Source organism: Cupriavidus pampae (assembly GCF_914271485.1).
In the GTDB taxonomy this organism is placed as follows: domain Bacteria; phylum Pseudomonadota; class Gammaproteobacteria; order Burkholderiales; family Burkholderiaceae; genus Cupriavidus; species Cupriavidus pampae.
In genome coordinates this window covers 57028-113526 of sequence record NZ_CAJZAG010000005.1, presented here as the reverse complement: position 1 = coordinate 113526, position 56499 = coordinate 57028, and the positions used below count along the sequence as shown (strand labels likewise).

Here is a 56499-nt window from a genome sequence, read left to right as displayed (position 1 = left end):
GAATGCCACGACCATGCGCACCGGTTTGTCGGGGTAAGTCGCGGCCTGAGCGGGGTGCCACATCGGTGCAATGAGCGTAGCCGATGCAGCCAGCGTACGGACTAGCGCACGATTGAATTGGATAGATAGCATGCGAGCGTCGTCTCCCTGTTGTTGTCTTGCTCCGCTGTCTCTATGGAACAGCTGGTGGACTCTGCGCGTTCAGTCGCAGCGTACGCTCATGCCGCCGTCAACCACCAACTCTGTGCCCGTGACGAAGCGAGCTTCATCCGATGCGAGGAACAGCGCGGCGTTGGCGGTATCGCGCCCATCGCCCATAAAGCCCAGCGGAATGCGTGCCTGACGCTGCGCTAGCAGTGCATCGACATTGCCGCCCGCGCGCTGGCCGGCCAGGCGTGCTTCCACCATCGGCGTATGCATCTGGCCAGGAATGACGGTGTTCACACGAACATTCTTCTTCGCGTACTCCACGGCGACCACGCGCGAGAACTGGATCACAGCGGCCTTGGCGGAGGCATAACCCACCTGCGCGGCACCGGTCCATCGAATGCCTGACGTGGACGCCGTATTGACGATGGCGCCACCGCCTTGAGCTTCCATCAACGGCAGCACGTACTTGCACGTCAGGAAAATGCTCTTCAGATTGAAGTCGATCTGCGTGTCCCACGCTTCCTCGGAGAGGTCTACCGGGCCACCGCGTGCGGAACCGCCGACGTTGTTCACGAGAATATCGATGCGGCCAAAGCGCGCCACGCAGGCATCGACCATGGCTTTGACCTCGGCGGCCTGCGTCACATCGCACGTGTGGGGCTCGATCTCCGCGCCGGGGATGGCACGCACGCGTTCGATTGTCTCTTCCATGGCCGATGCGCTCTTGTCGGCGGCGAAAACCTTCGCGCCTTCTTCGGCAAAGCGCACGGCCACCGCGCGTCCGTTACCCCAGCCAGGACCGATGCAGCCTGCGCCGGTCACGAGTACGACTTTTCCTGCGAGCCTGCCATTCTTCTGATTCGACATGTTGATGCTTCCTGATGCGGATGATGTGTTGGTGAACGATCGATGTGCACGCTCAGCACGCAGGCTGGTCGAGTTCGAGCGGCGTGCCGTCGGGTGGCATGACCTCGAAGGCGTTGATCGTCATGGAGATCAGCGTGTAGTACCCGGCCACGCCGACCAGATCGATCACCGCATCGAGGCCGAGCACGGCCACCGCGCGTTCATAGAGCGGGGTGGGGATGTTGCGTTGCTCGTTCAGGCTGCGAGTTACCGCATAGACCATGGCCTCATCGTCGCGAGTAAAGACGGGATCGATGCCAGTGCGAATGGCTTCCACCACGGCTTCGTCGATGCCGGCCTTCAGCGCGATGGGCTTGTGCGCCCACCATTCGAACTCGGCACGCCAGAACTTGCCCATCACGAGGATGGCCAGCTCGGAGAGCCGCTGGGGCAGCGAAGAGTCATAACGGCAGTATTGGCCGAGCGCCTGTGCCTTGGCGGCAAGGCCTGGCCGATGGAGCCATACGGCCAGCGGCCCGCGAACCTGGCCACGCGGCCCTGCCACGATGGCGGCGTGCACGGCGCGCTGGTCTTCGGTCATCTCCTCGGGCTTGAGGGGGCGGATTCTGGTCATATGTCTCCGGATCGTTTTGTGTTGTGTCTGTTGTCTGCCGGTGCATTCTGATGAGTGCGGATGTCATCGTCCAATATCTTTTCCGGAGCACAGTAATTCCGAAATAGAATTACTGCCTTGCCTCCTATTTGCCGCATCTTTTTGCGAGACCTATAATGGAAATCCGTGAGCTTCGAATGTTCCTCGCGCTTGCCGAGGAACTACACTTCGGCCGCGCGGCTGAACGGCTGCGTATTTCGCAGCCGCCGTTGACCAAGCATATTCAGCAGTTGGAGGCAGAGCTGGGCGTCATGCTGTTCGACCGCAACAAGCGCAGCGTGAGGCTGACGGCGTCGGGCAGCGCACTAGTGCAGGAGGCGCGGCGGATCATCGGACAGGCCGACATGGCGCGCGAGGTGGTGCGACGCGCCGAGGAGGGGCAGACCGGCACGTTGCGGATTGGCTTTGTGGCGGCACTGCTGTACATCGGTATGGAGAAGCTGATCGCGCGGTTGGAACGGAATCTGGCGGGCGTGGAGACGGTATGGGAAGAGATGGGATCTTCGGAGCAGATCGAGGCGCTGCGACACGACCGAATCGATCTCGGACTGGCGCAGATATCGCCCGGTGCGAGCGGTGCTGGAGAGATGAGCATTCATCCGATCGCGCACACGCCGCTGGTGGCGGCGCTACCGGAGAGACATCCGCTCGCACAACGCAAGCGGATCGACCCTGCGGATCTGGCAGGCGAGCCGTTTATCGTGATTCCACGCGAAAGCGCGCCGGCGTACTTCGACTTGATCGTGGCGACATGCCTGCGGTCTGGCTTCAGCCCAAACGTGCGGCACTACGCGCGGCATTTGCTGTCGGTATCCAGCCTGGTGGCGCTAGGCCGCGGCGTATCGCTGGTACCCCGAACCCCAGAGCGCTCGCAATTGCCCGGCGTCGTGCTCAAACCGCTGGCGGGAGAGCCGGCACAGGCGGAGTACTCGGTGGTGTGGCAGACGGCCAATCGATCACCGGTGGTGGAGAGGGCGTTAGGGGTGTTGGGGGTGGGCTGATGTTTCTGGTCGATGCGGAGGCTATTTCAGCCTTCGAATCTCCCTCACTCCTTGGCCCAACTTTCGGCGTAGCAACGTGCGTAGCGTCGCTGCGTCGGCATATCCGACTTCTGCCGCGATATCTTCCAGATTATGTCCCGCGGAGATCAGATGGCGTGCTCGCTCGATGCGGAGGTCTTGAACGAACTCCAAAGGTGACTTGCCCAGTATGGCCTCGGTACGACGCTGTAATGTCCTTGGATGGACGGCTAGCGCATGGGCAACTTCGAGAAGGGAGAATCCACCGGACAGGTTGTCACGGATCCATCGTTCAAATTTCGAGATCAGCGGATCCGAGTGTGCCAGGTAGTCGGGAATGATGTAGTGCGCCTGGGATGCTCGTCTGTCGATGAGCATGAACCTCGCCACCAGCTCGGCAAGCTCCGGGGAGACGCGGCGGACCAACCACAGGGCAAGATCGAGATGCCCCATCGCCGCCCCCGCTGTCACGACTCGGCCGGACTCGACAACCATCCGCGAATCGTCGAGCTTTACCGCCGGATACCTTTGTCGAAAGAAGGGAGCGAGAGACCAGGTTGTGGTGGCTTCCTCTCCGTCCAGCAATCCGGCCTCAGCCAGCACGAACGTACCAATGCAGGCCGCCGCGATATTGATTCCATTGGCATGGCGACGCTGTAAATGCTCCACCGCTTCCTGAACGTCACGGCGTTGAAGTCGCAAGGTGAGCGAGTCCGCCTGCTTGGCGTTCAACGCCGGCACCACGATCCAGTCTGGCTTTCGCACGGCGTCCAGTGGCTCGACCGTGGTCGTGAATCCCAGAGCGGTACGGACACGCTTGCGTAGGCCCGTCAGCCTGACGTCGAAAGGTGCCTTGTCAAAGCCCTGCGACGCCGCCAGCTCATTCGCCGTGGCAAGCGTGTCAAGTAACACCGCCATGCCGGAATCGAATACGTCGTCGAGGGCGAAAACGACCACTTTCATCTGTTCCTTCCGTGTGTCGTAAATGTCTACATTTATGTCATTTGCGACTATAGATCGAGAGCTTGTCGGCGTCTAGACTGCGGAGCATCCAATGAGGAAATCATGAATATGTCGCCCCAAACCATCCTTGATACGATCGGCAACACGTCCCTCCTGCAACTGCGTCACGTCGTGCCGTCCGACAGCGCACGAGTCTTCATCAAGCTGGAAAGCCAGAATCCGACCGGAAGCATGAAAGACCGCATTGCGCTGGCGATGATCGAAGCTCCCGAGCGAGATGGCCGGCTCAAGCCTGGCGGCGCTGTGGTCGAGTACACGGGTGGAAGCACCGGCGTGTCGCTGGCTTTGGTTTGCTCGGTCAAGGGTCACCCGCTCCACCTTGTATCGTCCGACGCGTTCTCGAGGGAGAAGCTCGACCACATGCGTCTGTTGGGCGCAAAACTGACAATCGTCCCTAGCGAGAATGGCAAGCAAACGGAGAAGCTGACCAAGGACATGATCCACGAAGCGCATCGCATCGCGGACGATATGGGGGCGTACATCACGGCACAGATGGAGAACACCGATCAGCTCGTCGCTTACACGGCGATGGCCGACGAAATCTGGAGTCAGACAGGGGGCCGCATTGACGGTTTTGTCGGCAGCGTTGGTACCGGTGCCTCGCTCCGCGGCATATCCGCCCGCTTGCGGGAGCTCGACCCGCGTATTCATTGCGTTGGCGTGGAGCCGGCCGAGTCGGCGGTCCTGTCAGGCGGCCCCACGGGCGCGCACAAGATCGACGGGATCGGGGCCGGCTATGTCGTGCCGCTCTGGCATGAGCGAATCGCCGACGAGCTGGAGCCGGTTTCCACAGACGAGGCGAGGGCCATGGCATTCCGCCTGGCCGGTGAAGAAGGCCTGTTTTGTGGGACATCCACCGGTGCGAACGTCAGCGCTGCGCTTCGTTTGGCAAAACGCCTGGGTCCCGAGGCTACCGTCGTGACAATCATGTGCGATACAGGAATGAAGTATCTGAAAACGTTCGCACAATCGCTGGACTAGCGTGGGACGCCGGTATGGGGCAGAAGGCTATTTCAGCCTTACCAGATGGTCCTTTTCGCCTTTCTTGATTTCGACGACTGTGTCCAGCGCCTTCAGCATTTCGCTGAAGCTCGTGAACCCATGGTCCTTCGTGGAGAACGTTGGATCCAACCGCTTGATCATGGGCCACACGCTCGCCTTATGAACCCAGGCGTCTCCCTTTGACTCGGCCAGCAGGCGGATGGCGCGACGGAGCATGTCGGCGCCGGGGCTCGGTAAGGGCGGGGCAACGTCACCGGTCGTCGTCGACGGCGTTTCTTCCTCGATCGGTTCGATCAAGCTGTCGTAGTAGCGGAACTCGTGGCACGACTTGGCCCAATGCCGGTTCGTGTTCTTGCGGTTGCCAATGCCGATAAGCGTGCGCCCTGCAGCTTTGATCTTCTGCGAGATCGGCATGAAATCGCTATCGCCACCGATGATGATGACGGTGCCGATATGGCCGAATCGGCCGATGTCTTCCGCGGCATCGAGGCATAGTTTGATATCGGCGCCGTTCTTGGCGGACGGGCCCGGCGGGAACAGTTGGATGAGTTCAACGGAGCCTTGCAGCAGGGCATCGCGATAGCGGCCGAAGAACTGCCAGTTGCAGTAGGCGCGGTTGATGGCGACCGTGCCAAAGGACGAGCACAACTCAACGAGGGCTTGCACATCGACCAACGGCTCCTGTGCCTTGAAGCGATTGTCTTGCTTGGCGTAGGCGCCTTCGCCGTACTTGGCCTCGACGAGTCCGGCGTGAAGGTTCTCAAAGTCCCAATAGATCGCAACGGAACGGCCGTTTCCGTTTTCCTCGTCGTTCAATTCGTGTTCTCTCAATAAAATGATGACTTGCTCTGTACTTTAGAAGCACCAACAACGTCGGTTACCTTATACCCCGACTCGACATAGCCAGCCCCGCCCTTGATCACACGACCATCAGGGAATTTGGCCTCGATGCTGTAGCCTCCTTCGCCGGCGATAAAAAAGCGAAAGTTCGTGCTCTCCCCTTGTTTCAGTGCAGGCAGTGAAACGGTGCTTGTGAACCGGCTCGAGGAGTGGGTGAGAGTCAACGCCGAGAGATCCTGGCCACTGTCGTTCTTGATCGTGATATGGGCGAGTGGTTGAAACCAGTGACGCGCCCCGGCAGTCAATGCCCCGCCGACAAAACCAATCGCGAGCAGCGTCAGGATTCCAAGGGTTTTGAGTGCGAGGCGCATGGTAGTTATCCGGTAGGCCTTGAATCGCGACGGGCGGGTCACCGAGCCGGGCTGGCTCGAGTCAATCGCTGCACGAGGATTGCGAGCCTAGCAAATTGCGGCTTGCTACTGGAAGGTCCGCAGTGGGGTGTTGGATGCCTGACACGGTGGCATCGGGTCGCATTTTCGAATATTGCGATTGTCGCTTGTTTCGAACATGATGGTGACCGACTCACCAGATTCAGGACCGACTATGCCCACCACTGCACTACCCAAGTTGACCTTGCCCACAGAGGGCGAGGTGAAGGCGGCCGTGCAAGGTCTGCGCACGCTGGCCGCCTGCTTGGCGACCCAATCCGAGACGCAGTACATCCGGATCATCGACGACCAAAAGAAGGTACATCGCGTGGAGTTGCCCACGTTGGCGCTGCGACTACTCGTCGACATCCTTGCGGAAGTGGCTGACGGTAACGCCGTACAGGTGGTACCTGTCCATGCGGAACTGACTACACAAGAGGCGGCGGACCTGCTCAACGTGTCCCGTCCCCATCTCATCAAATTGCTCGAAGATGGCGCGCTGGCGTTCCATCGGACTGGCAAGCACCGCCGGGTGAGATTCGCCGACTTGATGCAGTACAAGGAAGCGCGCGAGCAGGCCAGTGAGCAGGCGATGGCTGAGCTCGCGCAGCTGTCACAAGAGCTAGGAATGGGTGCTGTTGTTACTTAACGTGCAGGATGACGATTCCCTCCGAGATCGTTGGGGCACTTGCGCTAGTGCCTGCAGCGTTCTGTGCGATCCAATCTCTAGCCTTTTGGCTGCTTTCATCAACCCCCGTCTTGTCATTGCAAACGGTAACTGAGAAGCCAAACTCACCATCCTCGCTTCGGGCCAATGTGTAGCTAACAAAGCCTTGGACCGAGCGCATCATCGATTCGATCTCAGGAGTGCGCCTTTCCAATACATCGAAGAGTTCCTTCGCGCCAGCGCCCGAATATGCTCGTATTGCAGTGTGCATGATCTTTCACCCACTTTTGATGCCCGGTCCCTCACAGTTTTAGCGGCAAATTGAATAAATTCCAATGATTGGGGTGGTATTTCCGGGCACGAGGTTCTCCCCGGACGCATCGTCGGAAGTTGCAGCTATACAACTACCCCCACCGTTCGGGTATGGACGCCGGAAGGCACGCTGTTATTTTTGGTGCATCGCACGCCGGCCGCCAATGGCGACTTCAATTGGCGCCGGAAGAGAATAACAACGGAGACTGTTCGATGCTCTTCGCTGTTCGCTTCACTGACAAGCCAGAACAAACGACGCTACGCTTGGCGTTGATGGATGCCCATTTGCAATGGCTTCGGTGTCATCAGGGCAAGGTGCTAGCGGCGGGTTCGCTTCGACCTCAACCAGAGGCGGATGCAATCGGCGGCTTATGGATTGTTGAAGCCGCCGACAAGGCAGAGGTAGAGGCACTGTTGCAATCGGATCCGTTCTGGAGCGGAGGGCTACGGGAGGGCGTGGAGATTCTATCCTGGCATCGCGCCTTTCCCGAGCCCGTGATGATTTAATCCCGCGTGCTACTCCAGCCGCACGTTGGCGTCTCGCACCACCGTCCCCCATTTCTCGATCTCGCTGTCGACCAGCGTTGCGAACTTCGCAGGCGAGCTGCCGACCACCTCCACGCCTTGCTCGCGGAAGCGCTTGACGACGTCGGCTTCGGACAGCGATTTGGTGATCTCCTGATTCAGGCGCTGGACGATTTCCTTAGGTGTGCCCGCAGGGGCCTGGATGCCGAACCATACGTTCACCTCATAGCCGGGGACGCCCGATTCCGCGACGGTTGGCACGTCCGGTAGCAATGACGATCGTTGCTGTCCCGTTACCGCGATCGGCTTGAACTTGCCCGCACGGATCTGCGTGATCACGTTGGGCAGGTTGTCGAACAGCACGTCGATCTCGCCACCCAGCATCGCGACGACAGCTGGTCCGCTTCCCTTGTATGGGATATGCGTCAACTGCGTCCCCGTCATCTTCTCGAACAGCTCCATCGACAAATGGTTGGAAGAGCCGGAACCCGTGGAGCCGTAGTTGAGCTTGCCCGGGTGCTTCTTCGCGAATTCGACGATGTCCTTGACGGTCGCGAGGTTGAGGTCGTTGCGTGCGACGAGCACGTTCTGCGTGCTCGCGGCCCACACCACCGGCGTGAAGTCCTTCGTCGCGTTGTAGGGCAGCTTGGCGCCATACAGTGCGGGCAACGCCGCGAACGGCAGCGGGGTGATCAGCAGCGTGTAGCCATCGGGCGCGGACTTGGCCACCATCGAGTTGCCGATCAGCGTATTGCCGCCGGGACGGTTGTCGACCACCACCGATTGCTTCCATTTGGTGGTCAGTTTCTCGCCGACGGTGCGCGCGAGCGTGTCGTTGAAGCCGCCGGGCGTGTAGGGCACGACGATACGAATCGGCTTGTCGGGATAGCTGTCGGCTGCGGCGGCAAAGGCGCCGCTCCATACTGTCGTGCTCGCCGCGCCGGCCAGCGACGACAGCATCCATTTGCATGCGGTTCTGCGGTCAGGCATGTTTTGTCTCCTTCACCATCGTTTTTATATTGGTGGGCGTTCAGAACTTCACGACGTACCCCGGGCCGTCGATCAGCGGATACTGCTTGAACAGGTCCTCGTCCACCTCGACGCCAAGGCCCGGCGCTTCCGGCGGCACCACGCAGCCATCGCGACCGATCTCGAAGGTCTTGCCGAACATGTCGCGGAACGGATTGAAGTGCGACACGCACGCTTCGAAGTAGCCCGCGTTCTCGGTCGCCGCCAGGAAGTGCAGGGTCGCCGCATGGTTGAGCCCCGTAGCAGAGCTATGCGCATGGATCGGAATGCGGAACGCCGACGCCATGGCCGCGATACGCATGCCTTCCGTAATGCCACCGGTTTTCGAGAGATCGGGCTGCCAGACCTGCACGGCGCCTGCCTCCAGCAACTGCGCGAACTCGAAGCGCATGAAATGGTTTTCGCCCGCAGCGATCGGCACGATCGGCGTAATACGCGCGGCCTCGCGATACGATGCAAAGTCGTTGCAGGCAAACGGCTCCTCCAGCCAGCCGGCCTGAATCTCGGCCAGCACGGGTAGCACGCGGCGGGCATCGGCAATCGTATAGGCCGTATTGGCATCCGTCAGGATGTCGATGTCGTCGCCGACCACACGGCGGACGTGGCGCACGCGTTCGATGTCAGCCTTGACCGTATCGCCGATCCGTAACTTCACGGCCTTGTAGCCTTGCTCGATATACGACTGCGCTTCTTCGGCCAGCGATGCTGCCGGCTGATAGCCGAGGGCGATGCCACCCGCATACGCGGGAATCCGCCGACGGGATCCGCCGAGCAGCTTGTAGAGCGGCATGTTGGCCGCCTTGCCGCGGATATCCCAGAGCGCCATGTCGATACCCGAATGCGCGAGCGCCGCGCCCGCGCCCAATCCATGGCTCGAGAACTGCATGCGATGCACACGTTGCCAAGTGCCGACCACATCCGTGGCATCCATGCCGACCAGTAGCGGCTGCAGCGTGTTGTGGATCAGGCTGACGATGGCACCGGGGCTGCGTCCGGGATGCGATTCGCCATAGCCGACGATGCCTTCCGACGTCTCTACGCGAATAATGATCGCGTCGCGCTTGAGCGTGCTGCCCACGCCCATGGTGACGGTCTTGCCTTCCGGCAGGCGAAAGGACAGCGGAATGGCGGTAATGCGGGTGATCTTCATTGGGTTGTCTCCTTACTGGCGTTCTGAACGCCTTCGTTATGCGGATACCGCTTTGGCAATCTCGGCGCCCATGTCCTGGGTAGTGGCCTTGCCGCCGAGATCCGGCGTGAGGACACGATCGGAGTGGACGAGCACGGCTTCGATCGCGCGCATGATGGCCGCGGCGGCCTCGGGTTGTCCGAGGTGATCAAGCATCATTGCCGCCGACCAGATCTGGCCGATGGGGTTGGCGATGCCTTTTCCGGCGATGTCTGGCGCGGAGCCATGCACGGGCTCGAACATCGATGGATACTTCCGCTCCGGATTGATATTGGCGCCAGGCGCCACCGCGATGGTGCCGGTGACGCCGGGCCCGAGGTCGGAGAGGATGTCGCCGAACAGATTGGAGCCCACCACCACATCGAAGCGCTCGGGCGACATCGCGAAGCGCGCGGCGAGGATGTCGATGTGGTACTGGTCGGTACGTGCCTCGGGATACTCGGCGGCGATGGCCGCGAAGCGCTCGTCCCAGAACGGCATCGAATGGAAGATGCCGTTGGATTTGGTCGCAGATGTCACATGATTGCGGCCGAGCTTGCGGGCGAGCTCGAACGCATAGCGCATGATGCGATCCGTTCCGCGGCGCGTGAAGATCGCCTCCTGCGTGACGAACTCATGCTCGGTGCCCGCGAACATGCGCCCGCCCACCTGCGAGTACTCGCCCTCGGTGTTCTCGCGCACGATCCAGAAATCGATATCGCCGGGCTTCTTGTTGGCAAGCGGGCAGGGCACGCCCGGCAGCAGCCGGACGGGGCGAAGATTCACGTACTGATCGAACTCGCGGCGAATCGGGATCAGCAGATTCCACAGTGACACGTGGTCGGGCACGCCCGGAAAGCCGACCGCGCCGAGGAAGATCGCATCGGAGTCCCGCAGACGTTCGATGCCATCGGGCGGCATCATGCTGCCCTGCGCGTGATAGCGCGCGCAGCTCCAATCGTAGCTCGTGAACTCCAGCTGAAAGCCGAACTTCGCGCTGACGGCTTTCAATACGCGGATGCCTTCCGGTACTACTTCGTTGCCGATACCGTCACCGGGAATGACGGCGATCTTGTATTGCTGGTTGGTGATCATGTTGGCGTCCCGCCGGTCAGTGAGTAGAGGCCGGCTGCGCCAGCAATGCAACGAGTTCGGGCACGGTGCCGGTGGCGCGTTGATCGTATGCGTCCGCGTAGGTCTCGCGAATCGCTGACGCCGTCGCGTGGCTGGCGCCGAGTTCGCTCGCCATCGTGTCGTAGTACGTCATGTCCTTCAGCGCGTTTGAAATGGTGAAGCGGAACCCCGAACTGTCGCCGCGCTCGATAAATGGACGCAGACGTTCGAGGATCACGCCCGCGCCGCCGCCCTTTGCCAATACGTCAACGAGGACCTCGGGATTGACGTCCGCGCGCGCGGCACATGCAGCCGCTTCGGCGAGCACCGCGGAGAAACCCAGCGATACGAAGTTATGCAGCAGCTTGAGTCGATGCCCGGCACCGACCGGACCGGCGAACGTAATGTTCTCGGCAAAGCTCTGCAGCAATGGCAGGCACTCACGGTAGAGCGCAGCATCGCCGCCAACGATCAGGTTCAGCCGCCCCTCGGCCGCTTCCTTCGGCGTGCGCGTCATAGGTGCATCCAGGAACTTACCGCCGGCGCCATGGACTGCCGCCGCGATACGTTCGGTCGACGATGGAATCGCCGTGGAGCAGTCGATCACCACCGTGCCGGGTCGCAGCGCGCTCAGCAAGCCATCCTTGCTGAAGAGCACGTCCTCCACCTCGGGCGTTCCAGTCACGCACAGGATGATGATGTCGGCCTGCTGCGCCAGGGCAGAAATCGTTGACACCTGACTGGCGCCCGCGTTGAGCAAGTTGTCGACCGGCTGATTGCCCGGGTGCGCGAGAACGACCAGTGGATAGCCATGCTTCGCGACGTTCGATGCGATGCCATGGCCCATCATGCCAATGCCGATCATGCCTATTGTTTTCATATTTCTGTCTCCGTTATTCAGCGTGCGGCCAGACCGCCCGCGCAGATGTACTTGACCTCGATGTAGTCCTCGATGCCGTACTTGGATCCCTCGCGGCCAATGCCTGACTCCTTGACGCCGCCAAAGGGTGCGACCTCCGTGGAGATCAGGCCTTCGTTCAGCCCGACGATGCCGCACTCGAGTGCTTCCGCCACGCGCCACGAGCGTGCGTAGTCGGTGGTGTAGAAGTACGCGGCCAGCCCAAAGGGCGTGTCATTCGCCATCGCCACGCCTTCGGCCTCGGTCTTGAAGTGGATGAGCGGCGCCACCGGGCCGAACGTCTCTTCGTTCATCAGCTTGGCCTGCGGCGACACGTCGGTGAGAATCGTCGGCTCGAAGAAGCGGCCGCCGAGTTTGTGGGCATGGCCGCCCGTGAATACGCGGGCGCCCAGTGCCACCGCGTCCTCGATGTGCTCGCGCACCTTGTCGACAGCGGCGTCGTCGATCAGCGGACCAAGATCGATACCCGGCGCCATGCCGTCGCCCACGGCCTGCGCTTCCACGGCGACCCTGAGTTTCTCCGCGAAGGCATCGTAGATGCCGTCCTGCACGAAGATGCGGTTGGCACAGACGCAGGTCTGGCCGGCATTGCGGAACTTGGAAGCCATCACGCCCGCTACCGCGGCATCCAGATCGGCATCGTCGAAGATCAGGAACGGCGCGTTGCCGCCCAGTTCCATCGACACCTTCTTCACCGTGCCCGCGCATTGTTCGAGGAGGGTCTTGCCAACCTCCGTGGAGCCCGTGAACGACAGCTTGCGCACGACGCGGCTTGCCGTGAGCACGCCGCCCACGACGGATGCGGAGCCGGTTACCACATTGAGTACGCCATCGGGAATGCCCGCTTCCTTCGCCAGCACGGCGAGCGCCAGCGCCGAGAACGGCGTGGCCGAGGCGGGCTTGATGACGATCGTGCAGCCAGCGGCCAACGCAGCGCCTGCCTTACGGGTGATCATCGCGTTGGGAAAATTCCATGGCGTGATGGCCGCCACCACGCCGACGGGTTGCTTGATCACGACGATGCGGCGATCCGACGAAGGGGCCGGGATGATGTCGCCATAGACGCGTCGCGCCTCTTCCGAGAACCATTCGAGGAAGCCCGACCCATAGGCGATCTCGCCGCGCGATTCCTTGAGCGGCTTGCCTTGCTCGAGCGTGAGGATGGTCGCGAGGTCTTCCTGATTGGCCATGCAAAGGTCGAACCATCGCCGCAGCAGCCGGCTGCGGTCACGCGCGCTGGTGGCGCGCCATGCGGGCAGTGCTTTGTCCGCAGCGGCAATGGCGGCCTCCACATCGGCGGCGGTCATGCGGGGCACGCTGCCGATCGACTTGCCGTTGGCTGGATTGGTGACGGGGACCACTTCGCCATCTGTGGCATCGACCCATTGGCCATTCACATGGCATTGCTGGCGGAACAGGGAAGCATTCTGAATCTGCATGAAAGAGGCTCCGATGGTTGTGTCGGGAGAAAAGCGTGGAGGGGTGTCAGGTAATCAGGTTGGCCGGACGCTCGCCGCGGCGTAGTGCCGCCAGTCCGTCGATCAGCAGCCAACCCATTGCGTTGCGGGTTTCTTCGGTGGCGCTGCCGATATGCGGGCTCAGAAACACGTTGTCGAGCTCGCGATAGCGCGGGTCGATATCGGGTTCGTTGGCAAAGACATCGAGCCCGGCCGCAAAGACGTGGCCGGTCTTCAACGCGTCGATCAGCGCGTCGTCGTTGACGATATCGCCGCGAGAGATATTCACGACCACAGCGCCGCGCGGCAGCGCGCGGAGGTGCGCCGCGTCGAGTGCGCCCTTCAGTTGAGGAGAGCCTGGCGCCGCCACCATCAGCATGTCGCTGTGCTGGCACAGGTTCTCGAGCGAGGGATGAAAGGTTGCGCCCTCCGCCAGATCGGGCGTCAGGGCGGAGCGGTTGTGATAGTGGATCTGCATGCCGAATGCGCGGGCACGCGTGGCGATCGCCCGGCCGATGCGGCCCATGCCGAAGATGCCGAGTCGCTTGCCGACGAGACCCTTGCCTAGCAACTGAGTGGGTGCCCAGCCGCGCCACTGCGCGCTGCGCACCATGACATCCGCTTCGAAGCCGCGCCGGGCGGCATTGAGCAGCAGCATCAGCGCGACTTCCGCGCAGGCATCGCTGAGGACATCGGGCGTGTGCAGGACTTCGATCCCAAGCTCGCGTGCGGTGGCAAGGTCGATATGGTCGTGTCCGACTGACAGGGTGGCCACGGTTTTCAAGGTCGGTGACAACTGCCGGAGCAGTTCACCGTCGATCCGTTCCGTGGCGGTGACGAACAGGACGGTGGCGCCCCTGGCGTGATCGGCGATGGCTGTGGAACTGAGCAGCGCGTCGCTTTCGTTCAGATTGACGGTGAAGCGCGCCTGCATCGCGGCTTCCACGTCGGGTGGCATCCGCCTGCAGACGTATGCGATTTCCAACTGTGTGGTGTGACTTACCGACCTCATTGACGCTGTCTCCTGTGGTCTATTGCCTACCAGCAATCTGCGTACGTAAGTTGTATTACAAATTCATCGTATCAATGTGTCAAGCAAATTTGTTCGCGATGCTATGATTCGGTCCATGCGCGGTCCGTACGGCACCGCGAAAGGAACAGCAAAGGAACACCGATGGAGCAGCGGTTACAGGACGTACGTGACATCAAGGGCGGGAACGAGCCCACGCTCGCGGATCGGGTCACGGAGCTTTTATCCGGACAGATCCGCAAGGGGACCTATCCCGTGAACGCGCGATTACCGACGGAGAAATTCATGACCGAGCAGTTCGGCGTGAGTCGGACCGTGATTCGGGAAGCGATCTCGCGACTGAAGTCGGAAGGGCTGGTGGAAAGCCGGCAGGGCAGCGGGACGGTTGTCCTCGACCCGACAAGTGCCGAAGTGTTTCGGCTGGGCCGCGTTAGTGGCAACCCCGCGAACCCCGCCAACCCCGCGCTGGGCGTGATCCGCATTCTCGAGCTACGCCGCGGCATCGAAGCCGAGATGGCCGCACTGGCTGCCGTGCGGCGCAGTGAGGAGGAGCTGGCGGAGATCCGGGAGGCCCTACGCGCAATCGATCGTGCGGTGGAGGCGGGCGGCGATGGTGTGGAGGAAGATCTCGCGTTCCATATCGCCGTGTCGCGGGCGACAGGCAATCCGCATTACACGGAGCTGTTGGGCATGCTCACACGATCGCTGCGGGATGCGATTCGTCTGACGCGCGGCAATGAATCCCGCCGCAGCGACCTGACCGCGCAGGTGAGGAAGGAACACGCGGAGATTTGCGCCGCCATCGAGGCACAGGACGCCCCGCGCGCCAGGGAGGCGGCGTTCCTTCACATGCGCAATACCGAGGAACGCATCTCCGCGGCGGAGCGCGATTTCTGGACCGGCGATAGCCGGACCGCGGCGCAACGCCTTGCGGGCGCGGATCTGGCTACCGTGTTGCGGAGAGCGGCGGGGTCAGCGGACGAACGTTAAACGGCGGGCATGAGCGCTTTCATATTGCATCGCTCATTGCACCGCTCATGGGATGGCTCATGGTACGGAGAAGGTCGCATTGAAGATCAACACCATGATCAAGCCCACCACGGCCACGATCGATTGCACCACCGAGATGGTCTTGGTGGCTTCGCCCATGGTCATGCCGAACGACTCCTTGACCATCCAGAAGCCCGCGTGGTTCGCATAGTTGAAGAACAGCGAACCGCAGCCAATGGACAGGGCCAGCAACGGCAGATTCAGTGTGGGATCGGCACCCGCCAGCGGCGCGAGCAGCCCGGCGGCACCAACAATGCCCACGGTGGCCGAGCCAGTGGAGACTGACAGCAGCATGGCGATCAGCCAGCCCAGAATCAGCGGCGGAAAGGCCAGCTGCTGGGTCAGATGCACGATGGCATCGCCGACCTTGGCACTGGTCAGCATTTGCTGGAAGGCGCCGCCGCCCGCGATGATCATGATGATCGATGCAATCGGCTTGAGACTCGCGCCCAGTGCGTCGCGCAGCTTCTCTGCATCGCCGCCACGTGCGAGGACCAGCGCCACAATCGCGAACAACACGCCCAGCAGCATGGCGATAAGCGGATTGCCGAGGAAGCTGGCCACATGCAGTGCCGGCGAGCCCTTCGGCAGCAGCATTTCGGCGATGGCGTGAACCAGCATCAGGATCGCGGGCAGCAAGGCCGCCAGCACGCCGAGCCCGACCCCGGGGCGTGGGCCTGCGTTGGCCTTCTCGGTGAGCGTGAACTGGTCCAGTAGCGCCTGATCGGGTTTGGTGCTCATGCGCGGTGAAATAAAGGCGCCGTAGAGCGGGCCGCCCAGAATCATGGCCGGAATGGCCGCCAGAAAGCCATACAACATGGTGGGACCCACCGCAGTCTTGAGCGTGGCGATCGCCGTGAGCGGGCCGGGATGGGGCGGCACCATGCCATGCATGGCGGCCAGCGCGGAGATCACGGGAACGCCGACGTACACGTAGGTCGAGCCCTTGAAACGACCGTGACTCTCCAGCTTGCGCGCCACGCTGAAGATCAGCGGCAGCATGACCACCAGACCCACTTCGAAGAACATGGGAATGCCCACCACGAAGGACACCAGCGTCATGGCCCACGGGATCATCCGATCCGAGGCGCGTCGCAGAATGGCCTCGGCGATCTGCTCCGTGATGCCCGCATCGGCCAGGATTTTGCCCAGCATGGCGCCCAGCGCGATGACGACGCCCACCGCGCCCAAGGTCTTGCCCGCGCCGTCGATCAGGTGTTTGACGATATTGCCCGGCTCCATCCCGGTGGCAAAGCCCACCCCAACGGACACGACCAGCAAGGCCAGAAGGGGATGCATCTTGATGCGCGACACGATCAGCGCGACCAGTACCAGCACGCTGAACAAGGCGGTCAGCAGCAGCTGTATATCGAGAGGGGTCATGAGTAATTCTTGCTCGGGCGGGGGTGACAGACGGACTCGAAGTTTATGGCATTGCGCCAGATTGGGTGTAATGCGACCGTTCCATTAGAATCACAACCGCCATTCACATCGCGACGCAACGCACGCATTCATGAGCAAGAGGCTGACCAGCATCGATATCGCCCGCCTGGCGGGGGTGTCCCAGACCACGGTGTCCCGCGTGCTGCAGGATCTGCCGTCGGTCAAGCCCGAGACGAAAGCACGCGTCCTCAAGGTGATTCAGGATCAGGAATACTCGCCAAGCGCGGCCGCGCGGCAGATGAAGACGCGTCGTAGCGGCACCGTCGCGGTGGTAGTGGCCAGCCTGTCGAACCCGTTGTATCCGTTGTTGCTGCAACTGCTGGTGGAGCGGCTCGCCAGCCGGGGTTTTCGCACCACGGTCTGGGAGGTGGACGGCACGATGGATGAGGCCACCGTGCGCGCGCTCGCGGAAAGCGCAACGGATGGGGTGATCTTTGCCGCGGCCTTGGACGAGTCCCGCGAAATGCTGAGCCGCGTCGCCGCGGAAAAACCCATCATCCTGATCAACCGCTCTGTCGGTACGGACCTCTTCGACACCATCGTCAGCGACAACTACGCCGGCGGTCGTCGCGTGGCCGAGTATTTCCTGTCCGCGGGCCGGGCCTGTATTGGTTTGATCTCCGCTACCTCGAGCCGCGGTTCCAAGGCGAGCACGATTCGCGAGCGCGAACGCGGCTTTGTCGAAGGGCTGGGCGATCTGTCGCGCAGCAGCGCGTTCGTGCGTGCCGATGCCACCGACTTCGGCTACGAATACGGCATGCGCGCGATGCAGACGCTGCTCGCCGAGCGCCCGGAGCTCGATGCCGTGTTCTGCACCAACGATATCGTGGCGATCGGCGTCCTCGATGCGGCGAAGCGAATGGGCAAGCAGGTCCCTGGCAATCTCTGGATCGTCGGCTATGACGACATCCCGATGTCGCGATGGGATTGCATCGGCCTGAGCACTGTGCAACAGCCGCTGCCGGCAATGGTCGAGCAGGTGGTCGATCGCCTGGAGCGGCGCATGGCGACGCCGGGGCTCGCGCCCCACACGTTCGTGCTGCCGAACGATCTGGTGCTGCGCCGCACAACGTCCTGAGGTTGGCAGCGTCGTTTTTTTCTATACAATGACTACGTAACCATTTTTGGTGGATGAGCGTGAAAATGCCAGTCTAGTCTGGTGTCACGCATTTTTGTGGAGACAAAATGACTACGTATTCACTGGGCGTGATCCCCGAGCCGGCTCGGTCCACGTCCGTGTTCCGCGCCGCCGACGTCTGCGTGGTGGGCGGAGGCGCCGCTGGCGTGGCGGCCGCGGTTGCAGCAGCGCGCGCGGGCGCCAAGGTCTTGCTGCTCGAGCGCGAGGGTTTTCTCGGCGGCACGCTGACCTCGGTCAGCCTCGGCAGCATCTGCGGCCTGTATGCGGTGACCGAGACCAAGGTCACGCAGATCGTCAGCGGCTTCTGCGACGAGGTTATCCAGCGACTGCGCGAGCTTGACGGTTTGGGCGAGCCGACCCGCTGGCTTGAGACCGCGTCGCTACCATACGACCTGTTCGCCATGAAGGTGGCCCTCGACCAGCTGATTCAGGAAGCCAAGGTCGAGGTGCTGTTTCACGCGATGGTGGTTGGCGTGTCAATGAACGATCGCGCCGTGGATGCGGTGCTGATCGAAACCAAGGAAGGGCGCCTGGCCATCCGCGCCAAGGCGTTTATCGACTGCTCGGGCGACGCCGATCTCGTGAATTTTGCGGGCGCGCCGTGCGAGATCTCCGAGGGCGATCTGCAGTTTCCGACGACTATGGTGCGGTTCGGAGGCGTCGACACCGACGCGCTCGCAAGCCTGAGCCGCCCCGCGCTGCGCGAACGGCTGGAGCAGGCCGTGGCCGATGGCTATGAACTGCCGCGTACCGCCGGTGGCGTGTTTGCGGAGCGTCCCGGCCTTGCGCATCTGAACATCACAAAGGTGGCGGTGGATGGCAAGTCGCCGAATCCCTTCGACCTCAGCGTGATGTCACGCGCGGAGATCGCCGGGCGCGAACAGGTATGCACGTACCTGAAGGCGTTCCGCAACTACGTACCGGGTTTCGCGTCCGCATTCGTAATGGATACCGGCGCGGTTATCGGCATCCGTGAAAGCCGACGTACGGTGGGCAGCTACGTGCTGACCGATCGCGATGTGTTGGAGGGCGCGCGCTTCGACGATGCCATCGCGTGCTGCGCATGGCCGATGGAAGACCACGCCGCGGGCCGGGCCACCAAGTGGATCTGGCTGCCGCCTGGCACGTATTTCCAGATTCCGCTGCGTTCGCTGCTGCTGGAAGACTTCGACAACCTGATGGTCGCGGGCCGCTGTGCATCGGCGACGCACGGCGCGCAAGCCTCCATCCGCGTGACCGCGCAGTGCTTCGCCATGGGCGAGGCGGCTGGCCACACCGCCGCCGCCGCGGTCGCGCGCAAGACCAGCGTTCATCAAATTCCTGCCGCGGATATCCAGCTGAAGCTGGAAGACAACGGCGCATTCCTTGGAGCCCTGCAATGACTTCCCCCAAATACCGTAGCAATTTCACGCCGGGCACCACGCGCTGGGCACTGCGCAAGGCGCAATGGCAGGCGCTGGGCCTGAGCGATGCGGATCTCGACAAGCCGAAGATCGCGGTGGTCAACACTTCGTCGGAACTGTCGAGCTGCTTCAGTCATCTCGATGGTGTCTCGGCGCACGTCAAGGCGGCGATCCGTGCGGCGGGCGGCGTGCCCTTCGAGGTCCGTACCGCGGCACCCAGCGACTTCATCACCAGTGCGGGCAAGCAGGGCCGCTACATCCTGCCGTCGCGCGATCTGATCGTGAACGACATCGAAGTGCAGGTCGAAGGTGCGCAGCTCGATGGCATGGTTTGCCTGGCGTCGTGCGACAAGACCACGCCGGGACAGATGATGGCGGCGGCGCGACTGGATATCCCGACGCTCGTCGTGATCTGCGGCTATCAGGCCAGTGGTCAGTACAAGGGCGAGCACGTCGATATCGAAGATGTGTTCGAGAAGGTGGGGATGCACGTGACCGGCCAGCTGTCGTTAGAAGACCTCGACGGCATGTGCAAGCGCGCGGTGCGCAGTCCGGGCGTTTGCGCCGGTCTCGGCACCGCGAACTCGATGCATATCGTGTGCGAAGCGCTGGGTTTGACGCTGCCCGGCGCCAGCCCGGTGCTGGCCAATTCGCCGGAGATGGTCGAGCAGGCACGCGCCGCCGGTGCGCGCATCGTCGAGATGGTCAATGAGGGGCTGAACCCACGCAGCATTTTGACCCCTGCGGCGTTCCGCAACGCGGTTCGCGTCGCGCTGGCGCTGTCGACTTCGATCAATGTATTGCGTCACCTGCAAGGCGTGGCGGAAGAGGCCGGCACGGATGTCGATCTTTACGATCTGTTCGATCGCCTGGGGCGCGAGGTGCCGCTGCTGGCGACGGTCAAGCCCAATGGTCCGCATCGCACCGAGGAACTCGAGGCAGCAGGCGGTACGCTGGCCACCATCAAACGGCTGGCACCGATGATCGAGCAGGGCTGCATGACGGTGTCCGGAAAAACCTGGCAGACAATTCTGGATGCGTATGATGCGCCGTCGCCGTCCATCATCCGCACGCTCGACGATCCGATTTCGACCAAGCCATCGCTCGTCATCCTCAGGGGATCGCTGGCACCAGAGGGCAGCATTCTCAAACTTGGCAATGCGGGCGAGAAGGCGGAAAACTTCCGCGGCAAGGCGATGGTTTTCCATTCGCAGGAAGAGGCGATTGCGGCATTGGCCGATGGCCGGATCACGGAGGGGACCGTGGCGTGTCTGCGCGGGATGGGCCCGATCGGTGGCCCGGGTGTGGCGCTCGCATCGTCGTTCGTGGCGGCGGTGGAAGGCGCCGGCTTTAACGGCAAGGTGGCGGTCGTGACCGATGGCCAGCTCTCGGGCCTGAATCGCGGTGTTGCGGTGGGGCAGGTATGCCCCGAGGCCGCCGCCGGTGGTCCGCTCGCGCTCGTGAAAGATGGCGATGAGATCGAGATCGATATTCCGGGCCGGCAGATCAACCTGCTGATTGCAGAAAGCGAGATGGCCACGCGCCGCGCCGAAGCGACGCCGATTGTGGGCGCCACGGAGCAGGGCTGGCTCAACATCTATAGCAAGACGGTCAAGCCGCTCGCCCGAGGCGCGGTGCTGATTCCCATCCAACCTCGGTAAACCTATAACTGGAGGAGACAACCCCATGAAAACAATCATTCAAACTTCCTGGCGACTGCTGATCGGCGCAACGGTGCTGGTCTCGGGCGTGGCGGCGGCCGCCTATCCGGACAAGCCGGTGCGCATCGTGGTGCCATATCCCCCGGGCGGCGCGTCCGATACGACGGCGCGCGTGTTGAGCGAGAAGCTGAAGGACGTCACCGGTGGCACCTTTGTGGTGGAGAACCGGCCCGGTGCCAATGGCAACATCGCGGCGGAACTCGTCGCCAAGTCGCCTGCCGACGGCTACACGCTGCTGATGGCCAACGTCGGTCCGAATGCAATCAGCCAGACGATTTATCCGCGCCTCAGCTACAACGTCAACACGAGCTTCGCGCCGATCGGTCAGACCACTACCGTGCCCATCGTGCTGGTGGCCGGCCCCAAGGTGCAGGCGAACGATATCAAGGCGCTGGTGGCCGAGGTGAAGGCGAACCCGGGCAAATACACGTTCGCATCCGCGGGCAATGGCTCGTCGAATCATCTGGTCGGCGAGATGTTCAAGTCCGGACTGAAGCTGGACATGATGCACGTGCCCTACAAGGGCGATGGTCCGGCGATGACCGATGTCATGGCCGGCCAAGTGTCGATGATGTTCACCACGGCAGTGGCCGCGCGTCCGTATGTGACCGGCGGCAAGCTCAAGCTGATCGCGGTGGCCAGCAAGAAGCGCGTGCCGGCGTTTCCAAATACGCCCACGATCGACGAGTCCGTGCTGAAGGGGTTTGATGCGTCGTCATGGGGCGGGCTGGTCGCGCCGGCCGGAACGCCGCCCGAGATCGTCAAGCAGCTGAACGCGGCGTTGATCAAAGTGCTGGCAATGCCCGAGGTCACCAGCAAGCTGTCGACGCTGGGTGCGGAAGTGGTAGCGACCAAATCGGACGAGTTTGCCAGTTACATCAAGAGCGAAACGGACAAGTGGGGTGCGGTCGCGAAGGCGGCTAACGTGGTCGCGGACTGAGCATCGTCCGACCCGGATCGCATTGGCTTCCGCTGGCAACGCGATCCGGGATTGCAGACTATTTCCATCTGATCTGCATGCTTTTGAATCGGTCTCCGACTTTCGGATGAGTCCGGCGTATGCTGCCGTGCACTATGCTTTCCGCTGGGTTCCTGTGACGCTCCGGGTGCCTCGATTCTGGGGATCGCGATGGCACGTCAATTGGTACTCTGTATCGACGGGACGAACAATCGGTTCAGCAATCGACCGACCAATATCGTCCGGATTCGCCGGCTGCTGCCAAATGCATGCAGCGACGTATTGCCGTACTACGACCAGGGCGTCGGGACGTTCGGGCTGAAGGAGACGCTGTTCGAATGGCAGAAGGTGCCGGCCCGCGTGGCCGGTCTTGCATTCGGATGGGGACTGAAGCAGAACGTCGGCAATGCCTATCGGTTTCTCGTCGAAAATTATCAGGACGGCGACGAAATCTTTTTATTCGGTTTCTCGCGAGGGGCGTATGCGGTTCGCGCGCTAGCCGCGCTGGTGGCCGCGGCGGGATTGCTGGCACGGCATGAAGCGCATCTGTTCGATCATGCGTGGTCGCTGCTGGTGACACGCGAGACGCAGCACACGGAAAGCGAAGGACCGGACTTTTCGTTGATGCACGCGTTCCGCGACACGTTCGGGCGGCGCGTGCCGATCCGCTTTCTCGGACTCTTCGACACCGTCAAGTCCGTGGGCTGGATCTACGATCCAGTCGTCATTCCCTACACCACCAACAATCCCATCGTGCAGTCCGTCAGGCATGCCGTATCGATCGACGAGCGGCGCTGCTTCTTTCGCCAGCATCTATGGGGTAACAAGCCGGGTCCCGACGTCAAGGAAGTGTGGTTCCCGGGCGTGCACTCGGACATCGGCGGCGGCTATGCTGCAAATGATGCGGACCTCGCCCTGATCGCGCTGCGCTGGATGCTCGGCGAGGCCGCGCATGCGGGGCTGCGTCTCTCGTGGGAGCGCGTGCCGGAAGCATTCGCGCCGCTACCTGCGGACGAACTGTCCGCCACCGCGCCGATGCACGATTCGATGACGTCCGCGTGGAAGGTAGCGGAATGGGTACCACGTCGCATATGGAATGGTATCGATCAGCACAGGGAATGGGCGATCGGCGCCATGCCGCCATTTGGCGCGCCACGACCGCGAGTGGTGCCGCCCAATGTGTGCCTGCATCGTTCGGTGCAGACGCGGCTCAAGGGTCTGCCGGACTACCGTCCGGCCAACCTGCGCGGGCTCGAGGTGCCTTACTGCATTGCCGACGATCTGCCGTTGCCGGGCGATATCCCCCATCTGCTTGAGGTGTGTGACGTACCGAGTGACATACCGAGCGACCCACCGGGCGACATACCGCCAGGCGATGGGACCGAAAGGATCGACGATCGTGTCACATCCGATTCTTGATCACCACCTGTACCGACGGGACTTGCCGGAAGCCGGCGAGCTAGAGAACCAGTTGCGGCACAAGTTCTTCGATGCTGCCGCAACCAGAAACGTTCTGAACCGCGCGGGTCTCGACCCGGTGAATATCAACTGGGATCGACCGGCCACGTCGTTCTGGGCGGAGATCCTCGACTTCGCCGCCGGGAATCATGCATTGGATGCGTTGCTGACGGCGGCGGACCAGTCATTGGACCCGCCGCCCAAGCATGCGGATCTGCGCGCGGCGATCGACAGGGTGCGGCAGTATCAGGCCATCGGCGCACCCGGCGTGCCGATGCGCGTGCTGCTTAGCGGCGATCGCCCATTCCTTGGCCGCGCCATGCTGCGCGGGCTGATGCCCGAGCTTGCCAACTGGGACTCCAACGCGGCGATTCTCGTGGTACGGGGCAACGCGGACTCCGGTCGCACCGAAACGCAGTTCCTGCTGGCCGAAGATCGTGATCGCCAGAGCGAACGCATCGTGCTGTTGCACGAAGACCTGCCGCTGCAGTCGACGCTGCTGTCGATCTGGCGCGAAGCCGGCGTGCCGGGCACCGTGCCGCGCATCGATGCCGACGCACTGTCGACCGAGACCGCGCTGTTCATCGATTTCTGGACTGAGGTCAAGGTGGCCCTCGACGACCATGATCGACGGCTATGGGCTCTGTTCGACGATCTCGACAAGGGCCCGGATCGCAAGCTGGTGCAACAGCTCGCGGAGGTGCTAGCGGTGCGGTTGCGGGACAAGGGATTCCAGCAGCGTTTCCGGCTTGTGCTGCTCGGCTATCCCGCGGACAACCTGCCTGCCAAGGTGCCGGGCGCGCTGGTCCGCAACGACCAGACCGAAATGCTCGACGACACGCACGTCCGCGCGTTTCTCACGCAATGCATGAAGGCGAAGGGTAAGGCGTTCGATGCGGGCTGGGACGAAGAGACCGCCAGGAAGATCTGCGCGCAGGCGCAGGACCGGACCACGCCCGAGCGGCCCTTCCTCGAGTCCCTGAACAATGAGTTGAATGCCTGGTACCGGGGGCTCTGATGGAACGTCCTGTACTGGCGATGAGTTCGGTGGATGCCCAGCGCTTCTTCGCGTTGGGACGGTCGATGCTCGATGTAGTGGTGCGCGTGCAGATGCCATCCGCCATCTTCAACGGGGTGCGGATCACATCGGAACTGGTGGTGTCGCTGCGCGGCGAGCTTGACGTGCGCGCCGCGCCGGTGTTGATCGCGGGAGAGGTGGTGGAGGTGGCGTGGACGGGCGAGGAGGGCGTTACGCTGTTTCGCACGGCGCGTGGCCAGGGCGCGCTGCCCGATCTGTCGCTGGGCCGGATCGCGGGCAATCTGCTGCTGCTATGGATCAATCCCGCCGATGAAGTCCAGGTGGCGTTTGGGCGGGCGCTGGGCGATACCCAGCACGACGTGCCGACTGCGCCCGGCGCGATGGGCGCGCCGCTGTTCGACGACGAATGGGGGCTGGTCGGCCTGCATGCTTCCACGAACGCATACGGTGTAGGCGGGTTGGTCTCGTTGGCGCGTGTGCTGCGGCAGCTCGAGGAAGCGCCGTGTTGGGATGAAGTCGCCGCCGTGCACAGGCTGGTACGCACGACACCGCCCACCCAGCACGTGGACGAGCAACCTGATGCAATCCCGACGCTTGCGCAGGCACTGCGCTGGACGCCCGACGATCATTTGCCCACGCGCGCACGCCGCCGCGCTTTTGTCGGAAAAACGATAGATGAACTGCGTGCGGCCCGTGGCGCGGAGCCTGCCATCACCGTGGAGCAGCGAGCCGTCGATCGCATTCTCGCGGGGCCACCTTACGCGATGGACACCATCGCCGACGATATCCTGCTGCCCTTTGCCACGGCGGTACGCTGGTTTCGTCACGGAGGATCGTTGCCGCTGCCCGATGACGCCACGCTGGCGCGCGAGATCGGCAGGCGCCGCCAGGCCTCGGCGCTGACCGCGATCGTTGGCTCGCGTTTTGCCGGACGCGATGACGAACTGGCGCATCTACACAAGTGGCTCGATGACCGCGATCGACGGCCGATGGTCATACGCGGCCCCGGTGGTATCGGCAAGTCGGCGTTGCTGGCCTGCTTTGCCATGTCATGCGCGGAGAATCAAAGGCGCGTCGCATGGCTCGACTTCGACCGGCCCGATGTATCCGCCGACGAGGCCAGTATCGCTGCCATCGTCGATGAGCAACTGAGCTGGCAACACGAGGCAGGCACGTTGCTGCTCGTACTCGATTCGTTCGAGACCGCGGTGCAGACCTATGGCTATAGCCAGCTCAACCCCGCGCTGGATGCGCTGGCGCGGCGGTTCGACGATCTGGCGGTAGTCGTCGGGTCACGCGCGCCAGTGCCATTGCTGCAGTTGGAGGGAGACCCGGCGCAGGAGTGGGAACTGCCGGGGCTACCGCCGGAAGCGGTGACGCAGTGGCTCGTCGAGGAGGGCATCGCGCCTGCCATCGCCGAACGGGTCGTATCGCTGATCAATGGCGTGCCGTTGAACATGAAGCTGGCGCGTGCCCTGCTCGCGGGAAAGGACGAGCAGGAGGCCAATGAACTGGCGCAGGCTCTGCCCAATCATCTGATCACCGGCTATCTGTACCGACGCATCCTGAGCCGCTTGAGTGACGACTCGCTGCGACAGCACGCCAAATGGGCCATGGTGCCGCGACGCCTGACGCCGGAGTTGCTGCGGCGGATCGCCGATGTGGATCAGGCCGAAGGGCAGTGGCTGTTCGAGGGGCTGCGCGACGAGTTCACGCTATTCGATGGCGCCGCGGTGCTCTCCATTCGCGCCGATCTGCGCAATACGCTGCTGCCTCTGCTGGAAAGCGACAACGCGACGCGTGTGCGCGAGATCGACGAGCTCGCCGCTGCTTACTGGATGGAGCAGGCATCTGATGACCTCGCCGCCGCCGAGGCCGTCTATCACAATCTGCGGCTGGGACGCTTCGCCGAAGCCGAGCAGTTGTGGCGCGACGAGCTCGCACGTCGGCTGGGTGGCTACACAATGGAGGAAGTGCCCGCCAGCGCGCAGACCTGGCTGGAAGTTCGCGCGACGCGGGTGGTTGCCGATCAGACCAGCGCGAGCCTGGCGAGCTACGGCAAGCTCGACGAAGCGCGCGCGGCGCTGCACGGGCACTCGACGGTAGTGGGCACGTTGAGTCAGGAGCGACGCACGCGCCGGCTGAACGAGCTGGCCGCATCGTCCGGACTATCCACACTGTCGGTACCGAGCAGCGGCAGCGAGGCGCCCGCCAATGCGTCCACGATGGAAGCGGCCGTCATCGCCAACGCACGTCCCGTGATTCGCGCGCGCGACGGCGATATCGATAGCGCATCGCCCTATGCGGAGCGGCTCTCCGCCAATCGACCTCAACTGCAACATGCGATTCGCGCGACGGGTCGCATCGTTTTGAACGACAAGGTCATTGGCACGGCCACCTTGATCAGCAAACGGGGTCTGCTGGTGACCACGCGCGCCGTGGTGGACCATTTTGCGGTGGGCATCGGCCGCGAGGTACAGGTCGTACCGGACAAGGCGCCGTGGCTCGATATGCATGGTGAAGCGCCGCGGCCAGGCTTGCCGCAGCACCCCGTGACGCGCGTGGTGCTTATCCACCCGTTCTGGAATATCGCCATCGTCGAGGTGACATCGCTGGATGGGCAGATTCCACTGTCTCTCGCGACGCGCGAGCCGGAAGCAGGGACGGCCGTGGCGGTGATGGGGCATCCGTCGCGGGCGGAGCAGGAGCAGGCATTGGCGGCCGCGATGTTTGAGGATGAATACGACGTCAAGCGCATCATGCCGGGCACTTACATGGGGCGGCAGGCCGAGCTGAGTTTTGGCCGTACGGTCAGCGCGGGCACGGACGATGCGCTGGCGATCAGCCCGGATGACGGCGCCGCCGTCATCGACCCGGAGACGGGCCAGTTGTTGGGCGTGCGCTTCTCGTGGGTGTTTTTGCGCGTCGCCAAGTTCGTGCCGATGTGGGAGCTTGCGCGCGATCCGCTGCTCGCCGAGATCGGCGTGCGGATGGCCGGCGAGGCCGAACCGGACGCGCCATGGCTCAGCGCGTGGGAAGCCACCGGCAATGCCCGGCATGTGTTGCTGGACGCCTATCTGGCGCGCTCGGCGGGCGATCTCGCGCGTGCGCTGGCGCTACTGGACCTGTTCCGGGGCGACGATCAGCCATTGGCGTTGCGGATCGACAGCGCATTGCTGCGCGCCGCGTGCCTGTTGGTCTCCGATCCCATGGCCGCGGCGGAGACACTGCATGCGCTGGTGACTGACGTCGCGGCGACGTCCGAACTCCCGAATCATGATGTCGATGCCATCGTTGCCACGCGCCTGCGACTTGCCGTGGACGCCGAAGCGGAGATGGATCTGCTGGAGTGCATGCGCGTGGAGCCGTTGGCGGTTGGCCTGGTGAAGCGCGACTATTTCCGGGTGGTCGAGCCGCCTGCGGCGCGGTTGCCGTGGGGGCGCGATATTGGACGTGGTGAGGGACGCGGTGCCGTCAGTAACCAGGCGACTCAGGCAGCGATACGCGTGATCGATGCCGCCAAACGTTGCGTGGAATTGCAGCCGTGGATCGAGCGATATGGTCGCCGGCTTGCCGCGACGGCACTCTCTGAAAGGCCGCTGCCGGAAGCCCGCGAGCTCGCGGGGGCCTTCGTCGCGTACTCGCCGGAGCTTGCCGCTGGCGTCACGCGCTTCCTGCTCGGCCGACTGCCACTGGCGCCACACCCGACGCTCGGCTGGCAACCGCTGGTGCGACCATTGGCGCTGATGTTCCTGGGGACCATCGGCGAGTTGCCCGCGGATATCGAAAGCAACCAGGGGCTGGCGGCATGGCTCGATGAGAATGCCAGAACCGGTGGCCTCGACGACTATCTGGTCAGACTGCTGGGCCCGGGTTCCGAGGTCGCATGGCAGGCCGGCTTGCTGCACCTCTCGTCGGATCTGCCAATCGAGAGCGTCCTGAGGCGCCGCTTCATTACGGAGAGTGCCAGATGAGCAATCTGTTCTCATCGCCATTCGGTTACCCATGGTCGGATCCGGTTGCGCGCGAACTGCACAAGCGGCTGGTCAATACATTCTTCGAGTCGCTCGAGGTGCGCAATCTCGTGCGCAAGGCCGATGCGCCCAACTGGCTCAATATCAATTGGGACAAGGCGCCCAATGCCATCTGGATTCAGGTGCTGGACCTCGCCAGCAGCGAAGGGGCGTTGCAGCAATTGCTGACGTACATCGTTGACACGGAGCGCGTGGCGCCGCCGTTGTCGGCATTTATCCGGGCATTGCTCGACGACAGGCGGCCTGCGCTGGACGCCCGGCCCGGTGACCAGAATGCGCCCGACTTCGCGGGCGATGTGTCCAAGGACGAAGCGCTGCTGTTCGGCGACGACCTTAGCGAATCGGTCGGCGATATTCCCGCGCTGATCGAAGCCGTGCAGCGAGTGATGGCGTGGCGGACGACGGTTTGTTGCCTGACGGTGACCGCGCATGACGGTTCGATGTGGAAGGGCACCGGCACGCTGCTTACGGGCAATCGCGTGCTGACCAATCACCACGTGCTGTTCCCGCAAAAGCAGGTTTGCTCGGGGGCTGTGATCGAGTTCGGCTTTGAACGCGACGGCGCGGGGCAGATGGTGGCGTCCCACGCGTTGAATGGCGATGTTGCGTCGATCCGCAGCGATGCGGCGGACGACTGGGCCGTCATCAGCATTGCCGCGCCGCCGCCGGAGATCCGTGCCTTGGATCTGGCGACGGATACGGCTACCGCCACGGCCATGCAACGTGCCTTCATCCTGCAGCATCCCGATGGGCAGCCGAAGCGGCTGGCATTCGTGCGCAATCGCATCACGGCGGTTGCCGATCGGCGGCTGCAATACCTGACCGACACGCGCGGTGGGTCATCCGGCGCGCCGGTGTTCAACGAGCAAGGCCAGCTGGTGGGGATTCATCGCGCGGGTGGCGTGCCGCAGAAGCTCGCGGGTGCGGATCCGCTGAAGAAGAACGAAGGCGTGCGGATCGACGCGATCAGAGCAGGGATTTTGCAAACCTAGCTTTCTGGCAGAACCTTTTTGGCAAAAGCGCAGGGGGACACATCATGGCGGATTCGGCAGCATGGCTGGAGCGTGTGCGTGCCCACAACCGGGCAATGCGGGAGCTAGATCCCGATCTGGCGGAAGAGGCGCTGGAGGTCAAGCGCGTGGATGCCGTTGAAGTGGCGGCGGAAGTCGGCAGCATCGACGACCAGCTGGCGCTCGAGAGCATCGTCATGCGAACGGAACGACCGGTACTGACGATTCGCGATGACGCGCCAGTGCTGCAGTTTGTCGAGGAGAGCGACAGCCAGATCTGGAAGGCACGGCTGGAGGCCGCGCTACCGGTGCTGCATGATGCGATCCGCGCCGTGGGCCGTATTGAACTGGTGGGCAGCGAGTACGACTGGGTGGGCACGGGATGGCTCGTGCACGACAGTATCCTCGTGACCAATCGTCATGTGGCGCAGCTGTTTGCGATGCGGTCCGGACAGGGGTTCGTATTTCAGACGGGCACGGCGGGGAAGGTCTCCGCGTCGGTGGACTTTCTGCGCGAGCACGAGAATCCGAACACGCTGGTGTTCAAACTCCTGCGGCCGCTGTTCATTCAGGATGAGCCAGGGCCCGATGTGGCGTTCTTCGAGGTGGAGGCGCGTGGCGGCAACGGGACGCTCGCGCAAAAGATCCCGCTGGCGGACGGACCCTCGTCGTCGGGACATGTCGCCGTCATTGGCTATCCCGCCTACGACAGCCGGATTCCCGATGTGGACCTGATGGAGCATATCTACGGCAGTCTCTACAACATCAAGCGACTGGCACCGGGCACCATCCGCCGCAATGGGCGGGAGACCATCGAGCATACCTGTACGACATTGGGCGGCTGTTCGGGGGCGGTGATGCATAACCTCGATGGCAGCGGCGCGTCGGGTCTGCATTTCAGTGGCCGGTTTATGAAGACGAACTATGCGGTGCCGGCGGCGGTGGTGAAGAAGCTGCTCGCGTCTGTGCGATCCGGCCGCGTCAAGCCCGAGGTTAGGAGCGTTGCGGCGGCACCTGTGCCAACCCCGACAGGGTTGAGCGCAGGCCGTGTACTCGGCCAAGTCACGATTCCGCTCACGATCACAATCTCGATCGGTGGGGCAAGTATGTCCACTTCAGCGGCGATGCAGACCGAAGAGGATGACCTTGGCAGCAGCAGCGACGTGGACGACTTCGACGAAGCCGCACCCGCCGACTATGCCGATCGCGCCGGATACGACGAGACATTCCTCGGTGACGACGCCACCGTGCCGTTACCCGATCCCGGCCGCCATGCACGCGACGTGCTGACCTACGACAACGACGGCAATCAGGACCACCTGCTGCGCTACGAGCATTACTCGGTCGTGATGAGCAAGAGCCGGCGCATGTGCCTGTTCAGCGCGGTCAATATCGATGGTGAGCAGTTGAAAAAGGCCTCGCGCGTCAACTGGAAGTGGGATCCCCGCATTCCGCGGCAGAACCAGATCATGGACGAGTGCTACGGCAATCCTCCGCGCTTCAGTCGCGGACATATGACGCGGCGCGAGGACCCGGGCTGGGGCGATGCGTCGACGTCGCGCCGGGGGAATGAGGATTCCATGCATGTCACCAATACGGTGCCGCAGATGCAGGCGTTCAATTCGCCGATCTGGCTTGCGCTGGAGGACTACGCGCTCGGGCATGCACGGCAGGATGCGATGCGAATCTCGGTGTTCACCGGGCCATACTTCGCGCGCAACGATCCGATCCGATACGGCGTCAAGATTCCGCGCGCGTTCTGGAAGATCATCGCCTTTATTCACGATGAGACTGGCGAACTATGTGCGACGGGCTACGAGATGTCGCAGTCCGGGCAGTTGCAGCCCGAGGAGGAGTTTGTGTTCGGCGGGTTCACGTCGGCGCAGCTCAACGTCGCTACGCAGGTGCCAATCCGCTCGATCGCAACGCGTTCGGGTCTGGACTTCGGCGGACTCGCGGACGTGGACCCATTGAGCGGTAACGAAGCGCCTGCGGGCCTCGATGGCGGTGGGCCACCGCTACAGATGCTGGAACAGATTCGGTTCTTCTGATAAACGGTTCCAGCATCTTGAAATGCAAAGCGGGCAGCGCTTGGCTGCCCGTGTCTCCATCACACACCTCCTTCAGTTATCTGGCGCCTACCGCTCCCGCTACCTCGTGCTCGGCGGCGTGTTGCTGGCGCAGTTCCTCCGTCGTCGTGCCCTTGCCGTCCGGCGCCCAGCCCGGGGGCATGGTCAGGTAACCGATCGCGTTGATCACGTTGCCCGAGTTCTTCATGTCCTGACCCAGGCTGATCCAGTGTTCGAACTGGTTGACCAGTACGTTGTGCGTGGTGGTCGGGTGGACCAGGCCGAAGCGGCACGGTTCGTCTTCGCGTTCTTCCACATAGGTGCCGAACAGTCGATCGAAGATGATCAGCACGCCGCCGTAGTTGGCATCGAGGTAATCGACATTCGAAGCATGGTGCACGCGGTGGGCCGACGGGGTGTTGAACACATACTCGAACCAGCCAAGCTTCGGGATCCAGGTGGTATGCAGCCAGAACTGGTACAGCAGGTTCAGGCTCAGGGTGGCCAGCACCACTTCCGGACGCACACCGAGGTAGACCAGCGGGGCGAAGAAAATTGCGGTACCCGTGAGCTTGCCGGTCCAGCCAAGGCGGTAGGCGGTGCCGAGCGTCAGTTCATTGGGCGAGTGGTGCACTGCGTGGGTTGCCCAGAAGAAGCGGATGCGGTGCGAGGCACGGTGGTACCAGTAGTAGCAGAACTCTTGTCCGACGAAGAGCAGTAACACCGCGAGGGCGCTGTTGATCTCGACTGTGAAGAGGCGATGCTGCCAGGCGAACGCGAAGATCGGCGTGGCCAGGGAGAGCGGCAGGAAGGCCATGACCTTGCGGCCGATCATGTCGGCCAGCGAGAGGCCCATCTCGTGCCATTGATAGGCCTTGCCGTCCTTGCGAGCCTTACGGGCCAGGAAGAATGCCTCGACCATCGAGGCGGCCACGACGATGACCGTGGCGAAGAGCGCGATGTAGTGAAGGTTTTGCATGATCGTCCTTTCGGGTTGGCGCGTTGTTGCGATATGAACGCTGTGTTGCGTCGGTGAGCCAACTGTAGGAGTCGATCGGGGAGGGCGCCATGTGGCAATTATGTCGACTTATGTCATGAGCAGCGTGTAACGCCGTGACATGTTTTTCACCGGGAGTTTCGCGAGCCTGCCACCTATAGTTCGGTCCGTTGCCGCGCCGCACTGGCCGGCTGAAACCGAACCCCAAGGAGTTGTCATGACCGCACGCTTCGCTCAAATCTCCCGCTTCGCCGCCACCGCCGCAGGTGCCGTCATGCTGCTGGCCAGCGGCCAGGTCTTCGCCTCGACGGTAGTGGTCGCCCCGGCCCCGGTTTATGTGGCCCCGGCGAAGGTGGTAGTGGTCAAGCCAGCCCCGAAGGTGGTCTATCAGCCGGTAGTGATGCTGCCCACGGTAGTGGTCAAGCCGTCACCACGCGCCGTGTACCTGGCGACGCGGCCGGTCTACGTGGTGCGCTGAGGGGCGTCAGAACATCTTTTACTAGCCAGACCAAAACACTAAAAACTAGCCAGACCAGAACATCATTTACTAGTTGGACGAATTATAAGTGATGTTTTGTGCTCATTCTAGGGCCGCGGATCGCCGCGCCCCACCACTTTGCTCCGCGACTCACCTTCCGGTGGATCTTCCGGCGTCAAGGCAACCCCGCGCGGCCAGACCACTACATCGTCATACGCGTAAAGGCGGCAATTGGTGAAGCGCATATCCCTGCAGCGTGCCATTGCCTTCTCTATCGCATTGGGATTGTTGGCCCATAACGCATAGTGCCCACCATCGGCGAGCACGAACGCCTTGGGCGCCTTGCGATCGCGATAGATGGCATAGCCATTTCGCGCGCGCATATAGGGCACCGCGTCGACGTTCGCGGCGTCGGCATAACCAGTGGGCCCCTCGTGGGGCTGGCCATTGCTCTGGGTCTCGACCGAAACCACTTGATTGGTGCCGCTGACGATGGATGCGCAGCCTGCAAAGAGGCTGCTCGCAATAACGAGCGCGATGGCGATGACCCGCATGATTCCCCTGAAATATTGTTTTGATTAATTCTTCTTGCTTGCGATATGTATTCGCAATGAACCTTCAGGGATTACGGCACAGTTTTTTGAAGCTGAATACCCCACAAGTTGGCGGCAAGCGTGCCGGACAACGTAGAATGCCTGCCTCTCCAACCGAGGCACCCCCATAGCCATGGAAATATTCTCCCGCTCGGCGGAGCTTCATAGTGCGGCAGTTGCGAGCATGAAGGATGCTGTTCCCACGGACCATCCGCGGACGATTGCGGCCTATCAATGCGCGCTGATGTCCGTGGAGCACGCGGCCGGTGCGCTCGCGTTGCTCACCATCGGCATGCCGAATGCCGCGCTGGCATTGTTACGTCCGCAGTTCGAAGCGCTGATTCGCAGCGTCTGGTTGCTGGAAGCAGCCGAAGAGAAATGGGTACGGCAATACCACGAGGTGCCTGCCGATGCGTCGGCACCCGCCGACGCGCCGGCGCTGGCGGCGATGCGCGAGGATCTGCTACGGCTCGATGACCCGCGCAGCCGCGACGTCGTCGAACATCTCGACGAATATCGTGCGCGGGCGTCGGATGCCATCAGCGCGCTCACCAACGGCCGCCTGCATCCGATGTCGCGGTCAGGAAATGGAGATCCTGCAGGTCTGGTGGAGCGCGTCGTGCGATGCGCCAATGGGCTGGTTTGTCACGCGGCGCAAATGGCCGCGCTGGTGTCAAACGACGCGCCCTCCAGCATGGTCGCGGTGCATGCGCTACGCGCGCAATTTCAGGATTGCCTGCCTTCGGCCTGACGCACGTTCACGTATAGGTAATGTCGTAACCGAAGCGCGAGGCGGCATTGACGATGTGCTGGCCCATGGCATCGCGCGCCGCTGCCGGCTTGCCGTCCGTGATGGCTTGCAGAATCACGGCATGCTCATGGCGCGCGGCCATCGGCATCTTGCCAAACACGGGGCCGGGGCGGGAGAACGCCGCCGCGATCAGCAGTCTCATCGGCTCCAGAATCGTCCCGATCATCGTGGCCAGATAGGGGTTGCCTGACGCCGCCGCCACCGCACGGTGGAAGTCCAGGTCGGCGCTCACCGTTTCCGCTGTAGGTGCCTCCAGGTTCTGCATGCGCTCCACCGCGCTGGCGATCTGCTGCCGTTGCCGGGCATTCGCTTTCGATGCCGCGAGCGCGGCCGCCTGGCTTTCGAGCGCGGCTCTGACTTCGAACATGTTGCGGACATCCACATCGCCCTGCAGCAGGTTCAGCGACACGCGCGGCACGGCCTCGCTCTCCCGAATCGTCACGAACGCCCCCGCACCCTGACGGGACACGATCAGACCCTGCGCACGCAGGCTCGCAATGGCTTCGCGCACGACGTTGCGGCTCACGCCAAAGCTCTCCGACAGGAAGTGTTCCGTCGGCAACCGATCTCCCGCCTGCAAACGACCCGAAACAATCTCGGCCTCGATCGAGCGAGCAATGTGCTCGGCCAGATGAGGCCGTCGAAGTGCAGTTTTGACATTCAGGTCGCTCATGCGAACTTGTCCTACAAGGAATGAATTGGTTGACCATTTTAGCACTCTGAAGCGGTGCAGTGGGAGCACTGTTTTTGGGATCTTCGGACGTAAAAGACGGGAATTTGGCCACCAAACAGCGATGAACGCCGATATTCGATTGGACATAGGCTGCGGGTAAACGATGAGCCAAAAATACTAGTTGTTCAATTGATGGACAACTAGTTGTCCCATATGATCCTCGACGTCTTAACCTGAACAGAGGAAGTCGCAGTGAAGATCGCGAGCATTGAAACCATCCCCCTTCGCATCCCGTTCACCGCCGGTGGCCGCTCGGATGAAGCCGTATGGGGCAAAGCGGGCCTGCAGGCCGTTGACTCGCTCGTCGTGAAGGTCACGACGGACACCGGCCTGGTTGGCTGGGGCGAAACCTTCGGCTTTACCGTGGTGCCCGCGGCCAAGCTCGTCATCGACACCATCCTCGCGCCGGAAATCGTGGGACGCGATGCGGCGGTGCTGGATCGGCTGATGGTCGACATGCAAAAGAAGTTTCACGTGTTCGGCCGCAGCGGTGCGTTCATCTATGGCCTGTCGGCGATCGATATCGCGCTCTGGGATATCGCCGGCAAGGCATCGGGCAAGCCTGTGCACGAACTGCTCGGCGGCAGCGCGGCTACTTCGCTGCGATGCTATGCAAGCCTGATCCGCTATTCGGAGCCGGAGCTCGTCAGAGAGAACGTACAGCGCGCCGTGGCGGATGGCTTCCGTCATCTGAAACTGCACGAGGTCGATGTGGACTGCGTGCGCGCTGCGCGCGAAGCGGCTGGCGACGATGTGGAGATCACGCTGGACGTCAATTGCCCATGGTCTGTGCGAGAAGCGCTCGACATGGCCCAGAAGCTGCGTCCGTTCAATCTGCGCTGGCTCGAAGAACCCGTGTGGCCGCCGGAAAACTACAAGGGACTCGCTCGCGTGCGGCAGGAGGGCGGCATCCCCGTGGCGGCGGGCGAAAACGCGTCGACGCTGATGGACTTCCAGCATCTGCTCGAGGCGGGCGCGGTGGATTTCGTGCAGCCAAGCCCGGCCAAGATGGGCGGCCTGACCGAGCTGAAGAAGGTCTTCGCGCTGGCCGACGCCCATAACGTGACCGTGATGGTGCACACGTTCTACGACGGTCCGGGCCTGCTCGCCAGTGTGCACGCGAGCGCCGCGCTCGGCGGCCCGCGCGCGCTCGTCGAATGGCGCTACTTCGACCTCGAAGCCCAGCTTTATGGCGACGCGATCATCCCGAAGCACGGAGCGATCACGGTGCCGCGTGGCACGGGGCTCGGCCTCGATCCCGACGAGGACGTGATTCGCACTTACCGCTTCAAGTGATATCGGCCGGGCTGCCTCGGCCGCCCGGCGCCGCTTTGCGTTCTTTCCGTTCGGAGGTCGTCATGCATGATGAGCAACTCGCCGCGTCGGCGCTAGGCAAGATCAATCGACGCTTTATTCCCTTGCTGTTCGTATGTTTTGTTGCTGCCTGGCTGGATCGGGTGAATGTGGGCTTTGCCGCGCTGACGATGAACCATGACGTCGGCCTGTCGTCGACGGCCTACGGGATTGGCGCGGGTATCTTCTTTCTGACGTATTTCGCGCTTGAGCTGCCGTCCAATCTATTGCTCGAGCGCTTTGGCGCGCGGCGCTGGATCGCCCGCATCATGCTGACGTGGGGCATTCTGTCCGCCGCGATGGTGCTGGTGCAGGGCGAGAAGTCGTTCTATCTGGTCCGTTGCCTGCTGGGTGCCGCGGAGGCCGGCTTCTTCCCCGGCATCGTGTACTTCCTGTCGTTGTGGGTACCGGCTGCCTCGCGTGGCCGTATTACGGCCAGCTTTCTGCTGGCGATGCCCGTGGCCAGCGTGATTGGCGGTCCGCTGTCGGGGCTGTTGATGCAGCTCGATGGTCTGGGCGGACTGCATGGCTGGCAATGGATGTTCCTGGTCGAGGCGCTGCCGTCGATCGCGTTGGCGCCCGTCGTGCTGCTGGTGTTGCGCGACAACCCCGCGCAGGCCGAATGGCTGACCGCCGCCGAGCGCAACTGGCTGACGCGAACGCTGGCGGAAGATGCGGTCAAGGCGCCGGCTCATCACAAGGGCGCGTTGAAGCTGCTGCTTAACCCGCTGGTGGTGATTCTGGGGGTGTCGTACTTCGGCGTGGTGGGACTCAACTACGGCATGGGTTTCTTCCTGCCGTCGATCGTCAAGGAGTTTGGTCTGACGCTGACGCAGACCGGCTTCGTTGCGGCCATCCCGTTCGCCGTTGCGGCGATCGGCATGCTCTGGTGGGGCCGCAGGTCGGACCGTCTGAAGGAGCGCCGCGTTCACCTGCTGCTGCCACTGGCGCTGACGGTGATCGGCCTGGTCGGCTCCACGCTGGTGCATCCGCCTGCGCTGCGCCTGGTGCTGCTTTGCGTCGCGGCGTTCGGCATCTTCTCCGCGCTGCCGATCTTCTGGACGCTGCCGTCGTCGGTACTGCCTGCCAGCAGCGTGGCCGCCGGTATCGCGATCATCAACTCGCTCGGCAATCTGTCCGGCTTTATCAATTCCTATGCGGTGGGCGCAATCAAGGATGCGACCGGTAGCTTTGCCGGTGGCATGCAGCTGATTGCTGGCTTTGGCGCGGTGTCCATCGTGATACTGTTCCTGGTGACTCGCAATATCGCGTGGGCACGCGGCACGGGCGCAACGCCGGTGGTTGCGCCCGACTCGTTGTCGAAGCACGCCTGAAGCGTGTTCAGAAGTCCCAGAACACCGGGACGCAGCGGAACGCGTCGCCGTGCACGGCGACGCGGCATACCGACGGGAAGGGCAGGTGCGTGGAGAGTGCGAAGTGGCGCCGGGCGTCATCGCCAGCGTGACCGGCGGACATACGCCCGGACACTGTGTGATCCACGTGGCATCGTAAGGCCAACGGCTGACGTTTGCCGGCGATGCCATCTTCCCGGTCGGCTTTGAACATCGCATCGTAGGCAGCGCCGCGGCGCAGCGTTAGGCGGTGGATGGGCACATGGTGCTGCCATGGATGCACCAAACGATTCCATGACGAGTCCTATGGTATGGTTGCCGCTTGATGTCATGACTTCTACCGGTGACGCTCGAGGCTCACCGACGTGGGGACGAAGTTGGGGGATGAGCCAGCGTGAGTGATGCGAAGCAGAGAGCGCGGGGCACGCTGCGGGCGGAGAAAGTGTCGACCAGCCGGGCGTTGCGCCTGAGCGTGCCGGCCGAGGCCCGGCCCGCGCCGGTCAATCGCAAGGATTGGCTGCGGCAGCGAAAGGAGCAGTTGCAGGCCGCGCGTACCGCCGCAAAGCAACGGCGCGAATCGCTGCGCGCCGAAATCATGTCGGTCGTCCAGGACGTCGTGCGCGAAGAACGCGCGGCGGCACGGCTGGAGGCCGAACGCCAGAAGGCGGAATCGAAGACCGCGCAGACCTTTGCGCGCGAGGATGCGCGCGCTGCCGCCAAGTTCGAACGCGGGCAGCCAGCCCGCACCGCCAAACGCAAGACGCTGTCCAACGAGAAGCGCAAGCTGGTGTCGTTTGCGGATTTTCTGCGCATGCGTGGGTGATTGCACCCGAAAGCATTCAACTCCCCTCCGAAAACTCTTAATTTTCTTTCCACCGCAGGACCGCTACGCTGCCCAGTGACATCGCCACGCGATTGTCATCGGGAGACCTGCGTTGTCCGATCTGGTTGATATCGTCACGCCGTTGCCGCCTTCCTGGTTACCGGGAACGGTGGGCTGGCTCATGCTTGCCATTACCGTGGCGGTAGTGACGCTATGGGCGGGCTGGCGAGCATGGCGACACTGGCGTGCCAATCGCTATCGTCGCGAGGCATTGGCCGAATGGGCGCGGCTGCAGGCGGATCTGCAGGGGGAGGGTGCGGCGCGAGCAAGAGCGCTGTTGGCGCTTGCGGAATTGCTCAAGCGATGCGCCCTGGCCGCATGGCCGCGCACACAGGTGGCCAGCATCACGGGCGTGGCATGGCGCGACTTCGTGCATGCCCACGCCGGCAAGGCGGCCGATGCGATCGCGCCGCTGCAGGACCTGATCGAGGTGGAATATCGCGATGCCGCCGTGCTCGCGCAATGGCCGGCACAGCGCGCCAATGACGCCGCCCTCGCATGCCGTCGCTGGATTACCGCGCACCGGACGCCGGACTCATGATCGCGTTCGCCTATCCGTGGTTGTTCGTCTTGCTGGTACTGCCGTTGCTGGTGTGGTGGGCCTTGCCGTCGTATCGCGAAGCAAGTGCATCGGTGCGGCTGCCTTATTTCGGCGAGGTTGCCAGTGCCGCGGGGTTGCAACCTGCCGCCGGCGCGCATGTGCCGCATCGCAATCTGGCTCAGCGCGTGCTCGCGCCGGTGGCATGGGCGCTGATCGTGGTGGCGCTGGCGCGACCGCAATACCTGGAGCCGCCCATCTACAAGACCGAACCCGTGCGCGATTTGCTACTGGCGCTCGATCTGTCGCAATCGATGGATACGCGCGATTTCCGCAACCCCAATGGCGCGCTGGAGGCGCGGGTGCAGGCCGTGCGCGAGGTCGTTGGAGATTTCGTTTCGCACCGGCCCGGCGATCGCATCGGCCTGATCGTGTTTGGCGACGCCCCGTATCCACTGGCGCCATTCACGCTCGATCACGCGCTCGCGCGCACGTTGATCGAGGACATGGTGCCGGGCATGGCGGGCGCCAGTACCTCGCTCGGTGACGCCATCGGCCTCGGCATCAAGATGTTCGACAACAGCCATGCCACGGAGAAGGTGGTGATCGTGCTGACCGATGGCAACGATACCGCCAGCCGCATGCCACCGATGCAGGCCGCCGAGATTGCCAAGGCACGCGGCGTCGTGGTGCATACCGTGGGCATCGGCGATCCTGCCGCCACAGGTGAGCAGAAGGTGGATCTGGAGACTTTGCAGCGCATCGCCGCGGCAACCGGGGGTCGCTACTTCTTTGGTGCTGATCAGAATGCACTGGCTTCGATCTACGACACGCTGGATCGCGTGACACCTCACAAGGTGAGGACGCTGAGCTGGCGGCCGCGCCGTGAACTGTTTATGTGGCCGCTCGGCGCCGCGGTACTGCTGGTAGTGCTTTATCAATTGTCGATGGCTGGCTACGCTCGCTGGACGGCCCGCGCGCCGTTGCCCGGCACGCGCAAGGAGCCGGCGGCATGAACGAAGAACTCCTCGCGCTAGGTCAGTTTCATTTCCTGCGCCCATGGTGGCTGCTGCTATTAATCGTTGTGGCGTGGCTGCCCTGGGCCGTGCGCCAGCAGGGCGATGTGCGACGCCGCTGGCGCGGCACCATCGCACCGCATCTGCTCGATGCGCTGGTGGTCGGCGGCAGGACTCATCGCGCCGTGCGCCCCGTGCATCTGGTCACGCTGTTTCTGGCGCTGGCGTCGATCGCGCTGGCCGGGCCGACGTGGGAGCGCGAGCGTCCGCCGTTCCTTGCCGACAAGGCACCGCTGGCGATTGCCATCGACCTGACGCCGACCATGAATGCGATCGATGTCACGCCAACGCGTCTGGAGCGAGCCAAGCTCAAGGTCAAGGCGCTGCTGAGCCATCGCGACGGTGGTCGTACCGCGCTGTATGCGTATGCCGGTTCCACGCATCTGGTCTTGCCGCTGACCGATGACGCCGCATTGCTGCAAACCTTTGTCGATGCCCTGGAGACGCGCATCATGCCGGTGCCGGGCAAGAACACGGTACAAGCCGTGCGCATGATCGATGCGGCGATGGCGCGCGAACCGATCCCCGGAACCATCCTGCTGCTGACCGATGGACTGGAGCCCGGCGCGGCCGATGCACTGCGCAGGCGTGACCAACGCACGCAGGTCGTCGCGCTCGCGATCGGCACGCAGGCGGGCGGCCCGTTGAAGGATGGCGGAGGCGTGGCACCGGGCCTCGATGCGGCGGCATGGCACGACGCCAATGTTCCCGGGACTACGGTGACGCCTGACAGCGATGACGACGTGGCATGGGTGCAGCGCCATATTCAGTCGCATGTGGAGCAGGCCAGCGCAACAGACACGCTGCGTTGGCACGATGCCGGCTGGCCGCTGACCATACCGATCGCGCTGCTGGCTCTGCTGTGGTTCCGCAAGGGCTGGTCGATTCGCTGGATCGCGGGCCTCGTGCTGGCCATTGCTGTTGCTGCGCCACAGAGGGAGCTTCTGGCGCAATCGACGAATCCAGTACGGCCATGGCGTTTCGTGGACTTGTGGCTGACGCACGACCAGCAAGGCCGTCGCGCCTTCGAGCAGGGCGATTTCGCCCGCGCGGCGACGCTGTTCGACGATCCGATGTGGCGCGGCGTGGCGTACTACCGAGCGGGCAGCTTCGCGGAGGCGGCGCATGCATTCGAGTCGATCACCACGCCCGAGGCGCAGTTCAACCTTGGCAATGCGCGGGCGCAGCAGCAGAAATATCGCGAAGCTGCCGCGCGCTATCAATTCGCCTTGCAGCAACGTCCGGGTTGGCAGCCCGCGCAGCGCAACCTCGCGCGCATGGAGGCATTGCTCAAGCAGCAACAACAGAAGCAGCAGGGTGAGGAAGAGCCGCCGGATCTGAAGCCGGATCAGGTTCAGATCGATCCAGACAAGCCACCTCCCCCTCCCGCTGACGGCGACAAGATGCAGCAAGGTCTGGTCAAACAGAACGCGGACATGTGGATGCGCGCAATGCAGACTTCGCCGACGGAGCTGCTGGCGCGCAAGTTCGCGCTACAGCAGGCCAAGCCATGATCAAGCGCTGGTTGACGGGCCTTATCCTGCTAGGTGTCGCCATGGCGTTGCATGCCGCCGAGCCCACGGTGCAGATCAAAGTCATCGGCCCGCAGCCGGCGGTGGTCGGCCAATCGGTGCAGGTGGAGGTGACCATCCTCGCGCCGAACTACTTTATGTCCGCGCCCGCGTTTCCCACGCTGCAGATGCCTGGGGCGGTGATCACGATGCCCGATGAGCGTGGCATCAATTCGACCGAGACCATCGACGGCACCAGCTTCGCCGGCATTCGCAAGACCTATCTATTCACGCCACAGACGGCCGGCGACTTCACGCTGAGCGCGCCCGATATCGCCTTTACTTACGCTGGAGACGATGGTAAGCCGCATGAAGCGCGCGTGGCCTTGCCGCCGACCGCGATTCGCGTTGGCGGGCAGCAGGCAACGTCCGCACCCGCATCGACAAGCGCTTCAACGCTGCCGGCGGCACGCCTCCATATCACGCAGCGATTTGACCATCCAATCGACCATCCGATCGACGGCAAAGCCACCACGCTGAAGGCTGGCGATGCGTTGGTGCGCACCATTACGATCTACGCGCCCGGCACGCCCGCGATGATGATTGCGCCGCCGGCATTGGCGCCGGTGCGCGGTGTCAAGCAGTATCGTGCCGATCCCCGCCTGGTCGATGGCGCCGCGGCCACGGGCGATGAGCCAGCGGGCACGAGCGGTGGTCGCCGCGTGGAGACCATTACCTACGTATTCGAAGGCAGCGGCCGTTACCAGCTGCCCGCCGTGTCGGTGGCGTGGTACGACCCGACAAACGGCAAGGCGATGCAATCGGTGGCACCGGCGGTGTCCGTGGAGATCGGACGTGCCGCATCGGGTTCGCGGCCCACCGGGGCGACGTTGCTGCGCGTTGCGCGCTGGCTGGATGCGCTCGACTGGCGCGTTCTGATGACGCTGGCAGCACTGGTGGCCTTATCCGCCTTGACCTATTACCGCTGGCGTCAACGCGGCGATGCCGACTGGCGTGCGGTAACCCGCTATCTGGCGGCGCGCCGGGCACTGCGCCGCGCGCGGGGGCGCTTGCCGCCTTTGAATCCGTAATAACGACTAAATCATTCAGATCAAACAAGCAAAAGATTGCATTCCGTTCGCGGTCGGTCGCTGCACATACTGGGGAGGATTGCCCAAATGTGGAGCAAGGAGTGCCAATGGGAGAGAAGCATTCAGGCCGGGCGGCAGCTTTCGCACCGTCCGCATGGCGACGCGGCGCGTGGATGGCGGTGCTGATCCTTGTCATGGCGGCGGCCGGTGCGGGAGCCTCGTATTGGTACGGCACGCATGGCAAGCGCGTGGCCGCGGCTGGCGCGGCCGTGCAGCCCGGCGATGGCGTGACAGGCCCGCGCGGCATGGTGCATGTACCCGGTGGCGACTTCCTGATGGGCAGCGATCACAAGCTGAGCCAGGCCAATGAGCGTCCCGCGCACAAGGTTCATATCGATGCCTTCTGGATGGATCGGCATCACGTGACCAACGCCGAGTTCCGCAGGTTCGTCGAGGCCACGCATTACCTGACCACGGCGGAGCGCGCACCGGACTGGGAGACGATGCGCGTGCAACTGCCCCCGGGCACGCCGCGCCCACCCGAGAGTGCGATGGTGGCCGGTGCGATGGTGTTCGTCGGTACCAATGGTCCCGTGCCGCTGCGCGAATACTGGCGCTGGTGGCGCTTTGTTTCCGGCGCGGACTGGAAACATCCGACCGGGCCCGACAGCTCGATCGATGGCAAGGATGACCATCCCGTGGTGCAGGTTTCGTACGAGGACGCGCAGGCCTATGCGAAGTGGATCGGCAAGCGATTGCCGACCGAAGCCGAATGGGAATTCGCCGCGCGCGGCGGCCTCGAACAGGCCACCTATGTCTGGGGCGACCAGTTCGCGCCCGACGGACGCCAGATGGCCAATGTCTGGCAGGGCCAGCAGGTGCAGCCGTTTCCGGTGGTCAGTGCCAAAGCCGGCGGGGCGACGGGTACCAGCGCGGTGGGCACGTTTCCCGCCAATGGCTACGGCCTGTCCGATATGACCGGCAACGCGTGGCAATGGGTCGCGGACTGGTATCGCGCCGATCAGTTTCGACGAGAAGCCGTCGCGTCCGCCGCACCGCGCAATCCGGCGGGCCCTGCCGATTCGTGGGATCCGAGCGAACCGGGCGTGCCGTTGAGCGCGCCCAAGCGTGTCACGCGCGGCGGCTCGTTCCTGTGCAACGAGGACTACTGCCTGAGCTATCGCCCCAGTGCGCGGCGTGGGACCGATCCCTATACCAGCATGTCGCATCTCGGCTTTCGACTGGTGATGGACGAGAGTCGCTGGGCGGAAATGCGATCGTCCCATCCGCTTGCCGTCCAATCGACAACGCGACCGGAGTAATTCACGACCATGGCACAACGCTTTCCGCATGTTCGTCGCCTGCTTGTCGGCATTACCGTCGCGGCGTCGCTGCTGACAGCGTTCGGTGGCTGTGCATTGCCGCCCGATGCCGACTCCGCTGGAAGCGCGCAGTCCGCACGTACTGCAGCGACGGCCAGCGCGCTGCCGTCGTGGCGGGATGGCGCGGCGAAACAAGCCATCGTCCGCTTTGTGGAAGCCGTCACGAAAGAGGGGACGACAGACTACGTAGCGCCTGCCGATCGCATCGCGGTGTTCGACAACGACGGAACGCTGTGGAGCGAGCAGCCACTGTATTTCCAGTTCTACTTCCTGCTCGATCAGGTGCGAGCGGCCGCGCCCCAGCATCCGGAGTGGCGCGGCAATCCGACCTTCCAGGCCCTGATGGCCAACGATCTGGCTGGGTTGATGCGGGATCAGAAGAGTCTGTTTCAACTGATCGCGGTAGCCAACAGTGGCATGACCGTCGATGAATACGATCGCACCATCCGCACCTGGCTAGAAAGCGCGCGTCACCCCAAATTCAATCGGCCCTATACGGACCTCGTTTATCAGCCGCAGCTGGAGTTGCTGAACTACCTGCGCGCCAATGGGTTCAAGGTCTACATCGTTTCCGGTGGCACGCGCGAGTTTATGCGGCCGTGGTCGGAGCGCGTCTATGGCATTCCGCCGGAGCAGGTGGTGGGCTCCACGCAGGCGGTGAAGTTCGAAGTCCGCAATGGACAGCCGGCGCTGGTACGCGGGCCCACCATGGAGTTCATCGACGATGGCCCGAACAAGCCCGTTGGCATCTATCACCAGATCGGCAGGCGGCCGATTCTCGCCGTCGGCAATTCGGACGGCGATCTGGAGATGCTGCAGTACACGATGGCCGGCGCCGGCCAGCGCCTGGCCGTGCTCGTGCATCACGACGATGCCGCGCGGGAATTTGCCTATGACCGTCAGTCGAGTGTCGGCAAGCTCGACAAGGCATTGGACGAAGCCACGACACGTGGCTGGACCGTTATCAGCATGAAGCAGGACTGGGCACGCATCTATCCGTTCGCGCAACCCTGAACCCATTACGGGAGCCTTAGATGATCAACGAGCAACGTATGACGCGCGTAGCCGCTACAGTGGCGCTCCTGGCTACTCTCGCGCTGGCGGGCTGCAAGAAGGCCGACGACAACAAGGCGGAGCAGGCGTCCCCGACGCCCGCGGCACAGGCGCCGGCGCCAATCGCGCCACCGCCCGTGGCCACGACGCCTGTCACCCCTGCCACGCCGACGCCCGTGACCCCACCGCCGGCTGGTGCATCGCCGGTTGCCGCGGCGCCAGCTCAAGGGCAAAGCGGCAAGCCCAATATCCTCGTGATCTTCGGTGACGACGTGGGGCTGGGCAATATCAGTGCGTTCAGCCACGGCGTGGTCGGCTACAAGACGCCGAACATCGACCGCATTGCGCGTGAAGGCATGATGATGACGGACTACTACGCGGAGAACAGCTGCACGGCGGGCCGTTCGACGTTTATCACGGGGCAGACCGTGTTCCGCACCGGCATGTCGAAGGTGGGGCTGCCCGGCGCGCCCGTGGGCCTGCAGGATCGCGACGTCACGATTGCGCAGGCACTCAAGCCGCTCGGCTACGCCACTGCGCAGTTCGGCAAGAATCACCTTGGCGATCAGGATCGATTCCTGCCCACGAAGCATGGCTTCGACGAATTCTTCGGCAACCTGTATCACCTGAATGCGGAGGAAGAACCGGAGCGCCCGTACTGGCCGAAAGACAGCCCCGACTTCCTCAAGTTCTACAATCCGCGCGGCGTGCTGCACAGCACGGCCGACGGCAAGATCGAGGACACCGGCCCGCTCAATCGCAAGCGCATGGAGACCATCGACGACGAAACCACCGGCGCGGCGATGCAGTACATCCAGAAGCAGGCGCAGGCCAAGCAGCCGTTCTTCTTGTGGATGAACTTCACGCGCATGCACCTGTTCACGCACGTGCGGCAGGAGAACCGCGGCAAGGCCGGGCTCGGTGCCGGTCACGAATACGCCGATGGCGTGTGGGAGATGGATCAGAACGTCGGCAAGCTACTCAAGGTGCTCGACGATACTGGCATTACCAACAATACGATCGTCATCTTCACCACCGATAACGGCCCGAATTTCTTTACGTGGCCCGATGCCGCGAACACCCCGTTCCGTAGCGAGAAGGATTCGAACTGGGAGGGCGCGTTCCGCGTGCCGGCAATGATCCGATGGCCAGGCAGGATTCAGCCGGGCTCGATGACCAATGGGCTGATGTCGGGTCTCGACTGGTTCCCGACCTTGCTCGCGGCCGCTGGCGATGGCGACGTCAAGGACCGTCTGCTGAAAGGCGCGAGCCTGAGCGGCAAGAACTTCAAAGTTCATCTGGACGGCTACAACCAGTTGCCAATGCTGACAGGGCAGACCGAGAAGAGCGCGCGCAACGAGTTCTATTACTTCAACGATGATGCCGAGCTAGTGGCTATGCGTTACGACGTACTGACGCAGGGCGCGACCACACCCACGGCGTGGAAGGTCGTGTTCTGCGAACAGCGGGAGCGGGGCTCGATGATGGTGTGGAAAGAGCCTTTTACCTGCCTGCGCGCACCGAAATACTTCAACCTGCGCATGGACCCGTATGAACGCGCGGACACGGGACCGACCAATCTGTACCACCAGCTCGAGACGGAGAACCCCTACCTGTTCATCGAAGGCAATCGCCGCGCGATCAACTTCCTGCAGACGTTCGTGGACTATCCGCCGAGCCAGATTCCTGCGACCTTCACGATCGACCAGGCCAGCGAGAAGATCAAGCATCAGGTGGCCGAGCAGATGGCCAAGGTCCAGCAGTCGCAACAGCAGAAGAAGTGACCGCGGTCCATCGCCATCACGCCGCGGCTACGGTCACGGTGGGCGCCGCAACGCATGCCGGACTTTGGCAGGCTGCGGCGCTGCTGTGCCTGTCCGGCGTGGCGGGGCTGGTCTATCAGGTGCTGTGGATCAAGCAGTTGTCGCTCGTGGTGGGCGTGGAGATGGAGGCCGTCGCCATCGGCGTGAGCGCATTCTTTGCCGGGCTGGCATTGGGCGGGTGGGCCGGCGGCCGCATGGCGGATCGTGCGGCCGCGCCGTGGCGCCTCTATGCCTGGCTGGAAGCCGCGATCGCGTTGCTTGCGATCGGGGCGACCTTGACTCTGGCCCACGCCGCGGCGCCGTTTGCTTGGCTGGATGCGCGTGTCGGCGCGGCGGCATGGCTGTTGCCCGTCTTGCTGGTTGGCATTCCCGCCGCCGCGATGGGCGGCACGCTGCCGGTGCTGCTGCGGGCCACGCGGCCGGATGTGAATGCGTTGGGGGCGTACGGCGGGCGACTCTACGCGGCCAATACGGCGGGCGCCATCGTGGGCACGCTGCTGGCCGCGTTCGCGTTGTTGCCGTGGCTTGGCGTCACCGGCAGTGCCTGCGCGGCTGCGGTGCTGAACGTGCTGGCGGCCACGGGCGCGTACTGGTGTGCGCGCCGGCTGCCGGCGGGCAGACCTTCAAGCATGCCCACGCGCGCGGGATCGACGGTGTTGTCCTCGCCAACGGCGGCATCGCGGCAACGTCGGCTCGCGCTGACACTTTATGCACTGGCGGGCGGCGTCGCGCTTGGCTATGAAGTGGTGTGGTCACAGGCCATCGTGCAGTTCCTCAGCACGCGCGCGTTTGCATTCGCGGTGGTGCTGGCCACCTATCTGGCGGGGCTGGCCATCGGCAGCGCTTGCGTCGCGCGGCGCGTGGAGCGATCGCGCGATCCATGGGCCGTGTTTGCGTGGCTGATCGCCGCTGCGGGCCTGGTCGCATTGCTCGAGTTCGCATGGCTCGGGGAGTGGCTACCGGCGACGCAGGCGGTCATCCAGCAGCGTGTGCTCGGTGCCACGGGTAGCTTGCTCGCCGCGACTTGTGCGAGCTTTGTGGCGGCCGCGTTGTGCGTGGTGTTCGTGCCGACGGTGTTGCTCGGCGCGGCGTTTCCGTACGTGGTGCGATTGACCGTCGACGCGCCAAGGGCAGGCGAGGGCGTTGGCGCGGTCATTGCACTGAATACCCTCGGCGGTATTGCTGGCTCGGTGCTGGTCGGCTTTGTCCTGCTGCCATCGCTCGGCGTGATCCATGCCCTGGGTGTGCTGGCAGCCGGCAGCGGATTGATTGCGGTCGTGGCCGTCACGCTCGGCAACGGTGTCACGCGTCGCGCGCGCGTGGGTGTCTCGATACTCGCGGTCGTTGCTGTGGTGGTAGCCGTCAGCACGCCGACGGATCGGCTAGCGAGCCTGCTGGCACAGGTGCGCGGCGGATCGCTGGTGTTCTACGAGGAGAGCCGCGGCGCGACAGTCGGCGTCATCGAGCAAGGCAAGCGCCAGCCGTTCCGACGTTTGTATATCCAGGGTGTCTCCAATTCCGGCGATACCATGACATCGTTGCGCTATATGCGCCTGCAGGCGCTGTTGCCGCTGATCGTCCAGAGCGGCACGCCACGCTCCGCGCTCGTCATCGGACTCGGCACCGGCATTACGGCGGGCGCCTTGCTGCAGTATCCCGATCTCGAGCATCGCGTGGCGGCCGAGCTGTTGCCCGCAGTGGTACGCGCGGTGCCAAGCTTCCGCGGCAACTACAACGCGAGCCACGATCCGCGCCTCGACATCCGGCTGCGCGACGGCCGGCGCGAACTGCTGCAGAGCGCGCAACGCTACGACCTCATTACGCTGGAGCCGCCGCCCCCGTCGGCAAGCGGCGTGGTCAATCTGTATTCGCGCGAGTTCTACCGGCTGGCGGCGGCACGTCTCGAACCCGGCGGCGTGGTGGCGCAGTGGTTGCCGCTGCCAACCCAGAATCGCGACGATACGCGCTCGCTGGTGCGCAGCTTCGTCGATGTCTTTCCGCATGCCACGCTATGGACCACCGAGCTTCATGAAATGCTGTTGATTGGCAGCATGCAACCGATGGCGCTGGATGCCGCCGCGATCGGCGCACGCTTTGCGCAACCGACGGTCTCGGCCGCATTGCGCGAGGTGGGCGTGGCTTCGCCGGCGGCGCTGCTCGCCACTTACGTGACCGATCGCACCGGGCTCGACTGGTTCGCCGGCGATGCCCCGGCCGTGACCGACGATCGCCCGCGCATCGAATATGCAGGATGGGTGCGGCGGCAGGAGTTTCCGGGAACGTTGCGCGAGTTGCTCGACCTCCAGGCCGATCCACCACTGAACGGCGCCGACGATGCACTCCATCAGGCAATCCAGCGCGAACGCCGCACGCTCCATACGTTCTATGCAGCCGGGCTCGACGCTTACCGTGGCGATCGGGAGCAATGGCTGCGCGATATCACCGCGGTCATGCGCGAGGATGCCGATAACCCGTATTACCGCTGGTTTGTGGGCGGACAAACCGGCAGCAGAACAGGAGAGAAGCGATGAGCGCCCGCGAAGACATCATTGCCCTGCAGGCGCGCATGGGGGAGTCCATCGTCGGCCAGGAACGGATGATCGAACGCTTGCTGCTGGGGTTATTGGCGGACGGCCATCTGCTTGTGGAAGGGTTGCCCGGCCTTGCCAAGACCCGCGCGATCAAGAGTCTGGCCAGGCATCTCGATGCGCGACTGTCGCGGATCCAGTTCACGCCGGACCTGTTGCCGGCCGATATTACCGGCTCCGACATCTACATCTCCGACGGCGGCAAGGGTGAGTTCCGCTTCCAGTCGGGGCCGATTTTCGCGAATCTGATTCTGGCCGATGAAGTCAATCGCGCGCCGGCGAAGGTACAGGCCGCTTTGCTCGAGGCGATGGAGGAGCGGCAGGTCACCGTGGGCGGCCATACGCACCGGCTGGAGCCATTGTTCCTCGTGATGGCCACGCAGAACCCGATCGAGCAGGAGGGCACCTACGCGTTGCCCGAAGCCCAGATGGATCGCTTTCTGATGCACGTCAGCGTTGGCTATCCCGAGGCGAGCGCCGAGGCCGATATCATCCGGCTCGCGCGCACGGAGGAGGCCGCGCAGAAGGTTGGCGCCGCTGCGCAGAGTACCGAGAGCAAGCTGTCGCCGGCTGCGATATTCGCGGCGCGGGAAGCGATTCAGGACATCACGGTGAGCACGCCCGTGGAGCGGTACATCGTGACGCTGGTACAGGCCACGCGCGATCCGGCGCGCTTTGACGATGACCTCAAGCGGTGGATCCAGATTGGCGCGAGCCCACGTGGATCGATTGGCCTCGACAAGGTGGCCCGCGCGATCGCATGGCTGCGCAATCGCGACCACGTCACGCCGGAGGACGTGCAGGCCGTGGTGCACGATGTCTTCCGGCACCGGCTGATCCTCTCGTATGAAGCCCATGCCAGTGGCATGACCGCCGATGCGGTGATCGACCGCTTGTTGCAGCGTGTGGCGGTGGCGTGATGGCACAGGCCGGGGTCAATGTCGACGCAGCAGCGTTGGCGGCGTTGGAAGCCAATGTGCGGGACTTTCACTTCCGCACGCGTCAGCCAGTACATAGTCTGCTGTCGGGCCGGCATGCCTCGCGTGTACACGGCCGCGGCCTGGCGTTCGAAGAGCTCCGTCCCTACCTGCCCGGCGACGATGTGCGCACCATGGACTGGCGCGTGACCGCGCGCACCGGCACGCCGCACGTTCGCGTCTATGCGGAAGAGAAAGAGCGCCCCGTGCTGCTGGTGGTGGATCAACGCATGAACATGTTCTTTGGCAGCCGTCGCTCGATGAAGTCGGTCAGTGCCGCTGAAGTCGCCGCGCTGGCCGCATGGCGCGTGCTGGCGGACGGCGATCGCGTGGGTGGCGTGGTGTTCGGCGATACCGGACAGACGGCGCTGCCGCCGCAGCGCAGCCGCCATGGCGTGCTCCATCTGCTGGGCGAGGTGGTGCGCTACAACCTGGCGCTGCGTGCGGATGCACCCGCGCAACGCAGCGCGCTGCGGCTCAACGCGGCGCTCGAGAGCGCGCTACGTCTGGCGCATCATGATCATCTGGTCATCGTGATCGGGGACTTCGATGGCAGCGACAGCCACACGCGTCATCTGATGATGGCGCTGCGCGGCCGCAACGATGTGCTGTCGGTGCTGGTCTACGACCCGTTCCTGCTCGAACTGCCGGACTCCGGGCATCTGGTGGTCAGCAATGGCGAGTTGCAGGTGGAACTCGGCTTCGGCAACGCGGCACTGCGGCAGAGCATTCGCCAGTTCGCCGATGACCACAGCGTGGCGCTGATGGACTGGCATCGCGCGATCGACGTGCCATTGCTGCCGCTGTCGGCCGCCGAACCCACCGACGTGCAGTTGCGCCGGCTGCTCGGCCGGCCCGATGTCGGCGCGATCAGAACACGAGCGTCGCCGTCCCCATGAACGTGCGAGTGCTGTCGATACGGTTCTTGCTCGAGACCGTTGGCACCCAGCGCAGCCCCAGCGAGAGCATGCTCTTGGCGCCGACCTTGGTGTCATAGGTCAGGATCGGCCCGATTGCCCAGTCACGCCCGACAAAGCCATTGAGCCGATCGGCGGTGGGGCCGTTGTCGTTGCCGAGTTGCTGCGTGGTGCCCACGATCACACCGCCCGCGAAGCCCTTGCCGAAGTGTTTGAGCAGCAGCGTGTCGAGCGTGAACAGCGGCGCATTGCGGTAGTCCGTGGCGTTGTTGCGCGTGTAGAACTGCACGCCCGCCACGGCATCGAACTGCAGTCCGTATTCGGCGAAGATCCTGGTGTAGGCGACCTGCGGGATAAAGGTCCAGTTGTTCAGGCTCGGATTGGCCAGCGCGTTGACGTCGTATTGCCCGGTCGGTGCCCAGATGTTGAGGCTCACGGACACGTGCTCGGTCTTCGAGAAGTGATAGCCGGCAATGATGGGCGCGAACGTAATGTCGAACAGGTTCGACGCACGATCCGAGCGGGCGCCCTGTAACCGGCCCGCCGCGAAATTGGCGTTGACCTCGGTCCAGAGGTACGGCAGCGTGAAGCTCGATGCAAAGTTCCACGCGCCGGGTCCGGTGTCCCATACCTTCATGAATGTAGCCAGCGTGAAGGCGATCTCGGCATTGATGCCAGTCGATGTCTGTCCGATGATCGGCACCGCGCGACCGCCGCCAACCGACCCGTTCAGGTAGATCTGCGCCACGTTCACCGCCATGATCGGCTCGGGCGACACGATCCCCGCGTTGGGCGTGACACTGGTGCCCGTTACCGGCCGCCCTAGCGCGCCTTCGACGGCATGGCTCGGCAACGGCAGCAGCGACAGGCATCCCACAAACGCCCCAACGATCGCACCGACATTGACGCTGGCATGCCTCATGTCGCTCTCCTCTTAGCGCCAGGCGCTGGCCCTTGGATTCTGGCCGGGTATGACAGCGGCGTGCAGTGATTGCGACCTGTAGTTTTTGATGTTGCGAATTAAAGCGATCCGACTGCGCTACACTGTCCCGTGGATTTAACGTGTGACTCATAAAGCACGACGAACGCGCGCCGCAACCAGCGGCACGGCACTTGCCGATGGTGTGGGCGCATGCGTCCGCGGAAAATAAACCTCAGCGCTGTAACAGAACAAGCGTAGAGTGGATGAGGTTCTCAAGCTTCAAAAGGGGAGGAAATCATGGATAACTATCCAGCAACACGCGCCAACGGCTTCGACATTTACCCGTTGGTCTACAAGTTCCATGCACCCACGCGCGAGTGGAATGAACGAAAACCGGACCGCACCTACAGCGCTTCGGTCGTCATCTGCCGCGAAGGCGAAACTCCGTCGGACACCAACGGTCGCGTGTTCAAGCTGCCGGAACAAAACTGGGAAAGCCTCGGTCTGGCCAAGCGCGCCGCAGTACAACGTGGTCTCGATATCATCGGCGGACGCGTGCCGGGCGAATCGCTGGCTGGCATGTAATATCGCTGCGGTCATCTTGGCGATGACCAGTTAATCCTCCCAGGGCAACGATGCAATCAGGTGCGCGCCGGTAATTTTCCGCCGGTGCTGTCCAGGATCTTGCCACTCTCATTGGCAATGGCTTCGGCCAGCTTCATCGTTGCCACCATCACCGCGGATTGAAGCATCGCGAGCTGTGTCTCGAGCGCGCCAGTCAGCATCGCTTTCTCGCGCTCGTCCGTGTGTTCGCTCTGCACGGCCTGCAGATGCTCCCGCAATTCCGTCAGTTGCTTTTGCATGCGCTCGATTTGTTCCTTGAGCGCTTTGACGCTTTCCGATGTTTTGCTTTTGTCATCGCTGGCCTTGTCGGTGTCACTCGGCGCTGTGACGACTGGCGAGCCGTCGGCTTGCGTCTCGCCACTAGCTGTAGCCGCTGCATTCGCGTCGTCGGCAGGCTTGCCTGCGTCGTTGGTCGGCTTAGTTGTGGGCTCAGCGGGGAAGCGCGGCAGGGCGGCGGGGGTGATACTGCCGATTTGCGTCATGGGAAAGTGGCCCTCGTGGATGCGATGTTGAGCGATATGCAAGAAGCTTATCGACGGACTTTGGCAATCCAAAATAGAATTGCCAGAAATCCATCGTTGCAGAAATGAAATGAGCAAGCTTCCTGACTTTGAGGGTCTCGCCATGTTTGCCAAGGTCGCGGAGGAAGGGTCGTTCGCCGCCGCGGCGCGCATCATGGGCGTGTCGGTGCCTACCGTCTCCCGCGCGGTGGGAAGGCTGGAAGAGCGCCTTGGCGGCAGGCTGTTCAATCGCACCTCGCGCCAACTCTCACTGACCGAATTCGGCAATCAGATGGCCGGGCGAGCGGGGGATATTTATCGGCAGGCGGAGGAGCTGGAGAGCGAAGCGCACGAACTTGCGGTGAGCCCACGCGGCCTGATTCGGCTGGCGATTCCGATGTCGTTCGGCTTACGCTGGGTAGCGCCGCTGATGCCGAAGCTGATCGAGCAGTACCCGGAGCTGTCCGTCGACCTGCACCTGTCCGATGCCACGGTGGATCTCATCGCGGATGGGTTTGATGCGGCATTGAGAATCGCGGTTCTGCCGGATTCCTCGCTGGTGGCCCGGCAGCTCTGCAGCGTGACGCAGTATCTGGTGGCATCGCCGGCTTATCTGAAGAAGCACGGCCGTCCGAAGCATCCACGCGATCTGGCCAATCGCGCGTGCCTGAGCTACGCGTACCGCGCCCGCACGCAGGTGTGGCAGTTCACCCACCGCGATGGCTCGCAGGAAGATGTGGCGCCCAGCGGGCCGCTGCGCACGACCAATTCGGATGCGATGATCCCCGTGCTGCTGCAGGGGCTGGCGATCTCCGAATTACCGGAGTTCATTGCCAGCGAGTATCTGAGCGACGGCCGGCTGGTGCGGATCCTTCCCGACTGGAACATGACGCGGGGTGGCTTGTACTTCGTGACCCCGTCAGCTCGTAGCCGCCCCGCAAAGATCAGAGCGCTATCGGATTTCTTTGCCGAGCATCTCGCCGATCCGGCGTGGCGATGGCCGAAATAAGTTTTGCCTCTGAGTCAGGCCTCTGATCCGGGCTTCCGTACATGGCGTGCCAGAAAGCGATCCAGCTGCCCGGCAAACGTCTTGCCATCCTGCGGAGAAAACGGCGCGGGACCGCCGGTGTCGATGCCCGAGGCTCGCAGCTGGTCCATCACCTCACGCATGGTCAACCGCTCCTGAATATTCTCGCGACTAAACCACGTGCCGCGAGGGTCGAGCACCTGCGCACCTTTATCGAGTGCGGCCGCCGCGAGCGGAATATCCGCGGTGATCACCAGATCCCCTTCAGTTGCCATTTCGACGATACGGTTATCCGCGGCATCGAACCCCGACGGCACCTGTACCGACTTGATAAAGCGCGAAGGCGGCGTGCGCAGGAACTGGTTAGCCACTAGCGTGACATTCACTTCCGCACGCTGCGCGGCCCGATACAGCATGTCCTTGACGACAACCGGGCAGGCGTCTGCGTCGACCAGTATTTGCATTGCGGTACTTCCAGGGGAGAAGGCGCTCATTCTAAACCAACACCTGTAGCCGGACTGTTGGGTGCCCACGAACTCCTCCTGCGCTGTCACCCCGCAAAATGGGCGGAATGGTGGCTTAGTACGCACACTTACGCGCTGGCACGACCCATGCGAATGCCATAGCGAGCCAGGGATGCGGCAACGAAGACCAGAGCTCACTCACACAATCAATGGAGCTTAATCATGGCAACCACACTCAATATCGTTGACCTGCATCAGGAGGACGAACTGTCGTCATCCAGAATGACAACCATCACCGGTGGACGCGACACCGCCAGGGAAAGGGCCGTGCTGGAGGCCATTCTTCTCGCCAAGCACATCGACACGGTGCTGAACGAACCCGACCCCGCGCCGGGCAAGACGTCGATGAAGCTGCCGGGATGAGTCGTGGTGGCTGGCGTGCGACGCGGTCGCGCCGCACGCCAGGCATATCAGTGAGCCCTCGCTCCAAAATTTATCCAGTCGTCGGATCGTTGTTTTTCCATCCATGACGCGCAAGTAAACCGTCCACGGCATTTCCTTGCCATTCCGATTCCCGCAGAATGTCGTCCGTTGGAGACGGCTGAACTTCGCATGCGCGTTTAACGATAAACGTGCGAATGAATAAAGTCAGTTTCCAATTGTTATTAAAAAAACCATAAGACGCAGGCGGCCTCCGTTTCTATAAATTGGCACGCCCGTCGCAGAGTCATCATTGCAGTTCACCGGGAATGTCGATGATCGAGAAATGGATGCGCGTGGCGACGCGCGGGATGGTGCTCGCCTGTCTGGTGTTGAGCGCCTGCGGCGGCGAATCAGGCGATAGTGCCGCATCAGCGGGAGGGCCGGGCGGCGCGGCGGGACCATCGCCGCAGATTGACAATGCAGCGCTCGTGCTGCCAATCGAAGTGCTCGGCAACGGCGCCCCCGACGCGCCGACCATCGCCGTAGCCAATCTGACGCTCGATGCCGATGCCATCGCGCAGGCCACGCGGCTCACCGTTCGATGCCATCGCTGCGGCTTCTATAACTCGCCTGAATTCGAAACACTGTCGAAGCCGCTGACCAAGGTCGCGGCGAGCTTGCGTATCGCGGGCGCCCGCGATGCCGCCAATGCCCCGTGGATCGATATCACCGACGCCAACATCACCATGCCCGAAGCGGAGCGCGCGCATGGCGGCGTGAATGGCGCACAGGTGGCGATCCGTTTCAGTATTCCCATCGACGGCGCCGCGAGGTCGCGCCTGACCGCATCAACTGGGAA

53 protein-coding genes (2 of these 53 cut by a window edge) are annotated in these 56499 nt (G+C 63.2%); 33 read left to right on the top strand and 20 right to left on the bottom strand.

Annotation, left to right across the window (positions count from 1 at the left end; translation table 11 throughout):
• From LDO41_RS13595 to LDO41_RS13585, 3 genes are all read right to left on the bottom strand, one after another.
• Positions 1-132: the beginning of a Bug family tripartite tricarboxylate transporter substrate binding protein gene (locus LDO41_RS13595; protein ID WP_223988926.1), read on the bottom strand. 861 nt of this gene lie to the left of the window's left edge; only the first 132 of its 993 coding nucleotides appear in the window; the start codon lies at positions 130-132; its stop codon lies beyond the left edge, outside the window.
• Between the two features lie 69 nt (positions 133-201).
• A complete protein-coding gene (locus tag LDO41_RS13590; protein WP_223988925.1) occupies positions 202-1017 on the bottom strand; it encodes an SDR family NAD(P)-dependent oxidoreductase in 816 nt (271 codons plus the stop codon).
• Positions 1018-1069: 52 nt separating this feature from the next.
• Entirely contained in the window at positions 1070-1630 is a 561-nt protein-coding gene (locus LDO41_RS13585) for a carboxymuconolactone decarboxylase family protein (protein WP_223988923.1), read from the bottom strand.
• 155 nt (positions 1631-1785) lie between these two features.
• Here LDO41_RS13585 and LDO41_RS13580 point away from each other — a divergent pair, with 155 nt between their 5' ends.
• Complete coding sequence (locus tag LDO41_RS13580) at positions 1786-2670, top strand: LysR family transcriptional regulator (protein ID WP_223988920.1); 885 nt, start codon at positions 1786-1788, stop codon at positions 2668-2670.
• A gap of 21 nt (positions 2671-2691) precedes the next feature.
• Here LDO41_RS13580 and LDO41_RS13575 read toward each other — a convergent pair whose 3' ends face one another.
• The gene (locus tag LDO41_RS13575) at positions 2692-3651 is read right to left on the bottom strand and encodes a GlxA family transcriptional regulator (RefSeq protein ID WP_223988918.1); all 960 of its coding nucleotides are present in this window, start codon (positions 3649-3651) and stop codon (positions 2692-2694) included.
• A gap of 102 nt (positions 3652-3753) precedes the next feature.
• Here LDO41_RS13575 and LDO41_RS13570 point away from each other — a divergent pair, with 102 nt between their 5' ends.
• On the top strand, positions 3754-4692 hold the full coding sequence (locus LDO41_RS13570) for a PLP-dependent cysteine synthase family protein (protein ID WP_223988916.1): 939 nt from the start codon (positions 3754-3756) through the stop codon (positions 4690-4692).
• A 27-nt stretch (positions 4693-4719) separates the two neighbouring features.
• Here the strand turns inward: LDO41_RS13570 and LDO41_RS13565 are convergent, their stop codons facing one another.
• Together LDO41_RS13565 and LDO41_RS13560 are read right to left on the bottom strand one after the other, a co-directional pair.
• Positions 4720-5529, bottom strand: coding sequence for an NYN domain-containing protein (locus tag LDO41_RS13565; RefSeq protein WP_223988914.1), 810 nt, complete (start codon positions 5527-5529; stop codon positions 4720-4722).
• A gap of 11 nt (positions 5530-5540) precedes the next feature.
• The gene (locus LDO41_RS13560; RefSeq protein WP_223988913.1) at positions 5541-5924 is read right to left on the bottom strand and encodes a hypothetical protein; all 384 of its coding nucleotides are present in this window, start codon (positions 5922-5924) and stop codon (positions 5541-5543) included.
• Positions 5925-6156: 232 nt separating this feature from the next.
• Here LDO41_RS13560 and LDO41_RS13555 point away from each other — a divergent pair, with 232 nt between their 5' ends.
• Complete coding sequence (locus tag LDO41_RS13555; protein WP_223988911.1) at positions 6157-6630, top strand: helix-turn-helix domain-containing protein; 474 nt, start codon at positions 6157-6159, stop codon at positions 6628-6630.
• Here the strand turns inward: LDO41_RS13555 and LDO41_RS13550 are convergent.
• A complete protein-coding gene (locus tag LDO41_RS13550) occupies positions 6623-6919 on the bottom strand; it encodes a hypothetical protein (protein ID WP_223988909.1) in 297 nt (98 codons plus the stop codon). The two genes, LDO41_RS13555 and LDO41_RS13550, sit on opposite strands and share 8 nt — an antisense overlap.
• A 254-nt stretch (positions 6920-7173) precedes the next feature.
• On the opposite strand from LDO41_RS13550, the gene LDO41_RS13545 reads away from it, so the two are divergent.
• The gene (locus LDO41_RS13545) at positions 7174-7467 is read left to right on the top strand and encodes a YciI family protein (RefSeq protein WP_223988907.1); all 294 of its coding nucleotides are present in this window, start codon (positions 7174-7176) and stop codon (positions 7465-7467) included.
• 9 nt (positions 7468-7476) lie between these two features.
• Here LDO41_RS13545 and LDO41_RS13540 read toward each other — a convergent pair whose 3' ends face one another.
• From LDO41_RS13540 to LDO41_RS13515, 6 genes are read right to left on the bottom strand one after another with little or no spacing between them, the layout of a single operon-like run.
• Positions 7477-8475: a tripartite tricarboxylate transporter substrate binding protein gene (locus tag LDO41_RS13540; protein WP_223988905.1), complete on the bottom strand. Its 999-nt coding sequence runs from the start codon at positions 8473-8475 to the stop codon at positions 7477-7479.
• Positions 8476-8515: 40 nt separating this feature from the next.
• The gene (locus tag LDO41_RS13535) at positions 8516-9664 is read right to left on the bottom strand and encodes a mandelate racemase/muconate lactonizing enzyme family protein (protein WP_223988903.1); all 1149 of its coding nucleotides are present in this window, start codon (positions 9662-9664) and stop codon (positions 8516-8518) included.
• 36 nt (positions 9665-9700) lie between these two features.
• Positions 9701-10777, bottom strand: a complete 1077-nt coding sequence (locus LDO41_RS13530; RefSeq protein WP_223988901.1) for a tartrate dehydrogenase — start codon at positions 10775-10777, stop codon at positions 9701-9703.
• Positions 10778-10793: 16 nt separating this feature from the next.
• Positions 10794-11696 carry an NAD(P)-dependent oxidoreductase gene (locus tag LDO41_RS13525; protein ID WP_223989610.1) on the bottom strand — a complete coding sequence of 301 codons (903 nt, stop codon included), beginning with the start codon at positions 11694-11696 and terminating at the stop codon, positions 10794-10796.
• Positions 11693-13153 carry an NAD-dependent succinate-semialdehyde dehydrogenase gene (locus tag LDO41_RS13520; protein WP_223988899.1) on the bottom strand — a complete coding sequence of 487 codons (1461 nt, stop codon included), beginning with the start codon at positions 13151-13153 and terminating at the stop codon, positions 11693-11695. The genes LDO41_RS13525 and LDO41_RS13520 overlap by 4 nt, the downstream gene beginning before the upstream one ends.
• 46 nt (positions 13154-13199) lie before the next feature.
• Complete coding sequence (locus tag LDO41_RS13515) at positions 13200-14183, bottom strand: 2-hydroxyacid dehydrogenase (protein WP_223988897.1); 984 nt, start codon at positions 14181-14183, stop codon at positions 13200-13202.
• Between the two features lie 162 nt (positions 14184-14345).
• Here LDO41_RS13515 and LDO41_RS13510 point away from each other — a divergent pair, with 162 nt between their 5' ends.
• Positions 14346-15191 (top strand): FadR/GntR family transcriptional regulator, encoded by an 846-nt coding sequence (locus tag LDO41_RS13510; RefSeq protein WP_223988895.1) that lies wholly within the window; start codon positions 14346-14348, stop codon positions 15189-15191.
• Positions 15192-15248: 57 nt separating this feature from the next.
• Here the strand turns inward: LDO41_RS13510 and LDO41_RS13505 are convergent, their stop codons facing one another.
• Complete coding sequence (locus tag LDO41_RS13505) at positions 15249-16634, bottom strand: GntT/GntP/DsdX family permease (RefSeq protein WP_223988893.1); 1386 nt, start codon at positions 16632-16634, stop codon at positions 15249-15251.
• 130 nt (positions 16635-16764) lie between these two features.
• Between LDO41_RS13505 and LDO41_RS13500 the strand changes: the two genes are divergently transcribed.
• The 9 genes from LDO41_RS13500 to LDO41_RS13460 all read left to right on the top strand — a co-directional run bounded on the left by LDO41_RS13500 (position 16765) and on the right by LDO41_RS13460 (position 31506).
• Positions 16765-17772 (top strand): LacI family DNA-binding transcriptional regulator, encoded by a 1008-nt coding sequence (locus LDO41_RS13500; protein WP_223988891.1) that lies wholly within the window; start codon positions 16765-16767, stop codon positions 17770-17772.
• Between the two features lie 107 nt (positions 17773-17879).
• On the top strand, positions 17880-19214 hold the full coding sequence (locus tag LDO41_RS13495; RefSeq protein ID WP_290370885.1) for an FAD-dependent oxidoreductase: 1335 nt from the start codon (positions 17880-17882) through the stop codon (positions 19212-19214).
• A complete protein-coding gene (gene ilvD / locus LDO41_RS13490; RefSeq protein WP_223988890.1) occupies positions 19211-20896 on the top strand; it encodes a dihydroxy-acid dehydratase in 1686 nt (561 codons plus the stop codon). Before LDO41_RS13495 ends, ilvD begins: the two co-directional genes overlap by 4 nt.
• A 25-nt stretch (positions 20897-20921) precedes the next feature.
• Complete coding sequence (locus LDO41_RS13485; protein ID WP_223988888.1) at positions 20922-21896, top strand: Bug family tripartite tricarboxylate transporter substrate binding protein; 975 nt, start codon at positions 20922-20924, stop codon at positions 21894-21896.
• 189 nt (positions 21897-22085) lie between these two features.
• Positions 22086-23333 carry a DUF2235 domain-containing protein gene (locus LDO41_RS13480; RefSeq protein WP_223988885.1) on the top strand — a complete coding sequence of 416 codons (1248 nt, stop codon included), beginning with the start codon at positions 22086-22088 and terminating at the stop codon, positions 23331-23333.
• Positions 23314-24390, top strand: coding sequence for an effector-associated domain EAD1-containing protein (locus LDO41_RS13475; RefSeq protein WP_223988883.1), 1077 nt, complete (start codon positions 23314-23316; stop codon positions 24388-24390). The genes LDO41_RS13480 and LDO41_RS13475 overlap by 20 nt, the downstream gene beginning before the upstream one ends.
• Positions 24390-28385, top strand: coding sequence for an ATP-binding protein (locus LDO41_RS13470; protein ID WP_223988881.1), 3996 nt, complete (start codon positions 24390-24392; stop codon positions 28383-28385). Before LDO41_RS13475 ends, LDO41_RS13470 begins: the two co-directional genes overlap by 1 nt.
• Entirely contained in the window at positions 28382-29437 is a 1056-nt protein-coding gene (locus LDO41_RS13465; protein ID WP_223988879.1) for a trypsin-like peptidase domain-containing protein, read from the top strand. The genes LDO41_RS13470 and LDO41_RS13465 overlap by 4 nt, the downstream gene beginning before the upstream one ends.
• A 44-nt stretch (positions 29438-29481) precedes the next feature.
• Positions 29482-31506: a DNA/RNA non-specific endonuclease gene (locus LDO41_RS13460; RefSeq protein ID WP_223988877.1), complete on the top strand. Its 2025-nt coding sequence runs from the start codon at positions 29482-29484 to the stop codon at positions 31504-31506.
• A 76-nt stretch (positions 31507-31582) separates the two neighbouring features.
• On the opposite strand, the gene LDO41_RS13455 is transcribed toward LDO41_RS13460, so the two are convergent.
• Positions 31583-32503 (bottom strand): sterol desaturase family protein, encoded by a 921-nt coding sequence (locus tag LDO41_RS13455; protein ID WP_223988875.1) that lies wholly within the window; start codon positions 32501-32503, stop codon positions 31583-31585.
• A gap of 235 nt (positions 32504-32738) precedes the next feature.
• Here LDO41_RS13455 and LDO41_RS13450 point away from each other — a divergent pair, with 235 nt between their 5' ends.
• Entirely contained in the window at positions 32739-32999 is a 261-nt protein-coding gene (locus LDO41_RS13450; protein WP_223988873.1) for a hypothetical protein, read from the top strand.
• A 107-nt stretch (positions 33000-33106) separates the two neighbouring features.
• Here the strand turns inward: LDO41_RS13450 and LDO41_RS13445 are convergent, their stop codons facing one another.
• Positions 33107-33553, bottom strand: coding sequence for a hypothetical protein (locus LDO41_RS13445; RefSeq protein WP_223988871.1), 447 nt, complete (start codon positions 33551-33553; stop codon positions 33107-33109).
• 223 nt (positions 33554-33776) lie between these two features.
• Here LDO41_RS13445 and LDO41_RS13440 point away from each other — a divergent pair, with 223 nt between their 5' ends.
• On the top strand, positions 33777-34343 hold the full coding sequence (locus LDO41_RS13440) for a DUF6988 family protein (RefSeq protein ID WP_223988868.1): 567 nt from the start codon (positions 33777-33779) through the stop codon (positions 34341-34343).
• A gap of 7 nt (positions 34344-34350) precedes the next feature.
• Here LDO41_RS13440 and LDO41_RS13435 read toward each other — a convergent pair whose 3' ends face one another.
• Positions 34351-35076, bottom strand: coding sequence for a FadR/GntR family transcriptional regulator (locus LDO41_RS13435; RefSeq protein ID WP_223988866.1), 726 nt, complete (start codon positions 35074-35076; stop codon positions 34351-34353).
• A gap of 252 nt (positions 35077-35328) precedes the next feature.
• On the opposite strand from LDO41_RS13435, the gene LDO41_RS13430 reads away from it, so the two are divergent.
• The 13 genes from LDO41_RS13430 (at position 35329) to LDO41_RS13370 (ending at position 51662) form a co-directional block, all read left to right on the top strand.
• Positions 35329-36432 (top strand): mandelate racemase/muconate lactonizing enzyme family protein, encoded by a 1104-nt coding sequence (locus LDO41_RS13430; protein ID WP_223988864.1) that lies wholly within the window; start codon positions 35329-35331, stop codon positions 36430-36432.
• A gap of 62 nt (positions 36433-36494) precedes the next feature.
• On the top strand, positions 36495-37823 hold the full coding sequence (locus LDO41_RS13425; protein WP_223988862.1) for an MFS transporter: 1329 nt from the start codon (positions 36495-36497) through the stop codon (positions 37821-37823).
• Between the two features lie 412 nt (positions 37824-38235).
• Positions 38236-38664, top strand: coding sequence for a hypothetical protein (locus tag LDO41_RS13420; protein ID WP_223988860.1), 429 nt, complete (start codon positions 38236-38238; stop codon positions 38662-38664).
• A gap of 112 nt (positions 38665-38776) precedes the next feature.
• Entirely contained in the window at positions 38777-39265 is a 489-nt protein-coding gene (locus LDO41_RS13415) for a DUF4381 domain-containing protein (protein WP_223988858.1), read from the top strand.
• On the top strand, positions 39262-40278 hold the full coding sequence (locus tag LDO41_RS13410) for a vWA domain-containing protein (RefSeq protein WP_318036289.1): 1017 nt from the start codon (positions 39262-39264) through the stop codon (positions 40276-40278). Before LDO41_RS13415 ends, LDO41_RS13410 begins: the two co-directional genes overlap by 4 nt.
• Entirely contained in the window at positions 40275-41852 is a 1578-nt protein-coding gene (locus LDO41_RS13405; RefSeq protein ID WP_223988854.1) for a VWA domain-containing protein, read from the top strand. Before LDO41_RS13410 ends, LDO41_RS13405 begins: the two co-directional genes overlap by 4 nt.
• Positions 41849-42940, top strand: coding sequence for a BatD family protein (locus tag LDO41_RS13400; protein WP_223988852.1), 1092 nt, complete (start codon positions 41849-41851; stop codon positions 42938-42940). Before LDO41_RS13405 ends, LDO41_RS13400 begins: the two co-directional genes overlap by 4 nt.
• 107 nt (positions 42941-43047) lie before the next feature.
• The gene (locus tag LDO41_RS13395; protein WP_223988850.1) at positions 43048-44262 is read left to right on the top strand and encodes an SUMF1/EgtB/PvdO family nonheme iron enzyme; all 1215 of its coding nucleotides are present in this window, start codon (positions 43048-43050) and stop codon (positions 44260-44262) included.
• A gap of 9 nt (positions 44263-44271) precedes the next feature.
• The gene (locus LDO41_RS13390; RefSeq protein WP_223988848.1) at positions 44272-45336 is read left to right on the top strand and encodes an HAD family hydrolase; all 1065 of its coding nucleotides are present in this window, start codon (positions 44272-44274) and stop codon (positions 45334-45336) included.
• 20 nt (positions 45337-45356) lie between these two features.
• Complete coding sequence (locus LDO41_RS13385) at positions 45357-47159, top strand: arylsulfatase (protein ID WP_223988846.1); 1803 nt, start codon at positions 45357-45359, stop codon at positions 47157-47159.
• Positions 47156-49729: a spermidine synthase gene (locus LDO41_RS13380; protein ID WP_377741585.1), complete on the top strand. Its 2574-nt coding sequence runs from the start codon at positions 47156-47158 to the stop codon at positions 49727-49729. The genes LDO41_RS13385 and LDO41_RS13380 overlap by 4 nt, the downstream gene beginning before the upstream one ends.
• Positions 49726-50706: an AAA family ATPase gene (locus tag LDO41_RS13375; protein WP_223988845.1), complete on the top strand. Its 981-nt coding sequence runs from the start codon at positions 49726-49728 to the stop codon at positions 50704-50706. The genes LDO41_RS13380 and LDO41_RS13375 overlap by 4 nt, the downstream gene beginning before the upstream one ends.
• Entirely contained in the window at positions 50706-51662 is a 957-nt protein-coding gene (locus tag LDO41_RS13370) for a DUF58 domain-containing protein (protein WP_223988843.1), read from the top strand. Before LDO41_RS13375 ends, LDO41_RS13370 begins: the two co-directional genes overlap by 1 nt.
• On the opposite strand, the gene LDO41_RS13365 is transcribed toward LDO41_RS13370, so the two are convergent.
• On the bottom strand, positions 51634-52602 hold the full coding sequence (locus LDO41_RS13365) for a SphA family protein (protein ID WP_223988841.1): 969 nt from the start codon (positions 52600-52602) through the stop codon (positions 51634-51636). The two genes, LDO41_RS13370 and LDO41_RS13365, sit on opposite strands and share 29 nt — an antisense overlap.
• A 297-nt stretch (positions 52603-52899) precedes the next feature.
• Here LDO41_RS13365 and LDO41_RS13360 point away from each other — a divergent pair, with 297 nt between their 5' ends.
• On the top strand, positions 52900-53187 hold the full coding sequence (locus tag LDO41_RS13360) for a hypothetical protein (protein ID WP_223988839.1): 288 nt from the start codon (positions 52900-52902) through the stop codon (positions 53185-53187).
• A 56-nt stretch (positions 53188-53243) separates the two neighbouring features.
• Here LDO41_RS13360 and LDO41_RS13355 read toward each other — a convergent pair whose 3' ends face one another.
• Positions 53244-53708 (bottom strand): hypothetical protein, encoded by a 465-nt coding sequence (locus LDO41_RS13355; RefSeq protein ID WP_223988837.1) that lies wholly within the window; start codon positions 53706-53708, stop codon positions 53244-53246.
• Between the two features lie 109 nt (positions 53709-53817).
• Between LDO41_RS13355 and LDO41_RS13350 the strand changes: the two genes are divergently transcribed.
• Complete coding sequence (locus LDO41_RS13350; RefSeq protein WP_223988834.1) at positions 53818-54735, top strand: LysR family transcriptional regulator; 918 nt, start codon at positions 53818-53820, stop codon at positions 54733-54735.
• A 14-nt stretch (positions 54736-54749) separates the two neighbouring features.
• Here the strand turns inward: LDO41_RS13350 and LDO41_RS13345 are convergent, their stop codons facing one another.
• Positions 54750-55217: a YaiI/YqxD family protein gene (locus LDO41_RS13345; protein WP_223988833.1), complete on the bottom strand. Its 468-nt coding sequence runs from the start codon at positions 55215-55217 to the stop codon at positions 54750-54752.
• A 222-nt stretch (positions 55218-55439) separates the two neighbouring features.
• On the opposite strand from LDO41_RS13345, the gene LDO41_RS13340 reads away from it, so the two are divergent.
• Together LDO41_RS13340 and LDO41_RS13335 are read left to right on the top strand one after the other, a co-directional pair.
• Positions 55440-55640 (top strand): hypothetical protein, encoded by a 201-nt coding sequence (locus LDO41_RS13340; protein WP_223988831.1) that lies wholly within the window; start codon positions 55440-55442, stop codon positions 55638-55640.
• A 332-nt stretch (positions 55641-55972) separates the two neighbouring features.
• A protein-coding gene (locus tag LDO41_RS13335; RefSeq protein ID WP_223988829.1) for a hypothetical protein crosses the window boundary here: on the top strand, positions 55973-56499 show its beginning. The gene runs 2035 nt beyond the window's last position; only the first 527 of its 2562 coding nucleotides appear in the window; the start codon lies at positions 55973-55975; the stop codon falls past the right edge of the window.

What these genes read in the sequence shown, in the direction of transcription:
- LDO41_RS13355 (WP_223988837.1), bottom strand. Translation starts at nt 53,708, where the DNA reads ATGACGCAAATCGGCAGTATCACCCCCGCCGCCCTGCCGCGCTTCCCC.
- LDO41_RS13370 (WP_223988843.1), top strand. Translation starts at nt 50,706, where the DNA reads ATGGCACAGGCCGGGGTCAATGTCGACGCAGCAGCGTTGGCGGCGTTG.
- LDO41_RS13480 (WP_223988885.1), top strand. Translation starts at nt 22,086, where the DNA reads ATGGCACGTCAATTGGTACTCTGTATCGACGGGACGAACAATCGGTTC.
- LDO41_RS13400 (WP_223988852.1), top strand. Translation starts at nt 41,849, where the DNA reads ATGATCAAGCGCTGGTTGACGGGCCTTATCCTGCTAGGTGTCGCCATG.
- LDO41_RS13470 (WP_223988881.1), top strand. Translation starts at nt 24,390, where the DNA reads ATGGAACGTCCTGTACTGGCGATGAGTTCGGTGGATGCCCAGCGCTTC.
- LDO41_RS13375 (WP_223988845.1), top strand. Translation starts at nt 49,726, where the DNA reads ATGAGCGCCCGCGAAGACATCATTGCCCTGCAGGCGCGCATGGGGGAG.
- LDO41_RS13515 (WP_223988897.1), bottom strand. Translation starts at nt 14,183, where the DNA reads ATGAGGTCGGTAAGTCACACCACACAGTTGGAAATCGCATACGTCTGC.
- LDO41_RS13455 (WP_223988875.1), bottom strand. Translation starts at nt 32,503, where the DNA reads ATGCAAAACCTTCACTACATCGCGCTCTTCGCCACGGTCATCGTCGTG.
- LDO41_RS13560 (WP_223988913.1), bottom strand. Translation starts at nt 5,924, where the DNA reads ATGCGCCTCGCACTCAAAACCCTTGGAATCCTGACGCTGCTCGCGATT.
- LDO41_RS13450 (WP_223988873.1), top strand. Translation starts at nt 32,739, where the DNA reads ATGACCGCACGCTTCGCTCAAATCTCCCGCTTCGCCGCCACCGCCGCA.
- LDO41_RS13535 (WP_223988903.1), bottom strand. Translation starts at nt 9,664, where the DNA reads ATGAAGATCACCCGCATTACCGCCATTCCGCTGTCCTTTCGCCTGCCG.
- LDO41_RS13360 (WP_223988839.1), top strand. Translation starts at nt 52,900, where the DNA reads ATGGATAACTATCCAGCAACACGCGCCAACGGCTTCGACATTTACCCG.
- LDO41_RS13410 (WP_318036289.1), top strand. Translation starts at nt 39,262, where the DNA reads ATGATCGCGTTCGCCTATCCGTGGTTGTTCGTCTTGCTGGTACTGCCG.
- LDO41_RS13390 (WP_223988848.1), top strand. Translation starts at nt 44,272, where the DNA reads ATGGCACAACGCTTTCCGCATGTTCGTCGCCTGCTTGTCGGCATTACC.
- LDO41_RS13435 (WP_223988866.1), bottom strand. Translation starts at nt 35,076, where the DNA reads ATGAGCGACCTGAATGTCAAAACTGCACTTCGACGGCCTCATCTGGCC.
- LDO41_RS13540 (WP_223988905.1), bottom strand. Translation starts at nt 8,475, where the DNA reads ATGCCTGACCGCAGAACCGCATGCAAATGGATGCTGTCGTCGCTGGCC.
- LDO41_RS13365 (WP_223988841.1), bottom strand. Translation starts at nt 52,602, where the DNA reads ATGAGGCATGCCAGCGTCAATGTCGGTGCGATCGTTGGGGCGTTTGTG.
- LDO41_RS13505 (WP_223988893.1), bottom strand. Translation starts at nt 16,634, where the DNA reads ATGACCCCTCTCGATATACAGCTGCTGCTGACCGCCTTGTTCAGCGTG.
- LDO41_RS13425 (WP_223988862.1), top strand. Translation starts at nt 36,495, where the DNA reads ATGCATGATGAGCAACTCGCCGCGTCGGCGCTAGGCAAGATCAATCGA.
- LDO41_RS13550 (WP_223988909.1), bottom strand. Translation starts at nt 6,919, where the DNA reads ATGCACACTGCAATACGAGCATATTCGGGCGCTGGCGCGAAGGAACTC.
- LDO41_RS13580 (WP_223988920.1), top strand. Translation starts at nt 1,786, where the DNA reads ATGGAAATCCGTGAGCTTCGAATGTTCCTCGCGCTTGCCGAGGAACTA.
- LDO41_RS13395 (WP_223988850.1), top strand. Translation starts at nt 43,048, where the DNA reads ATGGGAGAGAAGCATTCAGGCCGGGCGGCAGCTTTCGCACCGTCCGCA.
- LDO41_RS13405 (WP_223988854.1), top strand. Translation starts at nt 40,275, where the DNA reads ATGAACGAAGAACTCCTCGCGCTAGGTCAGTTTCATTTCCTGCGCCCA.
- LDO41_RS13500 (WP_223988891.1), top strand. Translation starts at nt 16,765, where the DNA reads ATGAGCAAGAGGCTGACCAGCATCGATATCGCCCGCCTGGCGGGGGTG.
- LDO41_RS13590 (WP_223988925.1), bottom strand. Translation starts at nt 1,017, where the DNA reads ATGTCGAATCAGAAGAATGGCAGGCTCGCAGGAAAAGTCGTACTCGTG.
- LDO41_RS13575 (WP_223988918.1), bottom strand. Translation starts at nt 3,651, where the DNA reads ATGAAAGTGGTCGTTTTCGCCCTCGACGACGTATTCGATTCCGGCATG.
- LDO41_RS13350 (WP_223988834.1), top strand. Translation starts at nt 53,818, where the DNA reads ATGAGCAAGCTTCCTGACTTTGAGGGTCTCGCCATGTTTGCCAAGGTC.
- LDO41_RS13545 (WP_223988907.1), top strand. Translation starts at nt 7,174, where the DNA reads ATGCTCTTCGCTGTTCGCTTCACTGACAAGCCAGAACAAACGACGCTA.
- LDO41_RS13465 (WP_223988879.1), top strand. Translation starts at nt 28,382, where the DNA reads ATGAGCAATCTGTTCTCATCGCCATTCGGTTACCCATGGTCGGATCCG.
- LDO41_RS13570 (WP_223988916.1), top strand. Translation starts at nt 3,754, where the DNA reads ATGAATATGTCGCCCCAAACCATCCTTGATACGATCGGCAACACGTCC.
- LDO41_RS13495 (WP_290370885.1), top strand. Translation starts at nt 17,880, where the DNA reads ATGACTACGTATTCACTGGGCGTGATCCCCGAGCCGGCTCGGTCCACG.
- LDO41_RS13510 (WP_223988895.1), top strand. Translation starts at nt 14,346, where the DNA reads ATGGAGCAGCGGTTACAGGACGTACGTGACATCAAGGGCGGGAACGAG.
- LDO41_RS13445 (WP_223988871.1), bottom strand. Translation starts at nt 33,553, where the DNA reads ATGCGGGTCATCGCCATCGCGCTCGTTATTGCGAGCAGCCTCTTTGCA.
- LDO41_RS13385 (WP_223988846.1), top strand. Translation starts at nt 45,357, where the DNA reads ATGATCAACGAGCAACGTATGACGCGCGTAGCCGCTACAGTGGCGCTC.
- LDO41_RS13520 (WP_223988899.1), bottom strand. Translation starts at nt 13,153, where the DNA reads ATGCAGATTCAGAATGCTTCCCTGTTCCGCCAGCAATGCCATGTGAAT.
- LDO41_RS13460 (WP_223988877.1), top strand. Translation starts at nt 29,482, where the DNA reads ATGGCGGATTCGGCAGCATGGCTGGAGCGTGTGCGTGCCCACAACCGG.
- ilvD (WP_223988890.1), top strand. Translation starts at nt 19,211, where the DNA reads ATGACTTCCCCCAAATACCGTAGCAATTTCACGCCGGGCACCACGCGC.
- LDO41_RS13340 (WP_223988831.1), top strand. Translation starts at nt 55,440, where the DNA reads ATGGCAACCACACTCAATATCGTTGACCTGCATCAGGAGGACGAACTG.
- LDO41_RS13345 (WP_223988833.1), bottom strand. Translation starts at nt 55,217, where the DNA reads ATGCAAATACTGGTCGACGCAGACGCCTGCCCGGTTGTCGTCAAGGAC.
- LDO41_RS13585 (WP_223988923.1), bottom strand. Translation starts at nt 1,630, where the DNA reads ATGACCAGAATCCGCCCCCTCAAGCCCGAGGAGATGACCGAAGACCAG.
- LDO41_RS13485 (WP_223988888.1), top strand. Translation starts at nt 20,922, where the DNA reads ATGAAAACAATCATTCAAACTTCCTGGCGACTGCTGATCGGCGCAACG.
- LDO41_RS13440 (WP_223988868.1), top strand. Translation starts at nt 33,777, where the DNA reads ATGAAGGATGCTGTTCCCACGGACCATCCGCGGACGATTGCGGCCTAT.
- LDO41_RS13555 (WP_223988911.1), top strand. Translation starts at nt 6,157, where the DNA reads ATGCCCACCACTGCACTACCCAAGTTGACCTTGCCCACAGAGGGCGAG.
- LDO41_RS13530 (WP_223988901.1), bottom strand. Translation starts at nt 10,777, where the DNA reads ATGATCACCAACCAGCAATACAAGATCGCCGTCATTCCCGGTGACGGT.